The 57,671-nt window shown below is 38.5% G+C and carries 55 protein-coding genes, 1 pseudogene and 2 other annotated features (1 of these 58 running past the window's edge); of the genes and pseudogenes, 42 read left to right on the forward strand and 14 right to left on the reverse strand.

Translation table 11 applies throughout. The features are described 5' to 3' along the window. Nucleotides 1–251: 251 nt before the first annotated feature. Both mnmM and mnmL read right to left on the reverse strand, forming a co-directional pair. A complete protein-coding gene (mnmM, locus tag SFC47_RS19650; protein WP_411256090.1) occupies nucleotides 252–824 on the reverse strand; it encodes a tRNA 5-(aminomethyl)-2-thiouridylate-methyltransferase MnmM in 573 nt (190 codons plus the stop codon). A 2-nt stretch (nucleotides 825–826) separates the two neighbouring features. Next, on the reverse strand, nucleotides 827–1,789 hold the full coding sequence (gene mnmL, locus SFC47_RS19655) for a tRNA modification radical SAM protein MnmL/YtqA (RefSeq protein WP_411256092.1): 963 nt from the start codon (nucleotides 1,787–1,789) through the stop codon (nucleotides 827–829). A gap of 225 nt (nucleotides 1,790–2,014) precedes the next feature. Here mnmL and SFC47_RS19660 point away from each other — a divergent pair, with 225 nt between their 5' ends. The 10 genes from SFC47_RS19660 (at nucleotide 2,015) to SFC47_RS19705 (ending at nucleotide 10,959) form a co-directional block, all read left to right on the forward strand. Further along, the gene (locus tag SFC47_RS19660) at nucleotides 2,015–2,302 is read left to right on the forward strand and encodes a YtzC family protein (RefSeq protein ID WP_411256094.1); all 288 of its coding nucleotides are present in this window, start codon (nucleotides 2,015–2,017) and stop codon (nucleotides 2,300–2,302) included. Then, entirely contained in the window at nucleotides 2,299–2,478 is a 180-nt protein-coding gene (locus tag SFC47_RS19665; protein WP_411256096.1) for a glycogen biosynthesis protein GlgD, read from the forward strand. The genes SFC47_RS19660 and SFC47_RS19665 overlap by 4 nt, the downstream gene beginning before the upstream one ends. Nucleotides 2,479–2,726: 248 nt before the next feature. After that, nucleotides 2,727–3,557, forward strand: a complete 831-nt coding sequence (locus SFC47_RS19670; RefSeq protein WP_411256098.1) for a hypothetical protein — start codon at nucleotides 2,727–2,729, stop codon at nucleotides 3,555–3,557. A gap of 91 nt (nucleotides 3,558–3,648) precedes the next feature. Next, the gene (locus tag SFC47_RS19675) at nucleotides 3,649–4,173 is read left to right on the forward strand and encodes a cytochrome c3 family protein (RefSeq protein ID WP_411256100.1); all 525 of its coding nucleotides are present in this window, start codon (nucleotides 3,649–3,651) and stop codon (nucleotides 4,171–4,173) included. Between the two features lie 2 nt (nucleotides 4,174–4,175). Then, the gene (locus tag SFC47_RS19680; RefSeq protein WP_411256101.1) at nucleotides 4,176–5,636 is read left to right on the forward strand and encodes an ammonia-forming cytochrome c nitrite reductase subunit c552; all 1,461 of its coding nucleotides are present in this window, start codon (nucleotides 4,176–4,178) and stop codon (nucleotides 5,634–5,636) included. A gap of 235 nt (nucleotides 5,637–5,871) precedes the next feature. Continuing rightward, complete coding sequence (locus SFC47_RS19685; RefSeq protein ID WP_411256103.1) at nucleotides 5,872–6,096, forward strand: hypothetical protein; 225 nt, start codon at nucleotides 5,872–5,874, stop codon at nucleotides 6,094–6,096. Nucleotides 6,097–6,232: 136 nt separating this feature from the next. Then, complete coding sequence (locus SFC47_RS19690) at nucleotides 6,233–7,420, forward strand: MDR family MFS transporter (RefSeq protein WP_411256105.1); 1,188 nt, start codon at nucleotides 6,233–6,235, stop codon at nucleotides 7,418–7,420. Between the two features lie 137 nt (nucleotides 7,421–7,557). Then, nucleotides 7,558–7,783: a binding site (T-box leader), on the forward strand. 41 nt (nucleotides 7,784–7,824) lie between these two features. Beyond that, nucleotides 7,825–10,242, forward strand: coding sequence for a leucine--tRNA ligase (leuS, locus tag SFC47_RS19695; RefSeq protein WP_411256107.1), 2,418 nt, complete (start codon nucleotides 7,825–7,827; stop codon nucleotides 10,240–10,242). A 52-nt stretch (nucleotides 10,243–10,294) separates the two neighbouring features. Beyond that, complete coding sequence (locus SFC47_RS19700; protein ID WP_411256108.1) at nucleotides 10,295–10,600, forward strand: rhodanese-like domain-containing protein; 306 nt, start codon at nucleotides 10,295–10,297, stop codon at nucleotides 10,598–10,600. 173 nt (nucleotides 10,601–10,773) lie between these two features. Next, complete coding sequence (locus SFC47_RS19705; RefSeq protein WP_411256110.1) at nucleotides 10,774–10,959, forward strand: sporulation protein Cse60; 186 nt, start codon at nucleotides 10,774–10,776, stop codon at nucleotides 10,957–10,959. 8 nt (nucleotides 10,960–10,967) lie between these two features. Here SFC47_RS19705 and SFC47_RS19710 read toward each other — a convergent pair whose 3' ends face one another. Then, nucleotides 10,968–12,245, reverse strand: a complete 1,278-nt coding sequence (locus SFC47_RS19710; RefSeq protein WP_411256275.1) for a BaiN/RdsA family NAD(P)/FAD-dependent oxidoreductase — start codon at nucleotides 12,243–12,245, stop codon at nucleotides 10,968–10,970. A 237-nt stretch (nucleotides 12,246–12,482) separates the two neighbouring features. Between SFC47_RS19710 and SFC47_RS19715 the strand changes: the two genes are divergently transcribed. Both SFC47_RS19715 and SFC47_RS19720 read left to right on the forward strand, forming a co-directional pair. Then, nucleotides 12,483–14,105, forward strand: coding sequence for a putative polysaccharide biosynthesis protein (locus tag SFC47_RS19715; protein WP_411256111.1), 1,623 nt, complete (start codon nucleotides 12,483–12,485; stop codon nucleotides 14,103–14,105). Nucleotides 14,106–14,129: 24 nt separating this feature from the next. After that, a complete protein-coding gene (locus SFC47_RS19720; RefSeq protein ID WP_411256112.1) occupies nucleotides 14,130–14,849 on the forward strand; it encodes a pseudouridine synthase in 720 nt (239 codons plus the stop codon). A gap of 40 nt (nucleotides 14,850–14,889) precedes the next feature. On the opposite strand, the gene SFC47_RS19725 is transcribed toward SFC47_RS19720, so the two are convergent. Both SFC47_RS19725 and SFC47_RS19730 read right to left on the reverse strand, forming a co-directional pair. Next, complete coding sequence (locus SFC47_RS19725) at nucleotides 14,890–16,677, reverse strand: S9 family peptidase (protein ID WP_411256114.1); 1,788 nt, start codon at nucleotides 16,675–16,677, stop codon at nucleotides 14,890–14,892. A gap of 106 nt (nucleotides 16,678–16,783) precedes the next feature. Then, entirely contained in the window at nucleotides 16,784–17,230 is a 447-nt protein-coding gene (locus tag SFC47_RS19730) for a Dps family protein (RefSeq protein WP_411256116.1), read from the reverse strand. 197 nt (nucleotides 17,231–17,427) lie between these two features. Between SFC47_RS19730 and speD the strand changes: the two genes are divergently transcribed. Then, nucleotides 17,428–18,237: an adenosylmethionine decarboxylase gene (gene speD, locus SFC47_RS19735; RefSeq protein WP_411256276.1), complete on the forward strand. Its 810-nt coding sequence runs from the start codon at nucleotides 17,428–17,430 to the stop codon at nucleotides 18,235–18,237. 148 nt (nucleotides 18,238–18,385) lie between these two features. Beyond that, the gene (locus SFC47_RS19740; protein WP_411256118.1) at nucleotides 18,386–19,111 is read left to right on the forward strand and encodes an AAA family ATPase; all 726 of its coding nucleotides are present in this window, start codon (nucleotides 18,386–18,388) and stop codon (nucleotides 19,109–19,111) included. Nucleotides 19,112–19,135: 24 nt separating this feature from the next. On the opposite strand, the gene SFC47_RS19745 is transcribed toward SFC47_RS19740, so the two are convergent. Together SFC47_RS19745 and SFC47_RS19750 are read right to left on the reverse strand one after the other, a co-directional pair. Beyond that, entirely contained in the window at nucleotides 19,136–20,470 is a 1,335-nt protein-coding gene (locus SFC47_RS19745; RefSeq protein WP_411256120.1) for an amino acid permease, read from the reverse strand. A 176-nt stretch (nucleotides 20,471–20,646) separates the two neighbouring features. After that, nucleotides 20,647–20,868: a DeoR family transcriptional regulator gene (locus SFC47_RS19750; protein WP_063252171.1), complete on the reverse strand. Its 222-nt coding sequence runs from the start codon at nucleotides 20,866–20,868 to the stop codon at nucleotides 20,647–20,649. A 524-nt stretch (nucleotides 20,869–21,392) separates the two neighbouring features. Between SFC47_RS19750 and SFC47_RS19755 the strand changes: the two are divergent. From SFC47_RS19755 to SFC47_RS19780, 6 genes and pseudogenes are all read left to right on the forward strand, one after another. Next, a pseudogene (locus SFC47_RS19755) lies at nucleotides 21,393–21,557 on the forward strand (dipeptidase PepV); the annotation flags it as partial. A 25-nt stretch (nucleotides 21,558–21,582) separates the two neighbouring features. Further along, a complete protein-coding gene (gene dat, locus SFC47_RS19760) occupies nucleotides 21,583–22,452 on the forward strand; it encodes a D-amino-acid transaminase (protein ID WP_411256122.1) in 870 nt (289 codons plus the stop codon). A gap of 106 nt (nucleotides 22,453–22,558) precedes the next feature. Continuing rightward, entirely contained in the window at nucleotides 22,559–23,122 is a 564-nt protein-coding gene (gene thpR, locus SFC47_RS19765; RefSeq protein WP_411256123.1) for an RNA 2',3'-cyclic phosphodiesterase, read from the forward strand. A 31-nt stretch (nucleotides 23,123–23,153) separates the two neighbouring features. Beyond that, nucleotides 23,154–24,086, forward strand: a complete 933-nt coding sequence (locus tag SFC47_RS19770; RefSeq protein ID WP_411256125.1) for a diacylglycerol/lipid kinase family protein — start codon at nucleotides 23,154–23,156, stop codon at nucleotides 24,084–24,086. Nucleotides 24,087–24,124: 38 nt separating this feature from the next. Next, nucleotides 24,125–26,266 carry a type I pullulanase gene (gene pulA / locus SFC47_RS19775; protein WP_411256126.1) on the forward strand — a complete coding sequence of 714 codons (2,142 nt, stop codon included), beginning with the start codon at nucleotides 24,125–24,127 and terminating at the stop codon, nucleotides 26,264–26,266. Between the two features lie 186 nt (nucleotides 26,267–26,452). After that, the gene (locus SFC47_RS19780; RefSeq protein ID WP_411256128.1) at nucleotides 26,453–27,226 is read left to right on the forward strand and encodes a phosphotransferase; all 774 of its coding nucleotides are present in this window, start codon (nucleotides 26,453–26,455) and stop codon (nucleotides 27,224–27,226) included. On the opposite strand, the gene SFC47_RS19785 is transcribed toward SFC47_RS19780, so the two are convergent. Then, nucleotides 27,227–27,505: a YtzH-like family protein gene (locus SFC47_RS19785; RefSeq protein WP_411256131.1), complete on the reverse strand. Its 279-nt coding sequence runs from the start codon at nucleotides 27,503–27,505 to the stop codon at nucleotides 27,227–27,229. Between the two features lie 133 nt (nucleotides 27,506–27,638). On the opposite strand from SFC47_RS19785, the gene trmB reads away from it, so the two are divergent. Both trmB and SFC47_RS19795 read left to right on the forward strand, forming a co-directional pair. Continuing rightward, the gene (gene trmB / locus SFC47_RS19790; protein WP_411256132.1) at nucleotides 27,639–28,280 is read left to right on the forward strand and encodes a tRNA (guanosine(46)-N7)-methyltransferase TrmB; all 642 of its coding nucleotides are present in this window, start codon (nucleotides 27,639–27,641) and stop codon (nucleotides 28,278–28,280) included. A 78-nt stretch (nucleotides 28,281–28,358) separates the two neighbouring features. Beyond that, nucleotides 28,359–29,198: a YtnP family quorum-quenching lactonase gene (locus SFC47_RS19795; RefSeq protein ID WP_411256135.1), complete on the forward strand. Its 840-nt coding sequence runs from the start codon at nucleotides 28,359–28,361 to the stop codon at nucleotides 29,196–29,198. A gap of 51 nt (nucleotides 29,199–29,249) precedes the next feature. Here the strand turns inward: SFC47_RS19795 and SFC47_RS19800 are convergent, their stop codons facing one another. Further along, entirely contained in the window at nucleotides 29,250–29,564 is a 315-nt protein-coding gene (locus SFC47_RS19800) for a PepSY domain-containing protein (RefSeq protein WP_411256136.1), read from the reverse strand. Between the two features lie 164 nt (nucleotides 29,565–29,728). Between SFC47_RS19800 and SFC47_RS19805 the strand changes: the two genes are divergently transcribed. The 7 genes from SFC47_RS19805 to murC all read left to right on the forward strand — a co-directional run bounded on the left by SFC47_RS19805 (nucleotide 29,729) and on the right by murC (nucleotide 37,626). Next, complete coding sequence (locus SFC47_RS19805) at nucleotides 29,729–30,802, forward strand: M42 family metallopeptidase (protein WP_411256137.1); 1,074 nt, start codon at nucleotides 29,729–29,731, stop codon at nucleotides 30,800–30,802. A 58-nt stretch (nucleotides 30,803–30,860) separates the two neighbouring features. After that, nucleotides 30,861–31,379, forward strand: coding sequence for a DUF84 family protein (locus SFC47_RS19810; protein WP_411256140.1), 519 nt, complete (start codon nucleotides 30,861–30,863; stop codon nucleotides 31,377–31,379). A 146-nt stretch (nucleotides 31,380–31,525) separates the two neighbouring features. Further along, complete coding sequence (locus tag SFC47_RS19815; protein ID WP_411256141.1) at nucleotides 31,526–32,020, forward strand: hypothetical protein; 495 nt, start codon at nucleotides 31,526–31,528, stop codon at nucleotides 32,018–32,020. Between the two features lie 12 nt (nucleotides 32,021–32,032). Beyond that, on the forward strand, nucleotides 32,033–32,347 hold the full coding sequence (locus SFC47_RS19820) for a thioredoxin family protein (RefSeq protein WP_411256143.1): 315 nt from the start codon (nucleotides 32,033–32,035) through the stop codon (nucleotides 32,345–32,347). A gap of 76 nt (nucleotides 32,348–32,423) precedes the next feature. Next, nucleotides 32,424–33,242, forward strand: a complete 819-nt coding sequence (locus tag SFC47_RS19825; protein WP_411256278.1) for a DUF1444 domain-containing protein — start codon at nucleotides 32,424–32,426, stop codon at nucleotides 33,240–33,242. A gap of 93 nt (nucleotides 33,243–33,335) precedes the next feature. Then, nucleotides 33,336–36,044 carry a DNA translocase FtsK gene (locus SFC47_RS19830; protein WP_411256144.1) on the forward strand — a complete coding sequence of 903 codons (2,709 nt, stop codon included), beginning with the start codon at nucleotides 33,336–33,338 and terminating at the stop codon, nucleotides 36,042–36,044. A gap of 280 nt (nucleotides 36,045–36,324) precedes the next feature. After that, complete coding sequence (gene murC / locus SFC47_RS19835) at nucleotides 36,325–37,626, forward strand: UDP-N-acetylmuramate--L-alanine ligase (protein ID WP_411256146.1); 1,302 nt, start codon at nucleotides 36,325–36,327, stop codon at nucleotides 37,624–37,626. 43 nt (nucleotides 37,627–37,669) lie between these two features. On the opposite strand, the gene SFC47_RS19840 is transcribed toward murC, so the two are convergent. After that, entirely contained in the window at nucleotides 37,670–38,785 is a 1,116-nt protein-coding gene (locus tag SFC47_RS19840; RefSeq protein ID WP_411256147.1) for an aminopeptidase, read from the reverse strand. Between the two features lie 216 nt (nucleotides 38,786–39,001). On the opposite strand from SFC47_RS19840, the gene SFC47_RS19845 reads away from it, so the two are divergent. The 5 genes from SFC47_RS19845 to ccpA all read left to right on the forward strand — a co-directional run bounded on the left by SFC47_RS19845 (nucleotide 39,002) and on the right by ccpA (nucleotide 42,999). Next, nucleotides 39,002–39,463 (forward strand): DUF948 domain-containing protein, encoded by a 462-nt coding sequence (locus SFC47_RS19845; protein ID WP_411256148.1) that lies wholly within the window; start codon nucleotides 39,002–39,004, stop codon nucleotides 39,461–39,463. A 30-nt stretch (nucleotides 39,464–39,493) separates the two neighbouring features. Beyond that, complete coding sequence (locus tag SFC47_RS19850; protein ID WP_411256149.1) at nucleotides 39,494–39,865, forward strand: YtxH domain-containing protein; 372 nt, start codon at nucleotides 39,494–39,496, stop codon at nucleotides 39,863–39,865. Between the two features lie 87 nt (nucleotides 39,866–39,952). Then, nucleotides 39,953–40,285, forward strand: a complete 333-nt coding sequence (gene ytxJ / locus SFC47_RS19855) for a bacillithiol system redox-active protein YtxJ (RefSeq protein WP_411256150.1) — start codon at nucleotides 39,953–39,955, stop codon at nucleotides 40,283–40,285. A gap of 230 nt (nucleotides 40,286–40,515) precedes the next feature. Then, on the forward strand, nucleotides 40,516–41,592 hold the full coding sequence (locus SFC47_RS19860; protein WP_411256152.1) for a bifunctional 3-deoxy-7-phosphoheptulonate synthase/chorismate mutase: 1,077 nt from the start codon (nucleotides 40,516–40,518) through the stop codon (nucleotides 41,590–41,592). Between the two features lie 408 nt (nucleotides 41,593–42,000). Next, nucleotides 42,001–42,999: a catabolite control protein A gene (gene ccpA, locus SFC47_RS19865; RefSeq protein ID WP_411256153.1), complete on the forward strand. Its 999-nt coding sequence runs from the start codon at nucleotides 42,001–42,003 to the stop codon at nucleotides 42,997–42,999. A 44-nt stretch (nucleotides 43,000–43,043) separates the two neighbouring features. Here ccpA and acsA read toward each other — a convergent pair whose 3' ends face one another. After that, the gene (gene acsA / locus SFC47_RS19870; protein WP_411256155.1) at nucleotides 43,044–44,762 is read right to left on the reverse strand and encodes an acetate--CoA ligase; all 1,719 of its coding nucleotides are present in this window, start codon (nucleotides 44,760–44,762) and stop codon (nucleotides 43,044–43,046) included. A 200-nt stretch (nucleotides 44,763–44,962) separates the two neighbouring features. On the opposite strand from acsA, the gene SFC47_RS19875 reads away from it, so the two are divergent. Genes SFC47_RS19875 through SFC47_RS19885 form a run of 3 tightly spaced genes read left to right on the forward strand, consistent with a single transcriptional unit; the run spans nucleotide 44,963 to nucleotide 47,446 of the window. Then, entirely contained in the window at nucleotides 44,963–45,595 is a 633-nt protein-coding gene (locus SFC47_RS19875; protein ID WP_411256156.1) for a GNAT family N-acetyltransferase, read from the forward strand. Between the two features lie 31 nt (nucleotides 45,596–45,626). Beyond that, complete coding sequence (locus SFC47_RS19880) at nucleotides 45,627–46,274, forward strand: acetoin utilization AcuB family protein (RefSeq protein WP_411256157.1); 648 nt, start codon at nucleotides 45,627–45,629, stop codon at nucleotides 46,272–46,274. Beyond that, entirely contained in the window at nucleotides 46,271–47,446 is a 1,176-nt protein-coding gene (locus tag SFC47_RS19885; RefSeq protein ID WP_411256159.1) for an acetoin utilization protein AcuC, read from the forward strand. Before SFC47_RS19880 ends, SFC47_RS19885 begins: the two co-directional genes overlap by 4 nt. 31 nt (nucleotides 47,447–47,477) lie before the next feature. Here the strand turns inward: SFC47_RS19885 and SFC47_RS19890 are convergent, their stop codons facing one another. Beyond that, on the reverse strand, nucleotides 47,478–50,225 hold the full coding sequence (locus SFC47_RS19890; RefSeq protein WP_411256161.1) for a transglycosylase domain-containing protein: 2,748 nt from the start codon (nucleotides 50,223–50,225) through the stop codon (nucleotides 47,478–47,480). Between the two features lie 145 nt (nucleotides 50,226–50,370). After that, nucleotides 50,371–50,588: a binding site (T-box leader), on the forward strand. 54 nt (nucleotides 50,589–50,642) lie between these two features. Here SFC47_RS19890 and tyrS point away from each other — a divergent pair. Further along, entirely contained in the window at nucleotides 50,643–51,899 is a 1,257-nt protein-coding gene (gene tyrS / locus SFC47_RS19895) for a tyrosine--tRNA ligase (protein ID WP_411256163.1), read from the forward strand. A 750-nt stretch (nucleotides 51,900–52,649) separates the two neighbouring features. Further along, on the forward strand, nucleotides 52,650–52,838 hold the full coding sequence (locus SFC47_RS19900) for a DUF6954 family protein (RefSeq protein WP_411256164.1): 189 nt from the start codon (nucleotides 52,650–52,652) through the stop codon (nucleotides 52,836–52,838). Nucleotides 52,839–52,879: 41 nt separating this feature from the next. Here the strand turns inward: SFC47_RS19900 and rpsD are convergent, their stop codons facing one another. Then, nucleotides 52,880–53,482, reverse strand: a complete 603-nt coding sequence (gene rpsD, locus SFC47_RS19905) for a 30S ribosomal protein S4 (RefSeq protein WP_411256166.1) — start codon at nucleotides 53,480–53,482, stop codon at nucleotides 52,880–52,882. Between the two features lie 317 nt (nucleotides 53,483–53,799). Here rpsD and megL point away from each other — a divergent pair, with 317 nt between their 5' ends. Continuing rightward, entirely contained in the window at nucleotides 53,800–54,987 is a 1,188-nt protein-coding gene (gene megL / locus SFC47_RS19910) for a methionine gamma-lyase (protein WP_411256168.1), read from the forward strand. 28 nt (nucleotides 54,988–55,015) lie between these two features. Here megL and SFC47_RS19915 read toward each other — a convergent pair whose 3' ends face one another. Next, nucleotides 55,016–55,498 (reverse strand): GAF domain-containing protein, encoded by a 483-nt coding sequence (locus SFC47_RS19915; RefSeq protein ID WP_411256170.1) that lies wholly within the window; start codon nucleotides 55,496–55,498, stop codon nucleotides 55,016–55,018. Between the two features lie 148 nt (nucleotides 55,499–55,646). Here SFC47_RS19915 and refZ point away from each other — a divergent pair, with 148 nt between their 5' ends. Both refZ and ezrA read left to right on the forward strand, forming a co-directional pair. Further along, nucleotides 55,647–56,276: a forespore capture DNA-binding protein RefZ gene (refZ, locus tag SFC47_RS19920; RefSeq protein WP_411256172.1), complete on the forward strand. Its 630-nt coding sequence runs from the start codon at nucleotides 55,647–55,649 to the stop codon at nucleotides 56,274–56,276. Between the two features lie 298 nt (nucleotides 56,277–56,574). Further along, nucleotides 56,575–57,671 carry the 5' portion of a septation ring formation regulator EzrA gene (ezrA, locus tag SFC47_RS19925; RefSeq protein ID WP_411256174.1) on the forward strand. 589 nt of this gene lie beyond the right edge of the window, so 1,097 of the gene's 1,686 nt are visible here — the first part of the coding sequence; the start codon lies at nucleotides 56,575–56,577; its stop codon lies beyond the right edge, outside the window.

The following is a 57,671-nucleotide window of genomic DNA, read 5'->3' on the forward strand; positions in this document are numbered from 1 at the left end:
TAAATAAGTGGAGTTTTTCCGTTTATTTTCGAAAATACCCATATTTCCTGATAAATAAGCGGAGATTTTTCGCTTATTGCATCTAAATCCTTGGATTTTGTCTTATTTGAAGCAGTTTACCGGAATTCCTCCGCTTATATCTGCTCTGAAAGCTTCCTCAAGATAAAATAGACGGAAAATCTCCGCTTATGCAGACTCAAGCCTATCCGAAAAAAAGCAAGCATAAAAAAAGATAAACCAGGCATCCTGGTTTATCTTTTTTCAATTGCAACAATGAAGGGAGGATTATTTTGTTGGTTAATAAACTGATACACAAGGACATGTGCCTTCTTCTGATCAATTTCCTGGCAATATGTCAATAAGGCATCACGCTCAACTGCACCCTCATCGTGGCCATGGTAAATCACAAGGATAATAATTCCTTCTGGTACCATGATTTCAAGTAATTGTTGTATTGCAGATATCGTGGTCTCTGGTTTTGTAACGATAGATTTGTCACTGCCAGGCAAATATCCTAAGTTAAAAATCGCAGCACTTACCTTACCATGATGCTCGTCAGGAATAAGCTTATAAAGCTGTTCGTGGCCAGCGTGAAAGAAGGTTACCCGGTTAGCTAGACCCTGTTTCTCAAGTCTTTCCCGACTGTTACGAATGGCCTCTTCCTGGACATCAAATCCGTACACTTTTCCGCTTGGACCAACAAGTTCGGCGATAAATAGTGCATCATGGCCATTACCCAAAGTAGCATCTACAGCAACTGCACCAGAAGGAATAGCTTTTTCAAGTAATTTCTTTGCGAAAGGAAGGATTCGGTCAAGCTTCATAATTAATTCCTCACGGTGCTCTCTTGATAATATTTTCCCTGATAGCTGTTTCTCGCTTTTAACTCTGCATCTATAGAGTTAAGTACTTCCCACTTATTCACACTCCACATCGGTCCAACCATTAAATCAATGGGGCCATCACCTGTAATCCGATGCACAATCATTTCCGGAGGTAAAATTTCTAATTGGTCACATACTAAATTGACATAGTCTTCTTGAGAAAGAAACTCAAGCATTCCTTTTTCGTATTGTTTCACCATAGGTGTTCCCTTTAATAAGTGAAGCAAATGAATTTTAATACCTTGGACATCCAGCTTAGCCACTTCTCTTGCTGTTTCCATCATCATGTCATACGATTCAAGCGGTAATCCATTGATAATGTGTGAGCAAATACGGATGCCATGTTTTCTAAGTTTATTTACACCTTCAACATAACATTGGAAATCATGAGCACGATTGATTAATAAGGCTGTCCGTTCATGAACCGTCTGCAAGCCAAGCTCCACCCATAGATACGTTCTCTGGTTTAATTCAGCTAGGTATTCAACAACATCGTCCGGGAGACAATCTGGACGAGTAGCAATCGATAATCCAACAACACCCTCCTGCTTGAGAACACTCTCGAATTTTTCGCGGAGAACCTCAACTGGTGCGTGCGTATTGGTATAGGCCTGAAAGTAGGCCATGTACTTGCCATCTTTCCATTTTGTATGCATTTTTTCCTTAATTTCAAGAAATTGTGTTTCCAGGCTCTCAGTACGGTCACCGGCAAAATCGCCGGAACCCGCAGCACTGCAAAACGTACAACCGCCATGAGCAACTGTACCATCACGGTTCGGACAATCAAAGCCGCCATCTAATGCAACCTTGAAAACTTTATGGCCAAATTGCTGGCGAAGATGATAATTCCATGTATGATAACGTTTATCGTCTGAAGCATATGGAAAAGGGTTGGTCTGAGTCAATTCAGAAACCTCCTTTATATTTTTAACATAACTTACATTTTAACATGAAAAGTGGGGCATATCCATTTGTAATAATTGTATCTTGTTCTCCCAGCACCTCTGCTTTTCTTATTGCCAGTAATTATCAATCGTAAGTTGTAATAGGAAAAGTCAGAGAGAACAAAATAAGAAATGAAGCCCTAAGCTTCAAGGTTCTGGTGTCACCAAAAAGAAGGGGGTCCTTAGATGGCTACACGTGCTTCAATGGACGCATTAATGCAGCAGTGTGAGGATACAATTCGTTATGCGAAAGAACAGTTTGAAACAAGCAGCCTTCAAGAGCATTACAACAATGATGACTATACCAAGGCCTTACAGGATCTTGAACAAACCTATCAGGATATTGCAAAAATGGCCCATAGTGCGAATTCACAGCAGCGGGATCAACTCCATCGTATGAGATTACAAATACAGCAGCTACAAAATACCATGATATTAGAAGGGCAGACTTATACCGGAGGTAACCTGACTTGAAAAAACGATCTAAAAAAAATAATCCAGAACAAAAAACAAGAAATGGAAGCAATAACCAAGATCTCGAGCTAGGTCAAGATGTGGACCTAGTAAAACAAGCAAAAAAGAAATACGAAAAATCTGGCGGTCAGCCAGTAAAATCAAAATTTCACCAAGAGAAAAATCAATCATCATAATAAAGGATTTGGCCTTCGACGAAAGTCGAAGGTTTTTTATATAAAAAATCCTAAATACACCATGAATATAAGGTAAAATTCCAGTTCACAAATTAGAAATAACTCAATATGTTTTTGTGATTTTGGTCACAGAATGAGTTTAGCTAATTTGCGATAAATAAAGTAAGAATTTCCGCATTGGAAAATTTTTTTAAGAAATATTGTGAACCAATTCACAATTTATTCACAAATAGAAGGGAAGTAAAAATATGAAAAAGGTATTCATTAACATAAATTTTCTCCTCTGTATACTGCTGCTGTTTAACCCTGCAGCCATCTCAGCAGAAGATAATCAACTCATTTTAAATATGGAGGAACTTTCAATAAAAGTAATGCCTGAATTTGCTTTCCATCCAAATGATAAGGAAAAAGAACACCCGCCATTACTAATTGGCTATCAAGGAACCATGCGTAATCAAACAGACCAGCCGCAAAAAGGGCAAATTGAGATCCCGCTGCCATTGAATGACAAGAACTTCCGAATTGGATATGTTGCTGATTACTCTAGCGACTTATCAAAGGTTTATGAAATAGAGTACATACTAGATCAAGAAAAAGGTACGATTTCTTGGACAACGAGTGAAGAAATTCAACCAAATGATGTTTATAAATTTGTTGTTGAATTTTATACAGATACCTTAAAGGTTGATAAAGAAAGAAAATCCTTGTCATACCCATTTAAGTCCTTTACCGATATTGGTTTATTCAATGTTTCGTTCATTGAACCTTTACGTGCAGAAAAGTTCGTTCTAAATCCAGCCCCCGAGGAGAAAAACACTCATGGTGATGAAGAAGGTGTCCATTCCTATTACTTCCAAGGAATCAAGGCTGGAGAGGAAAAAAACTTTACCCTGACATATGAGAGGACAGAGACAACACCAACTGTTGAGATGATTGAAAAACAAGAACAACAACCACTCAATAATAATGAAAATAAAAAAAATCCTAGGATCCTTTCCATTGCAGCAGTTAGTGGAGCAGGTTTACTAGCTGCAGGTGCATTCGTTTTCTTAATTAATCGAAATCGCCCAAAGATATAGGCAGGTAAAACCATTTCCTTTTGGCAATAAAGTACTCCAGTACTTTATTCAATAAATTAGAGAGAAAGTTTAAATTATGGGAGGTGAAAGAATGTTTAAAAGAGGGTTAAAAAAATTGCTGGCAGTAGATAAAAGGGTATTGATACTAGGTGCTCTTATAGCTGGCGTACTCTTTTCATTCGGGACAGTAAAAACAATGGCTTACTTGGATTCACCAGGATTTTGTCAAAACTGTCACACGATGAAGTCGGTGTATACATCATTTGTGGATTCGACTCATGCAGAATTGCAGTGTAACGACTGTCATTTACCGCATGAAAGTGAGGTTGGAAAGTTATTTTTCAAAGGCCGCGCAGGGATGACACATATTTTCTATAACACACTAGGTACCGAAGATATTCCAGACAGAATCTATGCGACAACACGAACATTAAGAGTTATCAATCAAAACTGTGCAGATTGTCATAAGAGCACAATTGATAATGTCTCACATGATGCAAAGGAAAACTGTATGTCATGTCACCAAACGGTACCGCATGGAAGTGATTTTAAAGATGATAGTTACCATCAGCCGCCGAAATCCGGTGAGCTATTAAAGAATAAGGGAGGATTTTAAGCATGAATAGGTTCCGTTATGGGGCAACCCTCCTTCTACTAGTACTTGTTCTCATCATTACTGGATGCAGCAATTCTACTGACGGTGCAAGTGAAAAGACTGCAAGTGCTAAGGAAGCTAAGGGTACGACAGGCCTTTCTAAAGACGAAATAAGCAATGAGGCCTTTAAAGAGTTATTTCCACTTCAATATAATAGCTATATGAAAAATGAAAAAATGGAAGACACCAAATACAATGGTTCTGTAAAACGCAGTAAATATGATCCTGATAAAGAACCTTTGCTTCCAGTACTTTTTAACGGTTATGGATTTGCCACTGAATATAATGAGGACCGCGGTCACGTATATGCTTTGGATGATGTAAGGGATGTAAAACGAATTACCGATAAGTCGGTTGGTTCTTGTTATACATGTAAATCAACAGCTGTACCTCAAATGATTGAGGAAATGGGTGACGAGTATTGGGGAGCGAATTTTAATTCAGACATTTGGCCAAAAGGGGAAGCAATGGGACACTCACCAATTGGATGTTCTGACTGCCATGACCCCGAAACCATGGATTTACGCGTTACACGTCCCAGCTTCTACAAGGCTTTAGAGGCACAAGGTATAGATACTTCCAACCCGACTAAAAACGATATGCGCAGCTATGTTTGCGGCCAGTGCCACGTGGAGTACCATTTTGCCGCAAGTAATAGTGAAGTTACTTTCCCATGGAATGAAGGCTTTAAACCAGAAGATATGTATAAATACTATGATACCATTGCTAAAGAAAATGGTTTTGAAAAGGATTGGGTTCACAATATTTCTGGTGCCCCAATGTTAAAAGCACAGCACCCTGAATATGAAACACATGCCAGCGGTACACATGGTAAGGCAAATGTTTCCTGTGCAGACTGTCACATGCCGTATGAACGTGTAGATGGAAAGAGAAAAATCACGTCTCACTATTGGACATCACCGCTTAAGACAATGGATACTTCATGCGGACAATGTCATGGGGATCGAGATTTAGACAAATTAAAGGATCGCGTTATCGAAATCCAGGATGCAAACGTAAGTGCATTACATGAAGCACAGGATATTTCAACAACAGCGCACTATTATATTAATAAGATGCTTACTACTGGAGTCAGCCAGGACAAGATTAAGCAGGCACAAGAATATGTACGTAAAGGTCAATGGTTCTGGGATATTATTGCTGCAGAAAACTCTTCAGGCTTCCACAATCCGCAAGGTTCTATGGATTCCTTAAGAGAATCAGTTGTCCAATCGAACAATGCTATTCGCCTTGCAACAGAAGAGCTAGTAAAAAAGGGTGTCAGCATCGAAGAGCTTAATGCTGAAATTGAAAAAGTAAAGAGTGCGGTCCAAGCAGAAACTGTAAACGAAAAGAAAAAGGATCACGCGGTAAACAGCTACTTCCCTGCACAGCAGTCAGTAGTGCCAGCAGTAAAAAAATAGACCCTTTCAATAACATTCTTAATCGTCCCGCTAAGAAGGATTAAGAAGTGTAAGGAAAGAGTCCATAAATGAAAATTGAAGAAAACACTGTTTCTCCTTAGGAGGCAGTGTTTTCTTGTTATTATTGTGACCAAATCCTGTATTGCTGTCAATTAAACTTTCCTGCTATTGGTCTAAAATGGGTAAAAAACAAATATTTTATAAGGAAGAATCCAATATGAAATAGGTGAGGATCATGTATGTCGTTCATTTTTTTGAAAACAGAATCGAACTTCTAAATCAGCTGCTTGGAAATGTCCCGGCAGTTGGTGATCAGCTTACCATTAAAGGTCGAAAAGGGAAGGTCACAGATGTAAATCATGTGGATGACACACATGTCCATGTGCAAATTACGGTAGAAAAAGCACCAGTCAAAAATAAGAATACAGCTGCAGATTTAGCGAAAAAGAAAAAAAGATAAATTGAATTCTAAAGGTCCTGTTTCAGGGCTTTTTTTTATTATTACAACAATTTGGAAAAGGATTGCTTGAAATTGTGAATGGGACTACAATATCTTTTGGAACAGGTAACTAACGAATGATAAAGGGGCGTTTTTCATGCCGCGTGCCTTATGGCTTTTAATTATTGGGATGGCAGTGAATGTAACAGGCTCTTCTTTTTTATGGCCTTTAAATACCATCTATATTCACGAGCATTTAGGAAAATCTCTATCCATTGCAGGTGTTGTCTTAATGCTCAACTCAGCTGCAAGCGTGATTGGAAATCTGTACGGCGGCAGTCTATTTGATAAACTAGGCGGCTATAAATCAATTATTTTAGGAATTAGTATTACGCTTTCTGCTCTAGTAGGATTGACCTTCTGGCATGGCTGGCCAGCATACATTATTTTTCAAATTATTATCGGTTTTGGAACAGGGATCATTTTCCCTTCCATGTATGCGATGGCGGGCTCAGTCTGGAAAGAAGGCGGACGTAAAGCCTTTAATGCTATTTATGTGGCCCAGAATCTTGGAGTGGCAATAGGAGCTGCACTTGGCGGTATCGTAGCTGACTATTCTTTCGAATATATTTTCCTAGCCAATACAATTATGTATGTAATCTTTATGCTTATTGCAGTGTTTGGTTATAAAGGAATCTCTAGTAAACCAGCTGTACAAGAGAATGAAAGTAACGAGCCTGTATCTGAAACAGGCAGAAAAAATTTGTATGCGATATTAATTCTATGCATCGGTTATTTACTCTGCTGGGTGGCATACGTTCAATGGCAGACAACGATTGCTGCCTATACACAGGAAATAAATATCTCATTAACACAATACAGTTTGTTATGGTCAGTTAACGGAGCGATCATCGTCCTTGGTCAGCCTCTTCTAAATGGATTACTAAAACATATGACAGCTTCCTTAAAAGTTCAAATTCTTATCGGCATTGGAATTTTTACTATTTCTTTCCTTATTGCAGGAAACGCAAGTGCATTTTCAGGTTTCTTAGTTGCGATGATTATTTTAACTATTGGTGAGATGTTTATTTGGCCAGCTGTTCCAACTATCGCCTTTGACTTGGCTCCGAAGGGACGCGAAGGGTTTTATCAAGGGATTGTTAATAGTACGGCTACAGGAGGAAGAATGATTGGTCCATTATTAGGGGGACTTCTGGTTGACATATACAGTATGTCTGCATTATTCTACGTTTTAATTGGATTATTCATCATAGCAATTATTACGACATTAGCCTATGACCGCATCCTGCAGACAGAAAAGAAATTCAGCGTAAAACTTTCGTAATGCAAAGATCCGGCTTCTTATTAAGGAAGCCGGTTTTGTTATGTTTAAAAAATATTTATTTGGTCAAACTGATTTAGGTGAATGTTACTTGCATACTGCAGGGAAATTTAATACAATAACCGTAATACTTTTTATATTGAATGACTGTGAGTAGGAGTAGTAGTGAATTATTCCCGTATAATAGAGAGTTGACGGCTGGTGGAAGTCAACCGGGTACATCATGAACTCGCCTATGAGTTGCAAACATGAAGTAACAGTAATGTTTGCCGTATTCCGCGTTAAGGATGAATGAAGCGAGTGTTTTACAACACTAATGTGGGTGGTACCGCGGGAAGATACATAGACAATCCTCTCGTCCCTTTTGGGATGAGGGGTTTTTTTAATTTTTTTTAGGAGGAAACACTATGAGTTTCGATCATCAGCATATCGAGAAAAAGTGGCAAAAGAAATGGGAAGAAGAAAAAACATTTAAAACAAGTGAAGAATTTGATAAACCAAAATTCTACGCATTAGATATGTTCCCTTATCCATCAGGAGCAGGACTGCATGTTGGACACCCTGAAGGTTATACCGCTACGGATATTCTTTCACGGTTAAAGAGAATGCAGGGATACAACGTATTACATCCAATGGGATGGGATGCTTTTGGTTTACCGGCTGAGCAATATGCGTTGGATACTGGAAACGATCCTGCCGAGTTCACAGAGAAAAATATTAACACCTTCCGCAGACAGATTAAATCATTAGGATTTTCCTATGACTGGGATCGAGAAGTAAATACAACTGATCCAGAATACTATAAATGGACGCAATGGATTTTCTTAAAGCTATGGGAAAAGGGTCTTGCTTATATTGATGAAGTAGCGGTTAACTGGTGCCCGGCACTTGGAACCGTATTAGCTAACGAAGAAGTTATTGATGGGAAGAGTGAACGCGGAGGGCATCCGGTTGAACGCCGTCCAATGAAGCAGTGGATGTTAAAAATCACAGCTTATGGCGACCGTTTGCTTGAAGACTTAGAGGAACTTGACTGGCCAGAGAGCTTGAAAGAAATGCAGCGTAACTGGATCGGCCGTTCTGAGGGTGCTGAAGTAACCTTTAACATCGAAGGTCATGATGAAACCTTTACTGTTTTTACAACTCGTCCAGATACTTTGTTTGGTGCTACGTATGCCGTGCTTGCTCCTGAACATTCTTTTGTTGATAAGATTACAACTCAAGAGCAGCGTTCAGCAGTAGACGCTTATTTAGACAAAGTTAAAACTAAGAGCGATTTGGAGCGTACGGATTTAGCGAAAGAAAAGACAGGAGTATTTACCGGTGCGTATGCGATTAATCCAGCTAATGGTGAGAAAATGCCAATTTGGATTGCCGATTATGTATTGGTAAGCTACGGAACTGGTGCAATCATGGCAGTACCTGCACATGATGAGCGCGACTATGAATTTGCGAAACAATTTGATCTTCCTATTAAGGCAGTGGTAGCAGGAGGAAGTATTGAAAGTGAAGCTTATACAGGTGATGGAGAACACATTAACTCAGATTTCTTAAATGGTCTTAATAAAGAAGAAGCAATAACAAAAATGATTTCTTGGCTTGAAGAGAAGGGAATTGGAACGAAGAAGGTAACCTTCCGTTTACGTGATTGGCTGTTTAGCCGCCAGCGTTATTGGGGTGAGCCGATTCCAATTATCCATTGGGAAGATGGCACAATGACAGCAGTTCCTGAAGATCAGCTGCCATTAACCTTACCGAAAACAACCAATATCAAGCCTTCTGGAACTGGAGAATCACCGCTTGCTGTGATTGAGGATTGGGTAAATGTCGTGGACCCAGAAACCGGTAAGAAAGGACGTCGTGAAACAAATACAATGCCGCAATGGGCAGGCAGCTGCTGGTATTATTTACGATATATTGATCCGAAAAATGATCAGGCACTTGCTTCCAAAGAAAAATTGGAGCACTGGCTTCCTGTAGATGTTTACATTGGCGGAGCAGAACATGCTGTTCTACACTTACTATATGCTCGTTTCTGGCATAAAGTCCTTTATGATATTGGTGTAGTCTCAACTAAAGAACCATTCCAAAAGCTTTTCAATCAAGGGATGATTCTAGGTGAGAACAATGAGAAAATGAGTAAGTCAAAAGGAAATGTAGTAAATCCTGATGATATTGTAGACAGTCATGGTGCTGATACACTTCGTTTATATGAAATGTTCATGGGACCACTTGATGCTTCAATTGCTTGGTCTACGAATGGTCTGGATGGATCCCGCCGTTTCCTTGATCGAATTTGGCGTTTAATGGTGGAAGAAAATGGAAAATTAAATCCAAAAATTCAAGAGAATGAAGATGCTTCTATTTTAGAAAAGGTATACCACCAAACCGTGAAAAAGGTAACCGAGGATTATGAGGGCTTGAGATTTAATACGGCGATTTCACAAATGATGGTGTTTATAAATGAAGCCTATAAATCAACTGTTCTTCCAAAGCACTACATGGAAGGCTTCGTGAAAATGCTTGCCCCAGTTGCACCGCATGTGGCGGAAGAACTTTGGGAAAAGCTTGGCCACAGCGGCACGATTTCATATGAAACTTGGCCTGCTTATGATGAAGCCAAATTAGTGGATGATGAAGTTGAAATTGTCATTCAAGTTAATGGTAAAGTGAAAACAAAGCTTAAGGTGCCGACAGATGCTAGTAAAGAAGCTTTAGAAGGTATTGCGATGGAAGACGATCGAGTGAAGGAACAAATCGAAGGGAAAACCATTCGCAAAGTAATCACCGTTCCTGGTAAACTTGTTAATATCGTAGCAAACTAATGGAGAATCCCCCTGTTTAGACAGGGGGAAACCTAATATAGGGGTGGGAAAAATGGAAGAAATTCAAACTATTACGCCAGAAGAATTAAAGAAAAAGCTCGAAGAAAACGAGAAACTTGAGCTCGTTGATGTAAGAGAGGACGATGAGGTTGCACAAGGAATGATTCCAGGTGCAAAGCATATTCGCATGGGAGAGATTCCTGCTAACCTTGACTATTTTGACAAAGATAAAGAATATATTTTTATCTGCCGTTCCAGCGCTCGAAGCGGGAATGTATGCTACTATTTGCAAGAACAAGGCTATAAAGTCCGTAATATGATTGGCGGCATGCTCGCATGGCCAGGAGAGACAGAATAAACGATTCCTATGAGGGATCGTTTTTTTTGATCAATTTGGGTAACAATCAAGGCGGGATTGTGACCGAAAAGAATAGGGGGCACTAATTTAGGTGAAAATCCAATTTCGATTTATTTATTTTAAAATTCTGAAAAATTGGGAATAAATGATAGAAAAAGGAAAGGAAGATTCAGATGATCCAAGTAAAGTTGTTTGACCGTGAGCATGAAAAAGATCTAGAGAAGGAAATGAACCGCTTTTTAAAAGGAATAGATGAAAAGCAGTTAATGGATATAAAGTATAATGTGGCTGCGATAACAGAGGATGAAGAGGAAGAACAGATCTATTGTTTTTCAGCGATGATTATTTACAAGGCCTGATAAAATAATCAGGCCTGATATGATTTCTTTGCAGAAATAGCTGCATTCGTCCCGGCAAGCCGGCCTGTAACTAATGCTGAGGTTATATTGTATCCGCCGGTATACCCATGGACATCAAGAATTTCCCCGCAGAAGTAGAGACCATCCATCAACTTCGATGCCATTGTCTGTGGTTCAATTTCTTTAACAGAAACACCACCGCCGGTTACGAATGCTTTCTCGAGCGGCAGAGTACCATTTACCTTTATTAAGAATTGCTTGCAGCTTTTCACAAAGGTACGAATCTTATCATTTGAGATTGTGGCACCCTGTTCGGCAGGATCAATATCATTTTGTTCTAACAGAAACAAAAGATATCGTTCAGGAACAAGTCCTTTTAAGGTGTTTTTTATACTCCTTTTTGGCTCGCTTTTTACTAACTTCACAATTTCTTGAAAAAACGCCTCTTCCTTTTTATCTGGAATCACATCTAAACTCATGGTAACTTCAGTTAATTTCCACTTTTTCATCGCTTTTACGACAAATTGACTGCAGCGAAGAACTGCTGGGCCGCTAAGACCAAAATGGGTAAAAATCATATCCATCCTGTGAGTTATGAGAGCTTTTCCTTTTGGATTCAACACACTAAGCTCAATGTCTCTTAATGATAGGCCTTGCAGTGATTTGTTTTTTATAAAAGGCTCATTTGAGGTGACAGGCACCTCAGTTGGAAACAGTTCTGTAATTGTATGCCCGGCTTTTTTCGCCCATGCGTAACCGTCTCCAGTTGAACCTGTATGAGGAACAGATTTACCGCCAACCGCGATGACCACAGATTTTGTTTGTATTTCTGTGCCGTTTTTTAGCTTCACGGAGGATACATGTCCATCTTGGTAATGAATATCGGCCACAGGGCTGTTCGTGTATACCTTCACCTTGAGCTTCTCTAATTGATCTAATAAAGCATCTACGACAGATTGTGCTTTATTGGAGACAGGGAACATCCGGCCGTGGTCCTCTTCCTTTAATTCAATTCCCAGCTTTTCAAAAAACTTAATAATATCTTCATTACTAAAAATAGAAAAGGCACTGTATAAAAATTTCCCGTTACCTGGCAAGTGCCTAATAATTTCCTCGACGGGTAGGCGGTTAGTAACATTACAGCGCCCGCCTCCAGAAATGGCCAGCTTCCTGCCCAGCTTATCTCCTTTATCAATTAAAAGGACTTTTAATCCCTTCTCGCCGGCAGCAATTCCAGCCATTAAACCTGAAGGGCCGCCCCCAATAACAACAACATCGTATATCATACGTCCACCAACTTTATGTATTTTCAATTAAATTTAATACCTGCGCATTAATCCATTATAAACATTCGTATAGAAAAGAAAACGAAAAGACATTTATTTTTATGAAAATTAACTATGCTGTTAGTAGCATCGCAGCCAAAAGAGTTGTAAACTACTAATAGTGTGCAAAAATAGCCGATAGGAACTTTGCTCACATGCGCACAATCTATTTCTTCACTAGGAAGGGATTCTTAATTTATGTCGTCTAAGCTTATAAGAGGAACATTTATTTTAACATTGGGTACCATCATATCCAAGATTCTTGGCTTATTATATGTTATACCCTTTTATCAAATTGTAGGTTCAGAAGGAACTGCATTGTATCAATATTCATACATACCTTACACGATCTTTATAAGTATTGCCACGGCCGGAGTACCGCTTGCGGTTTCTAAATTCATTTCTAAGTATAATGCACTAGAAGAATACGCTGTTGGCCGAAGGTTATTTAAATCTGGACTAGTTATGATGCTTTTGACAGGTATTGCTTCGTTTTTAATCCTATATCTTTCAGCACCGCTTATTGCTGACATGATCATTACAAAAAAAGAGGATGTCGGATCAAGAGCAAAAGATATTATTACGGTTATCCGTGCAGTAAGTTTTGCTTTGATTGTGATACCGTTTATGAGTTTAATTAGAGGTTTTTTTCAAGGACATCAGTCGATGGGACCTTCAGCGGTTTCTCAAGTTGTGGAACAAATTGTCCGGATTACGTTTACACTTGCAGGTGCCTATATTGTTATTAACTTCTTAAATGGAAGTATCGTAACAGCTGTAAGTGTCGCCACCTTTGCAGCTTTTGTAGGGGCGATTGGGAGCCTCGTTGTATTATTCTGGTATTGGTATAAACGGAAACCACATTTAGACCAGCTGCTCCAGCAGGATAGAGGGGAAGTACAGGTTTCGTTAACAGAAATTTATAAGGAAATCATTGTCTATGCAGCTCCTTTTGTGTTTGTTGGGATTGCCAACCCATTATTTCAAGCCATCGATCAAGTTACCTTTACACGGGCAATGCAGGAAATCGGCCACAGCTTCAAGGCAGCTGATGCAGCATTTTCTATTCTAAATTTTGAATCACATAAAATCGTTATTATCCCTGTTTCTCTTGCAACAGGGTTCTCGCTGGCTCTTGTTCCAAGTATCACCAAGGCTTTTGTAGATAAAGATCGAAAAGGGTTAAAACAGCAGCTAAATCAGACCTTTCAAGTGTTATTGTTCTTAACACTGCCTGCAGCAATCGGGCTTTCCCTTTTAGCAGAGCCTATCTATACTGTATTTTACGAGTATAAGCCAATTGGATTTGAAGTACTAAGAGCCTATGCTCCTGTTGGAATTCTATTTTCTTTATTTTTAGTAACGAGTTCCATTCTGCAGGGAATCAATGAACAACGATGGACCGTATTAAGCTTGTTAGTTGGATTACTAATTAAATTATCGCTAAATATTTCTCTTATTACCATGTTTGAAACAAAAGGCGCGGTATACGCAACAGCACTTGGATACATCGGAGCCATATTGATTCAATTATTTGTTATAAAAAGTTATGCAAAATACCCTTTCTTATTTGTTTGGAGAAGGAGTTTGTTAATTATCATTTTTGCTAGTCTTATGTGGGCAGGTACGTTTTTGGTATATCAACTGCTCCTGTTATTTCTAACTCCAGCCTCTAAGTTTCAGTCGCTCATCATTATTTTTGTTTGTGCAGCCATTGGAGCGGCAGTCTATTTTTATTTAGGTTTAAAATCTGGGCTTGTAAACAGACTATTTGGTGATAGGGTTGACCGAATAAAACGGAAATTAAAAATAACGAATTAAACGCTTTAAGAGAGGAGGATTATTTTGAGAATTGATAAGATGCTGGCTAATCTTGGCTATGGCAGTCGTAAAGAAGTAAAGCAGCTTTTAAAAAGCGGTGCAGTCAAAATTGATGATGTGATCGTAAAAGATGCAAAGCAGCATGTTGATACCAATAAACAAACTGTTACGCTAAATGGTGAAGTTATTGAATATAAAGAATTTATTTATTTAATGATGAATAAACCCCAAGGAGTTTTGTCGGCAACAGAGGACAGTGTAGGGGAAACCGTAATCGACTTACTGGAACTTGAAGACCAGGTTTATGAGCCATTTCCGGTCGGAAGATTGGATAAAGATACGGAAGGGCTGCTGTTAATTACAAATGATGGCCAATTAGCACACAGGCTGTTATCACCTAAAAAACATGTTCCCAAGACATACTTTGCTGTGATAGACCAGGAAGTCAGTGGTGAAGATGTAAAGGCTTTTGCGAAGGGAGTAACCCTTGATGATGGGTACGAAACAAAACCAGGCGAGCTGAAAATTTTAAAATCTGGCATTCGCTCTGATATTGAATTAACGATAACCGAGGGAAAGTTTCACCAAGTGAAAAGAATGTTTGAGTCTGTAGGAAAAAAGGTCGTTTACTTAAAACGGATATCCATGGGACCATTGCCATTAGACGAAACACTTGAACTTGGAGAATATCGGGAATTAACAGATGAAGAAGTAGAACTGTTAAAAAATTATCAAGTACAATAGGAAAAATCGCATGTGGATAAGACCGCATGCGATTTTTTATTTAGATATATTGATTAAAGAAATCTAAGACTGCACGGTAGACCTTTATTTCATTCTCTTTCTTCGTAAATCCGTGCCCCTCATCTTCAAATACCATGTATTTCACATTCACACCATTTTTTTGCAGAGCATCAACGATTTGATCTGATTCTGCCTTAATTACCCGGGGGTCCATAGCCCCTTGGATCACTAACATAGGTTTAACCATGTTCTCTAGGTACGTAATAGGGGAATATTCGATTAATTTCTCACGGTCTTTCACCGGGTCACCAACCCACTGATTCATGACCGGTTTCCAATGTTCTGGAACGGAGTTAATAAAGGAGAAAAGATCACTTGGTCCGAAAATATCAACAACCGCCTTAAAATAATCGGCATGACGTCCATGAAGTAATAACGCCATGTACCCGCCGTAGCTTCCGCCCATAAGAAGGATTTTTTCACGATCAGCATAGCCATTTTTAATTAAGAATTCTAAACCCTCAATATTATCTAAACGAGGACCATGACCCCAATCACCTTCTACCATCTTCATAAACTTCAAACCATAACCTGAAGATCCACGGAAGTTCGGAGCAAAAATACTATATCCTCTATTCACTAAAAATTGGAATAGCGAGCGGAATTCTTTCCGTTCTGCGGCTTGAGGTCCACCATGCGGCCAAAGAATCACATGGCCATTAGTTGTATCTTCCTTCGCTTTAAAAAGTAATGCTTCAATTTCAAGTCCATCAAAAGAAGGGTACGTTAATATCTCAGGCTCAACTAATTCCTCTTCAGGTACTCCTGGAACCCCATAGTTTGTTAGTGCTGTCCACTCAGACTGAGAATGTGACTTTTTGAAAATATTTGCTGGACGAGTAGCTGAGCGTGTTAAAAGATATAAGTTACCTTCTTTTGAAATATGCAGCTTTTCAACAATACTTGCAGGTGTTTCGAGTTCCGTTAATGTTTGATGGGTAAAATCATAGCTGTAAAGCTTGTCTGATACACCCTTGGAACTGACAAAATAGAGGATATTTCGTTCCCTGTCAATCTTTAATTCATTAAGATCTTCTCCCTCTAGTTGAAGCACCTTTGTAAATTTTTTAGTAGTAAGGTTGAACTTAGCTAAGTAGGACAAATCTTCGCTGTAATTTGTGATTAGAAAAAGCTCTTCTTCTGACACAAAGTCAGCAGCAGATACGGTATGCTGTTCATCTGTTTTTGGTGTTAATAAGATCTCTTCGTTAATAGTTTTTACATATGCAAGCGTATTGGTATTTGCAAAGTGTTTTAAATATAAATAACTTTTTTCTTCGGGGCTGGCAGTGAGTAGATATGTCGCAGCGTCATCTCCATGTATGACAACAGCCTCTTCTTCTGTTTCTAGATTGTAGCAATAACCTTTTAAGAAGGTCGAATCATCTTTAGTAGAAGTATAATAAAGTCGTTTTCCATCTTCAGATAAAAAGGGATATGTGTGTCTATGCCCTTCTGCCAATCTAATCGGTTTTAGTTCCCCTCCTTTAGGAGGAAAGGCGTAAAGTTGTGCGTTCTCGTCTCCGTCTTTATCAAAGCCTGCAATAACAAACCGGCCTTGTTTGTCGAATTCTATCCCATAACTGATTTGATCATTAAAGGTAAGCGGATAGGGGAATATATTTGGTAAATCCATTGCCCATAAATTATATTTTCCACTTAAATTCGTACTAAGAATAAGCTGTGATTCATCATGGCTGACAGCAAAGTCGTGGATATTAAATGTTTTAAAAAATTGATCAACATCTGGCTTCTTAAATGAAAGCATATTTCTAAACCTCATTTCATTATGTATTCACTACTATATTCTGGAATAATATAGAAATTCCTGCAAAAAATAAAAATAGGACAAGGCATATGGCCTTGTCCTGTTTTTATGCTTGAAGGAAGGATGTTAACATCCAATTATGCTTACTTAGTTTTTCTATTAATTCTGTGAACATATCACTCGTAACTTCATCATTCTCATGTTCGGCTGCCTCTTTACCTGAGTTCAATTCTGAAACAATCAGCGAGAAATCATTAATAATGGTTTGTACCATTTCTTCAGCTGTTAAATTCTCAGTACTTTCTTCAATCGTGGCATATTGGATATATTCTTTTAATGTTGAAACTGGCTTTCCACCTGTAATTAATAATCGTTCAGCCAATTCATCGATTGTGGCAGCCGCTTCTTCGTACAGTTCTTCAAATTTTTCATGTAAGGTGAAGAAGTGTGGACCTTTCACATACCAGTGGAAACGGTGTAGTTTTGTGTAAAGTACATTCCAGTTTGCAAGTTGTTGGTTCATTACTTGTTCTAATGTCATTGTTTGAGTCATGATTTATTCCTCCTAATTTCATATCTGTTTTTATTATAACATATATTAATTAAAAGTAAATATTAAATTAGAATTATTATAAATAACAAATTTGGAAGTCCTTTTTAAAAAATAAGTAACTATTTATGAAAATGGGTAATCTAAAAATATTTACTACACTGTCCCACGTTCCCGAAAATCAAAAAGGGGGAAGCATGATGAAACTTTCACACAAAGAGACCATTGAACTCCATGGTTTTAATAACTTGACCAAATCGTTAAGCTTCAACATGTACGATATCTGTTATACACGTTCAAGAGAAGAACGTGAGGCATATTTAAAGTATATTGATGAGCAATATAGTGCTGAAAGATTGCAAAAGATCTTAACCAATGTTTCGGATATTATTGGCGCACATGTATTAAATGTAGCAAGCCAGGATTTTGAACCAGCTGGTGCAAGTGTTACTCTTCTTGTTTCAGAGGGCCCTGTTGAAAATGCCCCTTCCGAACATTTTGAGGAATCTCCAGGACCTCTGCCTGAATCAGTTGTCATGCAGTTAGATAAGAGTCATATTACGGTTCATACATATCCTGAATACCACCCTGATGAAGGAATTAGTACATTCAGGGCTGATATCGATGTATCAACCTGCGGCGAAATTTCACCGCTAAAGGCGCTTCATTATCTTATTCGTTCGTTTGAAACAGACGTTATGACGATTGATTACCGTGTCCGCGGTTTTACACGGGATAAGGATGGATATAAATTATTTATCGATCATGAAATTAGCTCAATCCAAAATTATATTCCTGAGGATGTTGGCGAATTATTCGACATGATTGACGTAAATGTTTATCAAGAAAATATCTTTCATACAAAATGTAAGCTTCGGGAATTTGATTTAAACAACTACTTATTTGGCTATAAAAAAGAAACCTTACATCCAGAAGAACTAATTGAAATTACCGAGAGAATAAAGCTAGAGATGGATGAAATTTTTTATGGCAAAAATATTGTGCAATAAATGACCCTATTACTTATCGCGTTAATAAGTCGCATACTTGCCAAGAAGAGAGTTCGCAGCAGCCTTACGAAAAAGTAAGGCTGCTTTTTTATGCAGATGGTGTAAAATGGTATTCAAAGGAAATAATTTTAGTGAAGAGGAGAGAACGATGTTCTTAAAAAGAGTTACTTTTTTAAAGGAAGATGTACCTGCCTATAGCCATTATCCATTTTCTATCCCTTCAATAGCAAGTCTCGATGAAATGAGATTTGAACGAAATGTCACTTTTTTTGTAGGCGAAAATGGTTCAGGTAAATCAACTTTATTAGAAGCGATAGCGGATAAATGTGATTTTAATACTGCCGGCGGCGGGAGAAATAATTCGTATGATGTCTATGAAACGGATTCAGACCTTAGTGAGTATATTAGACTCTCTTGGATGCCAAAAGTAACAAATGGATTCTTTTTACGTGCGGAATCGTTTTATCATTTTGCCACCCATATTGATGAAGTAGATGAAAATGGATTTAAGGATTATGGTGGAAAATCGTTGTTGCAGCAATCGCATGGTGAATCATTTTTATCATTATTTTTAAATCGGTTTAATGGGGAAGCTATTTATCTGTTAGACGAGCCTGAGGCTGCTTTATCTCCTGCCAGGCAATTAACCCTCTTAAAAATTATTCATGACCTAGAAAAGCAAGGTGACGCCCAGTTCATAATTGCCACGCATTCACCCATTTTATTGGGGTACCCAGAAGCAGATATTTATAGTTTTGACCATGGACAAATTTCAAAAATAAACTATGAAGACACAGACCACTATACTATTACAAAATACTTTTTAGAAAATAGAAACAGATTTCTCTATGAGCTTTTTAAGGAGGATGAATAAAAAAAGTGATATCCGTTTTGGATATCACTTCTTTTTAGTTATAAATGACAGAACTACCAGCGTCCCGATTATGATTAGGGAAACAGTTGAGCCAATCAGATTATTTGGAGAAAAAATAAAACCAATAAAAATTAAGCATAACGCAATAATCGCAATGATGGTTGTGAATGGAAACCATCGTACATTAAAAGAAGGCAAAACCTTATACTGCGGTCTTAGCTTCAGGTGGGCGGCACAAATCCCAATCCATACCATCATAATGGTGAAACCGGGAATGGTCATGAGGTAGCTGATGACATCGCTTGGACTAATATAAGCTAAGAAAACACCAACAAGTAAACAAAGAGATGTAATTAAAAGCCCAATAACCGGAATACCATTTTTAGAGGTTATCATAAATCTATTAGGAGCTACTCCGCTTTTGGCCATTGAAAAGAGTGTTCTCGAAGTTGCATAGATCCCAGAGTTGGCCGCTGATAGGACAGCCGTTAATAGAATAAAGTTCATCACATGTGCCGCACCGGGCAGCCCGGTTATGTTAAACACTTGAACAAATGGACTGTCTTGACCAGTAACTTGATTCCAAGGCATAATCCCGCAAATAATTAAAATAGGAAAAATATAAAAGATAATAACCCGCCATACTGCACCCTTGATGATACTTGGCATAACTCGCTCAGCGTCCTTTGTCTCAGTTACAGCAACCCCAACTAACTCCGCACCGCCATAGGAGAACATAACAACTAAAAAGGCACTAAGCATCCCGCTCACTCCATGTGGGAAAAATCCGCCATGTGCGGTATAGTTTGCCAGGGGTTCTTCAATATTACTAGGAAAAATACCAAAAATAATTAGAGCACCTAAAAGGATAAAAGCAACTAATGCCGCTATTTTTATTCCTGCAAACCAAAACTCAAGTTCTCCATAATATTTTACCGGGAATGAATTAATGGCTATAATGACAACTGCACAGAGCAGGCTAAGAAGCCATAAAGGAATAGAAGGAAACCAGAACTGCAGAAAACTACCCGCTGCTAACAATTCTACGGTAATAACAATGGTCCAGTTAATCCAATAAAGCCAGCCGGTAATAAAAGAAAGTTTAAATCCAAATGCTCTATAAAGAAGCAATTGTACATTGTGATTAGGGAATGCAATGGCCATTTCACCTAATGCAGCCATTACAATGAAGAGCAATAGTCCACCGATGAGGTAGGTGAAGATTACACTTGGTCCTGCAATGCTTAATGTATCGGAACTGCCTTTAAAAATCCCTGTACCAATCATGCCAGCTAATGCAATAAACTGAACATGTCTTGGCAGCAATCCTTTTTTTAACTCTTGATGATTATTTTCCATGTTGGACCTGCCTTTGTTGATTAGAATATCACTCTCTTACACAAACGCTTTTAAGCACTAAAGTATTATACTAATATATCATAATATAATAGATATTCAACCTTATTTTATAAATAAAAGCAACTAAGCACACGAAAGATTCGCGTGCTTAGTTGCTTTTATTGTTTATTCATATATTACGAAGACATTTTTACCTTCTTTTGTGTTGTTGTCCATTTTCCGCGGCTTGGGCTAATTACCAAGTCATTATAGGCTAAGACATTTAAATCTCGTTGAATGGTGCGAGGAGTGATACCAAATTCCTCTACAAGTTCTTGCGTCGTGACTGTGCCTTTATTACGAATAAACATGTAGATGCATTTGATGCGGTTTAACATCCGGTTAGTCGAAGGTTTCAAAAAACCACTCCCTATCCTTATTTAAAACCTAGTGTCTATCCCTCTACCGACAGCCTCTGTGATTAGTATGTAATTTTCTTTTCCGCAGACAACTCCTTTATTAATAGATAGTTGCAGTGGATACCTTGATGACTTACATATATTGTACCCATAATTTCTGAAAATTTCTACCATTAGCAAATAATTTACATAAAAAACATCTTTTCTTAACAATTATTGTTCGGCTTTTCTCCTCCCTTTCTTGATTCTTACTATAGTCTATGGGTGTAAATGTTAGGTTTATGACAAATTAATTGAATTTTTTGTTAATTTATAGTCGGACAAGAAATATTTTCTTTAATGGAAATTATTTCGTTTTTACAGGGAATATTGATAGAATATTTGAAAAGCTAATAATACCTTTTGGTTGGAAGAAGCAGAGAAGAGAAAAGACCGGAGGAGAGAGTCTTGGTGTCGCTTATTCAGATGAAGTTTCAGGTGAATTGACAATCAATCCTGGGAAACTTTCATACTCTCGTCAATCTGGCGGCGGTACATACGCTCGCTCATTAAAATCAGGAGTAGCATTTGGACCGTTATTCCCAGGAAGACCAGACATTGCTCATCAAAAAGATGAATTTATTGAAATCAATGACTTATTAAAAGCCACGGCTATCTATGCACAGGCAATCTATGAGTTAGCAAAATAGCAGTAATCAAAAAGGGGGAATAAATATGGAATTTGTTTTTTTAAATGGAGAAATAATTGAGCGTTCAAAAGCCAAGGTTGATGTAGAAGATCGTGGATATCAGTTTGGCGATGGTGTGTACGAAGTAATTCGTATCTATAATGGAAAAATGTTTACACTAGATGAACATCTAAGGCGATTTGTGAAAAGTGCTGAGAGCATAGGAATTTCTATCCCATTTACGAGTGTGCAATTATCAGAAATGTTAAAGGAACTTCTTATAAAAAACAATCTTGAAACAGGAAATATTTATATGCAGGTAACAAGGGGGATTGCTCCTCGAAATCATGTGTTTCCAACTGGAAATGTAGTACCGACACTTGTTGCTTATACTATTAAAGGAGTAAGACCGCTGGAAAGTCTGAAATCTGGAGTAAAGGCAATTTTGACAGAGGATATTCGCTGGCTTCGCTGTGATATTAAGAGCTTAAATTTACTTGGAAATCTATTAGCAAAACAAAAAGCCAGTGAGGCGGGCTGTTTCGAAGCCATTCAGCATCGCGGGAATGATGTTACAGAAGGCAGTTCATCAAATATCTTTATCGTAAAAAATGGTACGGTGATAACACATGAATCAAACAACCTAATTTTAAAAGGAATAACAAAAGACGTTATTTTGGACCTGTGCCTAGCAAATAATATTCCTGTTGAGGAACGGACATTTTCATTGACTGAATTAAACGATGCAGAGGAAGTATTCCTCTCCAGTACAACATCTGAAGTTATGCCGATTATTGAAGTGAATGGAAAGAAAATGGGTAGAGGAGTACCTGGACCAATCACTCGAAAATTGCAAGGTTTATTTGAAAGGGAAATTGAAAAACAATGTGGTCTTCTTGTTGATAAATTAATCTAAAATGAGAGCGTGCACAGACTAGTGCACGTTTTCTTTTTCGTGTAGCGATAATTTACATACATGTTGTTAAAAATAGTCTAAAATAGGAAAAGGAATGATAAGTATAATGCAGCAAACACATTTTTTCTTTGCCGTTAAAATACCAGATGAAATAAAATTAATTATAAAAGAAAAATGCGGTCAGTTAAAAGAAGTCCTCCCTTTTAGCACCTGGGTTCATCATGAGGACTTGCATATTACCCTGGCTTTCCTTGGAAATGCACCGGCTGAAAAACTGTCTAATGCAGTCGATAAGGTTAATACAGCGTTACGCGGGACGAAAGGATTTCACTTAGAAATGAACAAGCTCGGAATTTTTGGAAAAGAAGAATCACCCCGTATTTTTTGGCTGAACACAAAGGTCAGCAGTGAGCTTGATAGCGTTAGAGAAAAAGTATTTACTGCCTGTACTGAAGCAGGTTTTAAACTAGAAACTAGACCGTTTAAACCTCATATTACCCTTGCGCGAAGGTGGAAAGGAGATCAATCCTTTCAGAAAAAGCTCTTAGATTTGTGGGGGGAGCTTCAGCCTGAACCGCTCCTATTTAATATAAGTGAGATCGTTCTATACCAAACACATCTTGATCAGACACCAAAATACGAGCCCAAGACATTATACCTATTAGAATAACAGATAAATTTATGAGGTAAAGGTTGGTTGTATGAAACAAATCTATTTTATTATCAATCCAAAAGCTAGAAATGGCTTCTGTTTGAGAGTATGGGGAAAAGTTGAAACAAAACTACTGGATGATAAGATTCCTTATTTGGCCTTCTTCACAGAATATCATGGTCATGCAACCAAATTAGCTGAACAAATTGCAGAGGAGAATAATCAGCAAAAGGTCATTATTGCTGTTGGCGGTGATGGAACAATAAGCGAAGTCATGAATGGGATTGCAGGATATAACCATATCACATTGGGATTTATACCTGGAGGTTCCGGAAATGATTTCGGAAGAGGATTTCAAATTCCCGCAAATCCACTAGAAGCATTAAATGTGATTTTAACTCAATGGAATGAGGAAGTGCCTCTCAAAGATATCGGGAAAATCACAAAGAAGGATCAAACTGAGCATTATTTTATTAATAATATGGGGGCAGGTTTTGATGCGTTAGTTTCTTATGAAGTGAACCACTCAAGAACTAAAGCTTGGCTCAATAAACTATCTTTAGGCAGGTTAGTTTATGTGTACTTTTTACTAAAAAAACTCTTTTCTTATAAATGCACCACAATTGATTTATCAATTGACGGCAACAGGCATATACTTGAACAAACATGGTTTGTAACTGTTTCCAATCAACCCTATTACGGGGGAGGAATGATGATTGCTCCAGATGCTCTTCTAGACGATGGTCTCCTGGATATTACAGTCGTACATCATTTATCAAAGTTAAAGTTATTATTGGTTTTTATTAGTGTATTCTGGGGGAAGCATATCCATTTTAAAGAAGTAAAAACATTCAAGGGACGTGTCGTTACCATTCATTCTTCATCCTCGCTATATGTCCATGCTGATGGAGAGGACATTGGGTTTACCCCCCTAAATATTCAAGTGCAAACAAAATCTCTTAAGGTTTTAACGAGGGTGTGAAGTATTGAGGGAAACAGATCTGAAAGAGAGGGACTCGAATGAATTCCAATGACCGTAATTACCTAGCCTATTTAGATGAGATGGATATCATTACGATACTTCTTCCACTTACCTACCACCATGGATTGTCTTCCACATTCTCAATTTTAGATGAATCGCACAATGTTACAACCTTGCAAATATTAAAAAAACAACAAATAGAAAATTTTAATAAATATATTTGTCAGCTGAGTGAGGAAATTTCTTTAGGCCATCCTTATTGGATTATCGATGAACATGGCGGAAAAACCGATCTTCAAATTGGTGCAGTCATCCGGACTGCTCGATTTGATGACCGTTTTTTCTATGATGGTGATGACCTTGGTGTTAGTATCAAGGACCAGCAAACCCAATTTAAACTATGGGCACCCACTGCTATCCAAGTTAAATTGAAATTACGTAAGCCAAACAGCACCTTCTCGGAGATCATCAAAATGAGACGTGAGGATAAAGGTGTTTGGTCAGCAGTTGTTTTATCTGATTTAGATCTCTATCAATATACCTTTTTAATCCTTGTAAACCAAGAATGGCGGGAAGCGGTTGATCCATATGCTGTTAGTGTTACAGCAAATGGGGAGCTTGGGGTTATTGTTAAATTAGAGAAAACCTACAGGGAGAAACCATTACTGCCACCATTTGAAAGTCCAGTAGATGCAATCATATATGAAACTCATATCAGGGATTTCACGATTCATCCCAATAGCGGCGTGAAACACAAAGGTCTATATTTAGGTGCAGCAGAGTTAAATACGAAAGGGAAAAACGGTGAGCCTACAGCTCTCTCCTATGTTAAGGAATTAGGCATTACTCATATTGAATTCCTGCCATTCAATGATTACGCTGGAGTGAATGAATTAGAGCCTGATAAAGACTATAACTGGGGATATAACCCCGTTCACTTTAATGTTCCAGAAGGCTCCTATTCGACAAATCCTTCTGACCCATATGCTAGAATTATTGAGCTTAAACAAATGATTGATGGTATTCATAGTCAAGGAATAAGGGTCATCATGGATGTGGTATATAATCATGTCTATATCAGAGAAACTTCCTCATTTGAAAAAGTAGTACCCGGTTATTACTTTCGACATAATGAACTTGGTTTTCCATCAAATGGAACAGGAGTCGGAAATGATATTGCCTCAGAGAGAAAAATGGTAAGAAAGTTCATTCTGGATTCCATCCGCTTTTGGATGGAGGAATATCATATTGATGGCTTTCGTTTTGACCTAATGGGGATTTTAGATATTGATACAATGAGAGAAGTTAGAAAGTTATGTGACAATATTCAGGAGGGCACCCTGATTATTGGAGAGGGCTGGAATTTGAATACACCTCTTCCGATTGACAAAAAGGCTATCCTTCGTAATCAATCAAAGCTGCCTGGCATTGCTCAATTTAATGATAAGTTTCGGGATTCAATAAAAGGGAATACATTCAATTTGTATGATAAAGGTTATGTACTTGGTAATGAGCATTATTATGAGGATGCAAAAGAGGTCATAGCTGGGAGTATTGGTATAGATAAAGAAAGGCTTCTGACAAATCCTTCACAATCTGTGAACTATGCAGAATGTCATGATAATCATACAATGTGGGATAAACTGCTTTCCTGCCTGCCTGATATGGATGAAGTTCTCCATATTAAGTATCATAGGCTGGCCACAGGTCTGGTAATATTGTCTCAAGGTATCCCTTTTCTTCATAGTGGTCAGGAGTTCTTTCGTACCAAGCGGGGAGATGGAAACAGTTACAAATCTCCGGACCATATTAATCAGCTCGATTGGAATCGAAAGCATCATTACTCAGATAATGTAAATTATATTAAAGGATTAATAAAAATAAGAAAACAGTTCCCATGCTTCCGATTAAGAACAGGGGATGAAATTAAGGAGCGGCTGCAGGTCTTGCCGCTGCCGATTCCACTCATTGGATATCACATTCAAAATAATAATCAAGATTTCCGTGAGGTGATGTTATTGATTAATCCTTTAAGGAGTAAACAAACCATCCCGATTCCTGATGGACATTGGAGTGTTATCGTTGATGATAAAAGGGTGGAAATTTCCTCCAAACAAGTGGTTTCTGGGAAAGAAATAGTGGTGGAATCTGTTAGTTTAACCATTTTAGCAAAAAAATAGTTTCCTCGGTTGTACTTGACGACCAAAGCTAATTGGAGATAAAATTTAGTAAGATGGCTATTGTGTGTTATTGTCCAATAGCTTTTTTTATTTTTTTAAAAAATAGATTATAAAATTTTTCTTATATAACTACTAAATGGGTGTTAATACCCATTTGAGAACGGCATACATTGAAGGTGAACAATTTTGGAACATATATTAGGACAAGAATGGGAGATAGTCCCTGCAGGGGGTGCAACGGGAGAGGCCTTTTATGCCAGCTATAAAGACCAAAGGCTTTTTCTAAAACGCAATTCCTCTCCTTTTCTGGCAGTACTATCTGCAGAAGGAATCGTCCCAAAGCTTGTTTGGACAAAACGATTGGAAAACGGAGATGTGATTACAGCACAGCAGTGGCTGCCTGGACGTGAATTAAAGCCTCATGACATGAATCATGAAAATGTTGCGAGGATGCTTAGGAAGATTCACCGCTCTGAACCGATGGTAGGAATGCTGAGCAGGCTTGAAAAACAGCCCCTGCAGCCAGAAATGATTTTTCATTCTGTTGTGGAGCTTTTGGATGAAGAAGTGTTATCACTGCCTGTTGTAAAAGAAACATTAAGTTTTCTCTTAAACGATATACCAAATGTCTTATGTGAGGAGAAGGTAGTTTGTCATGGTGATGTCAATCATAACAACTGGCTGCTTACAGAAGACAACCAGTTGTATTTAATTGACTGGGATGGTGCGATGATCGCAGACCCTGCAATTGACTTGGGGATGCTGCTTTATTTGTATATACCAGAAAATCATTGGGACAGCTGGTTATCCATGTATGGAAAAACATTAACTGAAAACTTGAAGCTTAGAATGAAATGGTATGTGGCACTTCAAACTCTATCTTCGATCCAATTTTACAAAAACAAAAACAGACTGCAGGAAATGGATAAATGGATTACTTTTTTAGAGGACCTTTTGTAATCAAGAATAGGAGTCAATATTTGACACCCATTGAGAAAGATTACCTTGATTAGAAAGAATATGTTCGTCTAGGTCTGCCGTTTGGGCGCCATATTGACTGTAATCATACACTTCCTGTAAAATGCTTTTAACATTTTGATCAATTTGTGTGTTAACCATCAGAGATTTCACTAATCGTTCCAGTTGTTCACATTCGGAAACAGAACCACAGCAATCGGTTTGATGATTATTCAATATATCTTTTAGTAATGAAACTTGGTCCTGATGACTTAATGGCATGTTGGTACACCCTTTCAAGTGAAAATAAAAAAGAATTCACAGTTAGGTTGTGAATTCTTTTTTTGTTTATACATTAATGAGTTACCCCATTATTACCAATAATAAAAACAATTTAGGATATAGGAGTGGCACAATGAGACTAAGAAATAAACCATGGGCAAGAGAATATATAGAGGCACATCCTCAGTATATTGTTGCAGACCCAGAAAACTATAAGGGTAAGTGGAACGAAGTTTTTAAAAATGATCAGCCTCTTCATATTGAGGTAGGAACTGGTAAAGGCCGATTTATTACTGAAATGGCTAAGGCACATCCGGACATTAACTATATGGGAATCGAAATTTATGATTCCGTTATCGTGGCAGCATTAGACCGATTAATCGAGGAAGATTTACCAAATTTAAGACTGCTGAATGTCAATGCGAATGATTTAAATAAGTATTTTGAAAAAAATGATGTTGACAGAGTCTATTTGAATTTTTCAGATCCATGGCCAAAAACCCGTCACGAAAAGAGACGATTAACCTATAAGGATTTCTTGAAGCTTTATGAAGATATCTTGGTAGATAAGGGTGAAATCCATTTTAAAACCGATAACCAAGGTTTGTTTGAATACTCTTTAAAGAGTTTTTCTGAATATGGTTTATTATTAACCTTCCTCAGCTTGGATCTTCATAAAAGTGATTTTGAAGGAAATATCATGACAGAATATGAAGAAAAGTTCTCAGAAATGGGAAACAGAATTTACCGCTGTGAAGTTAAGTATCAGAACTAACAAAAAGGACAGTCTATTCAAAAGACTGTCCTTTTTGCATATGGTAAGATATAAATAACAGCTTAAAGGGGGCAGGATATGGAGTCGTTAAAAATTGGCAGAGTGGTACTAACGTGGCTTTCGGGTGGTGTGACAAACTTAGATGGGGGCGCAATGTTTGGTGTTGTTCCCAAACCATTATGGGCAAAAAGATATCCGCCAAATGAAAATAACCAAATAGAACTTCCTACCGATCCAATACTAATTCAAATGGATGGGAAAAATATCTTATTAGAAGCAGGACTTGGAAAGGGAAAACTATCGGAAAAGCAGCTTAGAAATTTTGGTGTGACAAAAGAATCTGATGTAGAAGGCTCTTTAAAAAAATTAGGGTTAGATACAATGGATATTGATTATGTTTTAATGACTCATATGCATAATGATCATGTTGGCGGGCTAACAAAGTTAGAAGATGGACAATATAAATCCACATTTCCTAAAGCCAAGATCATTACTTCAAGTATTGAATGGGATGAAATGAGGAACCCTAATATTCGCTCAAAAAGTACATATTGGAAGGAAAACTGGGAGGCAATTCAATCACAAGTAATTACTTTTGAGGAAAAGTGGAGCTTAGGGTCTATCAGTATGTATCATACTGGCGGGCATAGCAATGGACATTCAATCCTGCTTATTGAGGATGAATGTGAAGCAGCTATCCATATGGCAGATTTAATGCCTACACATGCCCATAAGAATTCATTATGGGTCATGGCCTATGATGATTATCCAATGGATTCTATTGCTGCAAAAGAGAAATGGGGCGCCTGGGTAAAGGATAAGGATGTATGGTTTACTTTTTACCATGATGCTTTCTATCGTGCAGTAAAATGGGGAATGGATGGGCAAATCAGAGACAGCATAAAGCGTGTAAAATAAGGTCAAACTAGCCGTACCCTAATGGATACGGCTAGTTATTAAAATATTGGCTCAAGTGGAAGCTTTAACATCTAGAAGTGTTCCGGTCGATGCGTCTGCAATGAATTCAAACTGTTCGTTTACCCCATTCTGACTTTTTGAGATTCCGCCCTTATAGACTTGATACTTGATCTGATGCTTTTCAAAAGGCTCTGTTACCATATGTATCCATGAACCGCTTATCGGACCATTTTGGTTAAATTGCCTTTTCACATTCTCCAAAACTTTTTCAGGTGAAACATATGTTTTTTGAGAAATAATTTCCTTAACTGCATAGCCGCTGATTACTCCAACAGCAGCACCGAGGATAAATGACTTCCAGTTCATACGGCACCTCCAAGATTTCAAATTGCTCTTGTTTCCAGTATATCTCATTTAACAGGCAGAACATAATAAATCCTTCTGACAAATTTATTGTTGGAAAGGGAGCAAGAAGTTCAGTAATATTAAAACATACATATATTTATTACACATTAAGGGGGAAGATTATTTTGAATGAACAAACATTAAATTTGTTTAAAACCTTAACAGAACTTCCGGGTGCTCCAGGTAATGAACATTTAGTTAGAAATTTTATGAGAGAGCAGTTATCTCAATACGCAGATGAAATTGTCCAAGATAAATTAGGCAGTATTTTTGGAGTGAAAAAAGGCAGTGAAAATGGTCCAACGATCATGGTAGCTGGCCACATGGACGAAGTTGGTTTCATGGTAACTGCTATTACGGATAATGGAATGCTTAGGTTTCAACCACTAGGAGGCTGGTGGAGCCAAGTCTTATTAGCTCAGCGTGTTCAGGTCATGACAAATAATGGACCTGTTATAGGTGTCGTAGGCTCCATTCCGCCCCATCTGCTAGATGAAGCGAAACGGAATAAACCGATGGAAATGAAAAATATGTTAATTGATATCGGTGCTGACGACCGGGAGGATGCAGAAAGAATCGGAATTAGGCCAGGTCAGGCGATCCTGCCTATTTGTCCTTTTACCCCTATGGCAAACGAAAAAAAGATTCTTGCGAAAGCATGGGACAATCGTTATGGCTGTGGACTGGCAATTGAACTGCTTCAAGAAGTAAAAAGTGAAACCTTGCCAAATATTCTATATTCTGGGGCAACTGTTCAAGAGGAAGTAGGGCTTCGCGGTGCCCAAACAGCTGCCAATATGATCAATCCAGATATCTTTTTTGCATTAGATGCAAGCCCGGCTAACGATATGTCGGGAAGTAAATCAGAATTTGGTCAATTAGGAAAGGGAGCACTCCTGCGTATTCTAGACAGATCCATGGTAACGCATCGAGGAATGAGAGAATTCATTCTCGATACAGCAGAAACAAACAAAATCCCATATCAATACTTTGTTTCACAAGGAGGTACCGACGCAGGCCGGGTCCATCAATCGGGCGAAGGAGTTCCAAGTGGTGTAATCGGTATTTGTTCACGTTACATTCATACACATGCATCCATGATTCATATCGATGATTATGCTGCAGCAAAAGAACTCATTGTAAAACTTGTAAAGTCTTGTGACCAAACGACAGTAGATACCATAAAGGCAAATAGTTAATAACTACCTAAGGAGGCATTGCTATGCCTTCTTTTTATATGGAAATGGAGAGAGTGGAATGAAAATCATCATTGGATCAAATAATCCCGCCAAAGTGGCTGCAGTAAAAAATGCATTTCAAGACCAAGAAGCACAGTTTCTTTCTTTAGATATCTCTTCAGGCGTTAGTGAACAACCCTTTTCGGACGAAGAGACCATTCAAGGAGCAATCAATCGGGCTCTTGGTGCATTGAAAATGGAAAATGGTGAAATTGGTATCGGTCTTGAGGGCGGGGTGCAGGAATCAACGCATGGCCTATTATTATGTAATTGGGGTGCACTAGCATCTGAGGATAATGAGCCAATTATTGCAGGCGGGGCAAGATTTCTTCTGCCAAGTGAAATAGCAGAAAGATTAAGAGCAGGAGAAGAACTTGGACCTGTTATGGATGACTATGCAAAAAAGGAAAATGTCAGAAAGAACGAAGGTGCTGTTGGTATCTTTACGAATGGAATAATTGATCGCAGAGAAATGTTTTCGCATATCATGAAGCTCTTAGTGGGGCAATTCTACTATCAAAAGGCTTTGAAAAAATAGAAAACTATACAAAATATAGAAAATACCTCTTATTTCGACAACAATTATCGACAAAAGACTTGTCTTTTGAATATTATGGAATGTATGATAGTGGTAGGACATTGTCGTATAGGAGGCGAAGAAAGCTGAAATTCTTTAATGCCATATTGATTATAACCTTATCTGTTATCTTCCTTGCTGCATGTGGAAAGTCAAATTTCGAAACAGAAAGTAAAGAAACGATAAAAGCAGTGAAAGAAGCACTAAATGAGAAGGCGAAAGAGACAAATAAAAAGAGTGAGGATATCAATTTTTATTTGCCCTTTGGATATGAAATCGAAGAAGAATCTCCGAATAATATCCTTTTGAAAAATGGGTCAAAACAATATATTCTTTTTAATAATCCACAAGAAAATAAAGTTAGTGATGTAGTATATGAATCAACAGTTGCACAAAATAAAGACCTTGAGATAAATGAACAATTTAAAAATAGTAATCAGTTTGGCTATCTAATCATAAAGAAACGTGAAGAAGATATGAATGAAATGACGATTGGGATTGGCGGAACAAAAATTACAACATTGATTAAAACAAGCAGTATGAAAAATGAAGCTGCTGTTATGACACAAATTGTAAAATCAGTAGAAAATGAAGGAAACTAGGAGGAGTTATTTGTGAAAAATTTAGAATCGATGGAGCAATTTGAGCAGCTCCGTGCTGAAGGGAAAACGATTTTTATGTTCTCTGCAGGCTGGTGTCCTGATTGCCGGATAATTGAACCAATTCTCCCTGAAATTGAATCAAAATATAGTGATTTTACTTTTATCCATGTTGACCGTGATCAGTTTATTGAGTTATGCCAACAGTTAGATGTATATGGAATCCCAAGTTTTATCGCTTTTGAAAAAGGTGAAGAGCTTGGCCGTTTTGTAAGTAAAGATAGGAAAACACAAGAGGAAATTGAAGGATTTATTAATGGTCTTAAATAATATAGCATTCATCCTCCATTTCTTTTGAGATGGAGGATTTTTAATGTACAATGGGTGGGAAGCTGGAGGGATAAAAATGAAAATGGATAGTATTAAAATGAAAAGAGAGTTAGAATCGCGATTAAACGCCGATGATCGGTTAATTCATTATGATCGAGAAAAGGATCAGCTGCGGATTGAAAATAAAGCCCTTGGAAAAGGGATAACCATTTCGCTGGGAGGGATTGTTGCTAAGTGGCATATAGAGAAGGAAAAGGCAATTGATGAGGTTGTTTATTATGTGGAAGAAGGTCTAAAGGCCATGACGGACACAGTCCAATTAACGGACCATGAGAAAAAGATATTTCCAGTCATTCGCTCAACATCTTTCCCTGCTGAAGCAGAGGAAGGTGTTCCATTCCTAACAGAGGAACATACCGCTGAAACGAAAATTTATTATGCCTATGACATGGGGACTACTTACCGATTAATCGATTCTCGAATTATGGAAAAAGAGGGATGGCAGGCAAGCCGGATTAAAGAAATTGCTTTATTTAATGTCAGGTCGCTAAAGACGGCCTTGAAAGAGGATCAAGTAGCAGGCAATACTTTTTATTTTCTTAATTCAAACGATGGATATGACGCAAGCAGGATACTAAATAAAGGCTTTCTAAATGATATGAAGCGAAAAGTGACAGGGACAATGGTCCTCGCTGTTCCTCATCAGGACGTCTTAATTATCGCTGATATAAAAAACAATACAGGGTATGATGTCTTAGCACAAATGGCCATGAGTTTCTTTGCTAATGGACGCGTACCGATAACTGCGTTGTCCTTTTTATATGAGGATGGGGAACTAGAACCGATTTTTATCTTAGGTAAAACACGAAATATGGATGGAAAAGGATCACGGTAAGTGGTCTTTTTTTCTTATTCTAAGATTTTCTGTCGAAAAAATAATAATAACTGTTAAAATAGAGTGATAGAAATAGTAGAAAGAGTGATAGTTTTGAGCTGGATCCAAAACTTTTTTCAAAGGTTTATAAAGGACAATCAAGATGAATATGCTGAATATGACATACATAACAAGCAGCACTTACGTTCATTGCCTCATAGGATAATTGAAGGGGGGAACCATTTAGATACAAAGATTTCTTATCAGTATCCTAAAGGACAGCTTCACTTCAAATTAAAGCAAGATGTCACAATGGCAAGATCCGAAAATGCACCCCGTAAAAACAGGTTAGAACGAAGTACAGAAAAAAGCGGAATAGACAAAAGCAGAACAGAGAAAAGAAGCAGCGACAGAAGAGTATCAGAAGCAAGGAAGGCAGCTGAAACTAAAAAGTTGCCTGAAACTAAGATGCATACTGAAGCTAAGATGCATACTGAAGCTAAAACTTATACACCGCCTGTTAATAAAAAACCGTTCCAGCTGACAGAAATCCCTTCGCCCATCTTTGGGTTTACGAGACCGAAGAAAGTCGCTGTAAATGTAGTTGAACATGAATTGAGCCATTTTTTTGCTGAAGAAAATGAGGAACATCTTGATTCCAATACTACTGTGTTAGAGAAAGAGCCATTCCCTGAAATGGAACTATCTGCTTCTGAAACAGCAGCAGCCCTAACTGATGAGATAGAGACGATTGAAGTAGTTCAGACAATTAAAGAAGTTGAGACACTGGAAGAAGCTCAGACAATTAAAGAAGTTGAGACACTGGAAGAAGTTCAGACAATTAAAGAAGTTGAGACACTGGAAGAAGCTCAAACAATTAAAGAAGTTGAGACACTGGAAGAAGCTCAGACAATTGAAGAAGTTGAGACACTGGAAGAAGCTCAGATAATTGAAGAAGTTGAGACATTGGAAGAAGCTCAGACAATTGAAGAAGTTAAGACACTGGAAGAAGCTCAAACATTTGAAAAAGTTGAGTCACTGGAAGAAGTTCCGGTAATAGAGAGTAAGGTGGAGGAAACGCCGCCAGAAATTGCTGAGGTGCATAGACCAAAAAGATCCCACCTTCCTTTCAATGTCATGATGCTGAAGCAAGATAAGTTAAAGTGGGAAGAAAGCAAAAGGAGAAGAACATTACCTGCTGAGAAATTAGAGCCGGAAAAGACAAGGGAAGAAACTCCCTTAGAAATGGAACCCTCCAATGTAGCAGTTGTCAAAGTGGAACCCTCAAATATTGGAGAAGCATTCCCAGTGGACCAGCCCGATGAATCGGAACCCGCTAAGGTGGAGCCTATTATAGAGGTGCTGTTAAAGGAACAGCCATTGCAAAATGAGACGAATATTTATGAATTCCCTAAGATGGACCTGCTAAATCCGCCAGTTATTGTGGAAGACGATACGGAATGGTTATTATACCAAGAAGAACTTTTAAACCAAACACTGCAAAATTTCAATGTTGGTGCAAGTGTTGTGAATGTAACGCAAGGACCAGCGGTAACTCGGTTTGAGGTGCAGCCAGAGCCAGGAGTCAAAGTTAACAAGATTACCAATCTAAGTGATGATATTAAACTAAGCCTTGCTGCCAGGGATATACGGATTGAAGCACCGATTCCAGGTAAACATACTATAGGCATTGAGGTGCCAAACCAGAAATCAAGGCCAGTGTTCATCAACGAAATCATACAAAGTTCAGTCTTTAATGAGTCGGTCTCCCCATTAACAGCCATACTAGGGCTGGATATTTCCGGGAAACCAATCGTTACCGATCTAAAGAAAATGCCCCATGGTTTAATTGCTGGAGCAACTGGTTCGGGAAAGAGTGTCTGTATTAATACTATCCTAGTAAGTTTATTGTATAAAGCAAGTCCAGAAGATTTAAAGCTATTATTGATTGATCCTAAGATGGTAGAACTAGCTCCATACAACCGAATTCCCCATCTAGTCAGTCCGGTCATAACGGATGTAAAGGCAGCTACTGCATCCTTGAAATGGGCTGTCGATGAAATGGAAAGGCGTTATGAGTTATTTGCTCATACTGGAGTCCGCGATATTAATCGATTTAATGAGCTTGCCATAAAGAATAAACAATACAGTGATAAACTTCCGTTTATTGTGATCATCATTGATGAATTAGCTGATTTAATGATGATGTCCCCTGCGGATGTTGAGGAAGCGATTTGCAGGATTGCTCAAAAAGCAAGAGCATGTGGAATTCATTTGATTGTGGCTACACAAAGACCTTCAGTGGATGTTATTACAGGGTTAATTAAAGCGAACATCCCAACGCGGATCGCCTTTTCTGTCTCTTCACAGGTAGATTCGCGAACGATTATTGATATAAGCGGGGCTGAGAAATTACTTGGCCGGGGAGATATGCTCTTTTTAGAAAATGGCTCATCAAAGCCTGTTCGTCTGCAGGGGACCTTTGTATCAGATGAAGAAATTGACCTTGTGGTCGGGCATGTAAGAGAGCAGCGTGAACCTGAATACTTGTTTGAACAAGAGGAACTATTAAAAAAGGCACAGATTACAGAAGAAGAAGATGAACTCTTTTATGAAGCTTGTGAATTTATTATTGAACAGGGGCTGGCCTCAACATCAAGTTTACAAAGGAGATTTAAAATAGGTTATAATCGTGCGGCCAGACTAATGGATATGCTTGAATCGAACGGTTTTATCACTAGTGCTAACGGAAGTAAGCCGCGAGAGGTATTGATAACCGAATCAGACTTGGAGTCATTGCAAGATACTGGTACAATAAATTAATCGTAAAAAAATAATGTGTGACTTAGGTATCAAATAGTTTTTATTGAAGAACAATGGTATAATACTTAAATGTGATTATATATTGATTCTATTCGTTAGCAGACTAAAGTATTTTGATGTCTAGCTGCACAAAGGGATGCTTCGTTGGTTAGACATCGCACGAAGGAAAAGTGAGAACTTTTCCGAGGAGCGCCTAGGCGCTTCCGCTTTTCGTTATTAGCATTTCAAGATAGATGTCATATACTGTTTTACAGATAGACGTTGGTTGGAGGTTCTTTATATGACTATTTACCATTTTGTAGGTATAAAGGGGTCAGGAATGAGTGCATTAGCACAAGTTCTCCATGATATGAATTTCGATGTGCAAGGCTCCGATGTCGAAAAGCGCTTTTTTACTCAACTGGCCCTTGAGGAATCAGGAATAAAGATTCTCCCCTTTCAAAAGGAAAACATAAAACCGGGGATGACTATTATTGCTGGTAATGCGTTTCCTGATACACATGAGGAAATTCAGGAAGCCATGAAGCTCGGACTGCCAATTGTTCGCTACCACCGATTTTTAGGCGATTTTATGCAAAATTTTACTAGTGTGGCTGTAACAGGTGCACACGGTAAAACGTCTACCACTGGATTGCTTGCCCATGTCATTAAGGGGGCAAAGCCGACTTCATTCTTAATTGGTGACGGTACAGGCAAGGGCGAGGCAGAATCTAAATATTTTGTTTTCGAAGCCTGTGAATATAGAAGACACTTTTTGTCCTATTTTCCAGATTATGCAATCATGACAAATATAGATTTCGATCACCCGGATTATTTTGCGAATATTGATGATGTTTTTTCAGCATTCCAGGAAATGGCCGTTCAGGTGAAGAAAGGGATATTTGCATACGGGGATGATGAACAGCTTCAAAAGATTCAGGCAAAGGTCCCGGTATTGTTCTATGGGTTTGATGAGGAAAATGATTACCAAGCCAAGAATCTTGTGAAAAGTACCAGTGGAACTACCTTTGATGTATTTATTCGCAACACCTTCTATGATACATTTACGATCCCTACTTTCGGTGAGCATAGTGTTTTAAATGCGCTTGCTGTCATTGGGGTATGCCACTATGAAGAAATTGATGCTTCCATTGTGAAGGAACAATTGAGCTCCTTCCAGGGAGTTAAACGAAGATTTACAGAAAAACGAATTGGATCACAAATTTTGATTGACGATTATGCCCATCATCCGACAGAAATCAAAGCTACCATTGATGCGGCCAATCAAAAATATCCAGACAGGGAAATTGTAGCTGTATTTCAGCCGCACACCTTTTCCAGAACTCAAGCATTTCTAGAAGATTTTGCAAAAAGCTTGAGGCTGGCCGATAAGACGTATCTATGTGAAATTTTTGGCTCTGCACGAGAAAACCATGGAAAACTGACAATCAATGACCTGCAATCAAAAATTGAAGGTGCAGAAATATTGTCAGAAGAAAATACTTCTCTGTTAGGAAAACATCAAAATAGTGTAATCATTTTTATGGGTGCGGGAGATATTCAAAAATTCCAGGAATCCTATGAAAATCAGCTTACCCTATAATAAAAAAGGATGCCCGTAGTGAAACGGACATCCTTTTTTAGTTTTATTTTAGGTTTTCAGGATTTAAACCCTCAAGTTCAGGAATCACGAAAAGTCCATCTTTGCGAATTAATACATCATCGAAATAGATTTCTCCCCCGCCATATTCCGGACGCTGAATGTTAACCATATCCCAGTGAATATTGGAATGGTTCCCGTTAAAGGCTTCATCATAGCATTGACCTGGAGTTAAGTGGAAGCTGCCAGCGATTTTTTCATCAAATAATATATCTTGCATCGGATTTAAGATGAATGGGTTTACACCAATAGCAAACTCCCCAACGTAGCGTGCGCCTTCATCTGTATCAAATATTTTATTGATTCGCTCTGTATCATTTGCAACAGCCTCGACAATTTTTCCATCCTTAAAAGTAAGTTTTACATTTTCAAAAGTAAATCCTTGGTAAGGTGAAGGGGTATTATATGTAATAACTCCATTTACTGAATCACGAACAGGTGCCGTATAAACCTCACCATCAGGAATATTTGCAAGGCCGGCACACTTAATTGCCGGTATATCTTTAATGGAGAAGCTAAGGTCTGTACCTGGGCCTGTGAGGCGGACTTTATCTGTACGGTTCATCAATTGTACAAGACTGTCCATCGCTTTATCCATTTTCCCATAATCCAAATTACAAACATCAAAATAAAAGTCTTCAAAGGCTTCCGTACTCATTTTTGCTAATTGAGCCATGTTTGATGTTGGATAGCGAAGAACAACCCATTTTGTTTTTGGTACACGGATGTCGCGGTGAACCTTTTTACCAATTGTATTTCCATGAATCTTAATTTTATCGTCAGGCACATCTGCATGTTCGTTAATGTTATCGCCAGAACGAAGACCTATGTATGCGTCCATTTTGCCCATTACATTTGCTTCAAAATCAGCGATCATATTAAATTGCTCTTCCTGTGCACCAAGAAGTAGGGCACGATCTACTTGCTGATCCTTAAGAAGTACGAATGGGTAGCCGCCTGCAAGATAGGCTTCTTTCACAAGTGCTGTAACAAGCTCGCGCTGAAGACCAAAGTTTTCAATTAAAACTTTTTCACCTTTTTTAAGTTCAACTGAGTAGTTAATTAAATTTTTTGCTAGTTTTTCAATACGCGGGTCTTTCATGTGATTACATTCCTCCAACAAAAAAAGTTATAATACATATTTATTGTAACCGATTCATCTAGAAAGTGATAAAAATTCTACTTAAGGGGAAAAGGTATTGGATTCCTATGCAGGAAAATGAGACAATTATCTTGAAGTAGTATAAGATACCTTTCTACGTTTAACACCGCGATAGATAGGTAATACATAATGGTATATATGCGGAGGTAAAGACCAATGGAAATTATTTTATACTTAAGCGTCGCATTGATAGCAATTGCCTTTTTAGTGCTAGTTATTTACGCAGCAAAAACCTTAAAATCACTGCAGGAAACGCTGGGAAGTGTTTCAAAAACGCTAATTGGATTAGAAAAACAGTTGGATGGTGTCACACAAGAAACCACTGAACTCTTACAAAAGACTAATGCTCTTGCAGATGATATTGGAGAGAAGACAAAGAGTCTAAACAGTGTTGTAACTGCAGTAAAAGAAGTTGGCACAACCGTAAATAAATTCAATGGTTCGTTAAAAAACTTAACAGATTCGTTTGAGATACAAGTAGAAGAAAACAAAGAAAAAGTCTCCCAAATTGTCCAATGGACGAACGTTTTCCTAGAACTAAAGGACAAATGGAACGCTAAGAAAAAAGAAAAAGAAGAACCCAGAACCGAAGAAATTAAAAGAATTAGATCTAGGTAGTATTTATTTTATATAAGGGAGGAATCCATTATGGGTAAGGATTATGAAAGCAGAGAACTAAATCAAAACAAAAGCGAAGACTCTTCAAGCAGTTTTTTATTGGGAGCACTGATTGGCGGATTAGTGGGTGCCGCAGCAGCCATTTTCTTAGCTCCTAAAACAGGTAAAGACCTCAGGAGCACCCTTAACAACCAAGCAGAAACCCTAAAGGAAAAAACAGTTCAACTCGTTAAAAAAACAAAATCATCACAAGAGGATGTAGAAGAAGAAGGTCACTACATTTCTATTGGAGAATTAAAAAGCCCAAAACAGGAAACTCCGGTAGATGAATTGGCAATAAGAAAAAAATTAGAAGAAGCAAAAAAGGCGTTAGAAGAGGAAGAATATAAAGTAACACATTAAGAGTTTGTGATAACTAATCTAATTATTTGTATCAAAAACGGTGAAGTGATAGAATGGCTTCACCGTTTATATTTTGGAGGATAGAATATGTTGAAAAAAATCGATACTTTAGAACAATTTGAAGAATTATTAAAGAAGGAAGACAAATTTTTTATCTTGAAACATAGCTTAACATGTCCGATCAGTCATGCGGCTTTTCAGGAATATGAAAAATACGCAGAGTCGAATCAAGGCGTACCAGCCTATTATTTAGCAGTACAAGAAGCACGCCCTTTATCGAATGAAATTGCTGAGAAATTCGAAATTAAACATGAATCTCCACAAGCGCTGTTGATTGAGAGTGGTTCAGCAGTATGGAATGCTTCTCACTGGAAGATCACAAATCGTGCCTTAACAACTGCAATTAGTGAAAATAAATAGGCATTAAATCATTACCTCAGCATAGAATGACTTATTATACAGCATTTTGCTTTAGTGCTTAAAAGCGTTTAATCATTAAAGAAAAATACGTGACAAAGCAAATCTTTTCAGCTATAATTAAGCCTAATTATTGAATTATTAAAAAATTTATTAATAAGGGAGCTAGCAGACAGTAGTTAGAATAGATCTTTGTGATAATCTGTCATGCTATGAAAGGACGGGGACAAAATATGAGCAAAAATAATTTGGAACTATTAAGGACACGTGTCGATGATCTGAACTTAGAATTATTGAAATTAATTAATGAAAGAGCTCAACTCGTCCAAGAGATTGGGAAAGCGAAAGAAACACAAGGAGTTTACAAATACGATCCTGTCCGTGAAAGAAAAATGCTTGATTTAATTAAAGAGCATAATGATGGCCCTTTTGATAATGCAACAATTGATCATTTATTCAAGGAAATTTTTAAGGCTGGACTAGGCTTGCAAAAAGATGACCATCAAAAGGCACTTCTTGTCTCTAGAAAAAAGAAGCCTGAAAATACAATTGTGAATTTAAAAGGTGAAACCGTCGGGGATGGAAAGCAGCATTTTGTTTTTGGTCCGTGTGCAGTTGAGTCTTATGAACAAGTTGCAACAGTTGCAAAAGCAATGAAAGAAAAAGGCTTAAAACTGCTTCGCGGCGGTGCGTATAAGCCTAGGACATCTCCTTATGATTTCCAAGGGCTGGGAGTGGAAGGCTTAAAAATTCTAAAGCGTGTGGCTGATGAGTATGACATGGCTGTTATTAGTGAAATTGTAAACCCTGCTGATATTGAAATGGCAATTGATTATATTGATGTAATCCAAATTGGCGCCCGTAACATGCAAAACTTTGAATTATTAAAAGCGGCAGGTGCAGTGAATAAGCCGGTTCTTTTAAAACGAGGTATTTCTGCAACTATCGAGGAATTTATTAATGCTGCAGAATACATTATGGCTCAAGGAAATGGCCAAATCATTCTTTGCGAACGTGGTATTCGTACCTACGAACGGGCAACTAGAAATACGCTTGATATTTCTGCAGTTCCAATTCTTAAGCAAGAAACACATTTACCTGTTATGGTGGATGTTACTCATTCAACTGGTCGAAGAGATTTACTGCTTCCAGCTGCTAAAGCAGCGCTTGCTATTGGAGCGGATGGTGTTATGGCTGAGGTTCATCCAGACCCAGCAGTGGCACTATCTGATGCACAACAGCAAATGAACCTAGATCAGTTTAATACCTTCTATAACGAACTGCTCGCATCTAACCTAGTTAGAATTTAATGAAATAACAAAGACCCTCTGCAGCGTTGCATTGGGTCTTTTTATTAAGGCTGTGTTAAAGGATACTGTTGATTTTAGAACCTGTTGATTGGAGCGGAAGGCGCTTGACTCCTGCGGGATGACGAGCACCGTAAGACCCCGCAGTAGCGAAGCTGCGAGGAGGCTTACGGGCGAGCCCGCGGAAAGCATAGCGCCTGGAGCGCAAATCAACAGCCTAGTTTAACACAGCCACTACAAAAATAATGAAAATAAGTGAAAATGAGAACAAATATCATTGCGACTTGTTTGGACTTGTCGTATGATTAAATACATATAAAAGTTTGTATATTTTATCACAATGACTAAATTAGTGAAAAATGCTGTAAAATAAAGAAAAATACGCATCGTGTCTAAGGAGAGTGTTAAAACGTGAATATTACAATTTATGATGTTGCTCGTGAAGCAAATGTTTCAATGGCAACAGTTTCACGTGTAGTCAATGGAAATCCAAATGTAAAACCTGTTACTAGAAAAAAAGTTTTAGAAGTCATCGATCGACTTGGTTATCGTCCTAATGCTGTAGCAAGGGGATTAGCTAGTAAAAAGACCACCACTGTCGGGGTAGTCATTCCCGATATTTCGAATATTTTCTTTGCTGAACTAGCCCGTGGAATCGAAGATATCGCAACCATGTATAAATACAATATTATTTTAAGCAATTCCGACCAAAACAAAGAAAAAGAATTGCACCTATTAAACACCATGTTAGGTAAACAAGTTGATGGAATTGTATTTATGAGTGGAAATATCACTGGAGATCATGTAGAGGAATTTTCAAAGTCGCCAGTACCTATTGTTTTAGCTGGATCTATCGAAGAGTCTGAGCAGATTCCTTCTGTAAATATAGATTATGAGCAAGCTGTTTATGACTCTGTGAAGGAGTTTATTGACAAAGGTCATAAAAATATTGCATTTGTAGTTGGACCATTACAGGAGCCAAGGAATATCCATAAAAAACTAAAGGGATATCAACGGGCCCTCGCGGAAGCTGGTCTAGATTACAACGAGTCACTGATTGTAGAAGGTGACTACACCTATGACTCAGGCTTAGAAGCATTCGATAAATTATTAGAAGCTCCTAATAGACCAACAGCCATACTTGTTGGTTCAGATGAAATGGCACTTGGTGTCGTTCATGGTGCTGAGGATAAAGGTTATAAAATTCCTGAAGACTTTGAAGTTATCACATCAGATAATACCAGACTTTCGTTAATGGTTCGCCCGCAACTGACAACAATCGTTCAGCCTTTGTACGATATCGGAGCTGTGGCTATGCGTTTACTCACTAAATTAATGAATAAAGAAGAGGTAGAAGAGCAAACTGTAGTTCTTCCACATCGCATAGAGCACCGCCAATCGACTAAATAAAATGAAGAAAGGAAGCGCCATTTGTTTTGGCGCTTCCTTCTTTTTTAATCTTCCATCGTAGAGAGGTCGCCTGTTGGCAGGTTAAGTTCCCACGCTTTTAAGACACGTCTCATAATTTTACCGCTTCTTGTTTTCGGAAGCTTATCCCGGAAATCAATTTCCCTTGGTGCAGCATGTGCTGCAAGTCCTTTTTTAACAAAAAGCCTAATTTCTTCTTTAAGCTCATCTGAAGCAACATAGCCGTCTCTTAGGGCAATAAAAGCTTTAATAATTTCGCCGCGGACAGGGTCTGGCTTCCCAATTACTCCAGCTTCAGCAATTGCTGGATGCTCAACAAGTTTGCTTTCCACTTCAAATGGACCAACGCGCTCCCCAGAGGTCATGATTACATCATCTACACGCCCTTGGAACCAGAAATATCCATCCTCATCCATATAGGCGGAATCACCAGAGAAATACCATCCAGTTGGCATAAAGTAAGAGTCATATTTTTCAGGGTTATTCCAAATGGTGTGCATCATGGATGGCCAGCCTTTCTTAATAGCCAGATTCCCCATGCGGTAAGGTGGAAGTTCATTGCCTTGGTCATCTACAATCGCAGCCACAACACCTGGAATAGGTTTACCCATTGAACCAGGTTTGATTTCCATACAAGGGTAGTTACTAATAAGCTGTGCACCGGTTTCTGTCATCCACCAGTTATCATGAATTCTCTTGTTAAAGACCTTCACGCCCCATTTTACTACCTCAGGGTTTAATGGCTCTCCAACACTTAAAACATGGCGCAGACTGCTTAAATTGTATTTTTTAACGATCTCATCACCAGCGCCCATTAACATCCGGAATGCGGTTGGAGCACTATACCAAACGCTGACACCGAAGTCCTCAATCATTTTGTACCATGTATCAGGGCTGAACCGGCCGCCAACGATTAAGTTAGATGTTCCTGTCAGCCATGGACCGAAAATACCATATGAGGTCCCTGTAACCCAGCCTGGGTCTGCTGTACACCAATATACATCCTCTTCTTTCAAGTCTAGAACCCATTTGGCAGTTTGATATTGCTGGATCATTGCATTATGTACATGCAATACCCCTTTTGGCTTGCCTGTGGAACCTGAAGTATAGTGAAGAATGAGACCATCTGTACGATCTACCCACTCAATTCGCAGCTGATTGCTAGCACTTTCAAATTTTTTCAGAAAGTCGAGGTAAGGTCCATTTTCTTCAATATCTTGTCCGACTAGGAAAATGTGTTTTAATGCTGGCAGTTCATCGACAGGTACGCGGTCTAACAATTCAGGAGTGGTAACCAGCACTTTCGCTTCGCTATCCTGCAGGCGATCCCTTACTGCGCCCTCCATGAAAGCCTCAAATAACGGGCCGACAATTGCTCCCAGCTTAATTGCTCCTAAAACAGTAAAATATAGTTCTGGTGACCTTGGCATAAAAATAAATACCCGGTCTCCTTTTTCTACATCACCGTATGCTTTTAGGACATTACCAGCTTTATTTGAAAGCTCTTTCATTTCTTTGAAAGTATACTTTTCATTTCTGTTATGATCGCGATAATAAAGGGCTACCTTATTTTTTCGGAAAGTTTCTACATGGCGGTCAATCGCCTCATATGCCATGTTTACAAGTCCTGTTTCATGCCAGGAGAATTCCTTTTCCGTTTCTTCCCAACTGAAATTCTTATACTTCTCATCATAATTTGCTAGGTTATGCTCTCCCTGCATCACTGGCAGCTTTTCCACTTTCATTCCATTTCCCCCTTATGCTAGTATGAGATAATTATAGTACAAAAAGTAATTATTCTCAATTTTAAAAAAGTTTTATCGATATCAGAAGATTGTCACATAGTTTTCTAATTAGACAGAAAATTGTGGGAAGAGGCTAAAAAGTGATAGAAATTATGTATAATAGAATCAGATATGCGAATGATTTTTCAGGTGGTGTAGGGATGGAACACAGAAAAACGTATAATGCAAAAGAATTAAAAACTCCCCATGGAAGCTTAATTATTGAAGGTCCAATTTCCCCGGATAAACTGGCGGGTTATGAATTTCACGAACATCTTACTGCTTTTCGTCCTCCAGAGCAGCAGCATACAGCGCTGGTTGGGATTGCCCAGCTTGAAGAAGGCAGAATAATTATTGCGAGGCATCACCATACCATTGTTGGATATGTGACCTACCTTTTTCCAGATCCTCTCGAAAGATGGTCGGAAGACAAAATGGATAACCTGATTGAATTAGGTGCTATTGAGGTAATTCCTCAATTTAGGGGATGCGCGGTAGGAAAGAATCTCCTCACCGTTTCTATGATGGATGATGCCATGGAGGATTACTTAATAATTACGACGGAATATTATTGGCATTGGGATTTAAAGGGAACAGGATTAAATGTTTGGGAGTACCGGAAAATCATGGAGAAAATGATGAATGCCGGCGGCCTGGAGTGGTATGCAACGGATGACCCGGAGATTTGTTCTCACCCTGCAAATTGCCTTATGGCAAGAATTGGAAAAAGGGTCGATATGGAGACAGTTCAAAGGTTTGACCGGCTTCGGTTTATGAATCGTTTTATGTATTAATACGCAATTTTAGGTTAAGGGGGGCTTTTGGATGATTGTGGAAGAAATCATGAAAACGGAGATTGTTACGGTTACACCGGCTGTTTCAATTGCTGAAACGATGAGATTAATGGAAGCGAAGAAAATAAGGCATATACCTGTAATAAATAAAGAACAACAAGTTGTAGGAATAGTAACTTTGTCAGATATCCGCGATGCTGCTCCATCTATTTTCCGTGCTGACGAACATGTAGAGGACCTTCAAAAACCTGTTGACACCATTATGAAAAAAGACGTTATCACTGGTCATCCGCTTGATTTTGTAGAGGAAATTGCAGCACTCTTTTATGAGCATAAAATTGGCTGCCTGCCAATTACAAACGACCGGAAATTAGTAGGAATTGTGACGGAGACAGATTTGCTCCGAACATTGGTTGAGTTGACAGGCGCCCATCAGCCTGGTTCTCAAATTGAGATTCGGGTTCCTAATCTTGCAGGAAAATTAAGTGAGATTACGAGTATTATAAAGCAGAGAAAAGCAAACATTTTGAGTGTCCTTGTTTACCCTGATAAAAAGGATGACCAATTCAAAATACTTGTCATTCGATTACAAACCATGAATCCGACCGCTCTTATCCAGGATTTAAAACAATCAGGGCATGACGTGTTATGGCCTAACCTGCCAGGTGTATCTTTATGACCGATACATGTTCCTTTGTATTTTCAGAAGAACTGCTAAATTATAAGTTCAGCAGTAACCATCCTTTTAATCAATTTCGACTTAAACTAACAGTAGATTTATTACATAAATTAAATGCCCTGGAACATCATCAAATCGTTCCTCCAAGAATGGCAACAGACGAAGAACTTGCCCTTGTTCATGATCCAAGTTATATTGATGCTGTAAAAATGGCAGGACAGGGACAACTTCCACAGCATGTCGCTGAGAACTATGGAATAGGAACGGAAGATACCCCGATATTTCCTAATATGCATGAAGCGAGCGCTTTATTAGTGGGAGGAACCCTTACGGCTGTCGATCAAGTCATGACAGGACAGGCAGCCCATGCCCTTCACTTAGGAGGAGGCTTGCATCATGGCTTTCGAGGAAAAGCTTCTGGATTCTGTATTTATAATGATAGTTCAGTAGCGATTAAATATCTGCAAAATAAGTATAATGCTAGAGTTCTATATGTTGATACTGATGCACATCATGGAGACGGTGTACAGTGGTCTTTTTACGATGATCCTGATGTCTGCTCATTATCCATACATGAAACAGGAAGATATCTCTTCCCAGGTACTGGTAATGTAAATGAGAGGGGTCAAGGAAAGGGGTATGGTTATTCCTTTAATATTCCAGTAGATGCATTTACAGAGGATGAATCATGGCTCCATGCCTATACCGAGTCGCTTAAGGAAGTTGCCGAGTTCTTTAAACCGGATGTCATCCTGACTCAAAATGGGGCTGACTCCCATTATTATGACCCTTTAACCCATTTATCAGCGACCATGAAAATCTATCGTGAAATTCCAAAGCTTGCACATGAAATTGCCCATCAATATTGCGGCGGCAGATGGATTGCAGTCGGCGGCGGAGGCTATGATATTTGGAGGGTTGTTCCGAGGGCTTGGGCACTTCTATGGATGGAAATGATTGAAAACTCAAACTGTTATGGAAGTTTGCCGCAGAACTGGATTGATGAGTGGCAGTCAAAAGCTCCAGTCAGTCTGCCGTTCGAATGGGATGACCCGGAAGATATGTATAAACCAATCCCGAGAAAAGCGGAAATAACGGAAAAAAATTTACTTACTCTTGAAAAAGCGCTATATCCTATTAAAAGTAACAAAAAAAGTGAATCCAAAAAATAAGGAGCTTGGAAAATTCCAAGCTCCTTTAAAATTATTCTTCAGGTGTTACCGTTACCCCAATATCCACTTTATTAGATGGCGCGGATTCCTTCCCTGCGATATCCACAGCAGTTACCTGGTATGAACCGTTAGAGGCTGAAAAGGAAAGACTTGAACCATTCTTGATACTGGCAACCTTTTTTCCATTTTGATAGACGCGGTATCCAACAATATCATTGTCACCTGGTGCTGACCAGATTAAATTGTTCCCTGATAATGACAGGGTTACACCGTCCGGGCGTTTTCCATTATCTACAATTTTATCATTAGGAACCAGGATCTTACTCCATCGATCCGTCTTAGGAATTAGCTGGCTTGGATTGCTGAAATTCTTACCAACCATGCGGGCTATAAAGTCAGGATTTAAGATTACTCCCTGCTGTGAAAATTCAGCCGGTGTTGAATCTAATGCAAGATACTTCTTGTCGCCAATTTGCACGTAGTTTCCTGCAATTAAGCTATCATCCCGCTTTGTTGGTACATTCTCAGCATTAAAGTAATCACTTGACACTAAACCTGCCTTTGAACAGGCATCAGAAGGCAGTAAACCTGAAACTGCGCAAAACGACCGCTTTACAATTCCAGCTGGTACAGTAAATTGTACATTTGGATTAATTAATTCTGGCTTAATATCATATGCGGCATTTATTAATTCAGCCCACAAGTTGTTGGTTCTCTGGGAGTAAGACATGCCGCCGGTTTTTAGTGATTTAGGCGTATCGTAGCCTGTCCAGATTCCGAATGTTACACTAGGATTGGTTGCTACAAACCAAGCATCATAGAACTCGTGTCCTGTTCCAGTTTTACCTGCCCAATCTGCTCTAAACTTCAATTTACTATTGATACCAGCTGCTGTACCGCCTGATTTAATTACATCACGCATCATATCGACAGTTAAAAATGCCGTCTGCGGCTTAAATACATCGACAGGCTTCACTTCATGCTGATAGATTGTTTTACCGTTTTTATCAACAATTTTTTCAATCATATAGGCATCAATAAATTTACCTTCATTTGCAAAGGTACTAAACGCATTGGTGTTTTCTTCAACCGTTACCCCATTTTTCATTGACCCAATTGAGGTCGCAAGGTTGGTATAATCCTCACTTCTTAGGGAAGTAAAGCCCATTTTTTCAAGATATTTCGCAGGCTGCTGGTCAATAATATCTTTGTAAAGTTTAACCGCAGGTACGTTGTAAGATCTTTTTAATGCATGTCTGGCTGAGGTAATTCCGCTGTATCTCTTGTCATAGTTGTTCGGCCAAGGTCTTGAAATGGTAGGTTCGAGCCTTAAAGCTACATCCGGTAAAGGTGTGCCTGGTGAGGCTTTCCCCAATTCAATGGCTGGTGCATAAACCAGTAAGGGCTTCATGGTCGACCCATTTTGACGGATAGCGCTGGTCGCATGATTAAGCTCCTGTTTATTATGGTCTCGACCGCCAACAAAACTGATAATTTTTCCAGTTTTATTCTCGATTAGCATAGCACCGACTTCAACCGGCTCCATGACTGTAATTGTTTCCCCAGTTTCTGGATCCTGTTTTTCTTCAGGTTTATCAGGTCCGTAGTTAGGGTAGTTATTCTTTACTACTTGGAAGGCATCATATATATCTTTATTAATAGTTGTGTGAATTTCGTATCCATTTTGTTTTAAGTTTTGCTTGGCTATTGTTTGGAATTGATAAAAAAGATTTTCATCTTCCTTTAAATCTTTTTCTTCATAGCCTTCATCTTTCGCCAATGCCACGGTTAGTACTTCAACTGCCCGCTTTTCAATTTCAAAAGATAAATATGGATATTTTTCGAGCGGATTGTCGCCTGCTGGAATAAAATCCTTTGTAATATCGTAAGAGGAGGCTTCAGCATATTGCTTTTCATCAATATGACCGCCATCATACATTCTTTTTAGAACGGTTTTCATTCGGGTAAGCCCAGGTTCTAAATTGTTTTTCACAGTACCCTCTCTTGTAAAAGGGGTATACCCAAAGGGACTTTGCGGCAAACCTGCAATAAAGGCAGCTTGTGGCAGGGTTAATTCGCTGGCATTCTTTCCGAAGATTCCATTTGCCGCAGCCTGAACACCGCCGATATTCTTACCGGATGAGTTTCTGCCGAATGTAGAAACGTTTAAGTAGGCTTCAAGTATTTCTTTTTTGCTGAAGAATTTTTCTAGACGAAGGGCGAGCAAAATTTCATTTGCTTTTCTAGAGAATGAGACTTCGTTCGTTAAGATTTGGTTTTTAATTAACTGCTGTGTTAAGGTACTGCCGCCGGATTGTACAGCAGAGTTTGTTACTTCTTGGAAAAGTGCACGAAAGACTGCTTTTGGCACAACTCCTTTGTGTTTATAAAAATACTCGTCTTCTGTTGCAATTACTGCTTTAACCAAGTAATCTGAAACCTGGTCAATTTTCACTTCTTCCCGTTCGAGATCTGTACGCAGCTTTCCAAGATAGACATTGTCAGAAAAGTATAAGTCCGATGTTTCTGTATAATTATAAATGTCTTTCTTCATACTGTCATAAGACCGGACAGGTTCGTCCTTTACAAGCGAGGCAAAGTATCCTGCTCCCACACCACCTGCAAATGCTCCTCCAAGAATCACGACTGTCATTAACAGCAGTAAAAGGTTCCAAAAGACCTGGTACGTTATTCGTGCACTTTTTACTGTTCTTTTATGAGTAAACAAGTTGGTTATGGACTTTATTTTCTTGATCCACGCTTGAAAATTATCATTCATAGAATCACCTCTTTTAAAATCACATATATTATAGCATAATGACGATTGTAAAAATGACAAACTTCTACATTTTTCTGATATTACCAGTTCTTGTTTGACAGCGGAAATAAATTATGGTAAAAATTCTATAAGTTATTAATTTAATAAACAAGCTATGAAGGGAATCTATTGTAGGTCTTCTATCCCTGTTTTTAGAGAGTCAGCGGCTGGTGAAAGCTGACACAAATAGAAGAGTGAATTACGTCCCAGAGCTTTCTCCGTGAACTAATATAGTAGCGGGGAACGGTCTAAACCGTTAATTTTTATGAGTTGGAGGATTCATTCCTCAAGCCGGGTGGTACCGCGCGTATATGCGTCCCTGCATTTTTGCAGGGGCGCTTTTTGTTGTACTTTTTAAGAATATGGAGGGAAAATGAAATGGATTTATTACAAGATTTACAATGGCGCGGCCTCATCTACCAGCAGACAGATGAAGAGAGCCTTAAGGATTTAATTAGTAAGGAAAGTATCTCGTTATACTGTGGTGCAGATCCGACAGCAGACAGTTTGCATATTGGTCACTTAGTACCGTTTTTAACACTAAGAAGATTTCAGCAGCATGGCCATCGTCCGATTGTTTTAGTAGGTGGTGCGACAGGACTTATTGGAGATCCAAGTGGAAAAAGTGAGGAACGTAACCTGCAAACCTTAGAGGCTGTACAGGAAAATGTAAGAGGGATTCAAAAGCAGTTAGCAGCCATTTTTAACTTTGATGGTGAAAATGGTGCTGTCATGGTAAATAACTATGATTGGGCAGGTTCCATGGATATTGTTACGTTCTTACGTGACATCGGTAAGCACATTGGCGTCAATTACATGCTGGCAAAGGATACAATCGCTTCACGGCTAGAATCAGGGATCTCGTTTACCGAATTTACTTACACGATTTTGCAGGCTATGGACTTCAATCACCTTTACGAAAATTTCAATTGTAAATTACAAGTAGGGGGAAGTGACCAATGGGGCAATATTACTTCCGGACTTGAACTTATCCGGAAAATGCAGCCGGAAGGTTCAAAGGCATATGGTTTAACGATTCCGCTTGTAACCAAAGCGGACGGTACAAAATTTGGGAAAACAGAAGGTGGAGCGGTTTGGCTTGATGCGAAGAAAACGACACCTTATGAATTCTACCAATTCTGGATTAACGCAGCGGATGCAGATGTTGTTAAATACTTGAAATACTTTACTTTCTTGTCTCATGAAGAAATTGAAGCCCTTGAAACATCTGTTCAAGAAGAACCGCATTTACGTAAGGCACAAAAGGCATTAGCTGAGGAAATGACTCGTCTTATTCACGGAGAAGAATCATTGCAGCAGGCGATTAAAATTACCGAAGCTTTATTCAGCGGAGACGTTCGAAGTCTTTCTGCTTCGGAAATACAGCAAGGTTTCAAAGATGTACCATCTTTTAATGCTGCTGATACAGAAGGGAACTTAGTTGACTTATTAGTGGCGGCGAAGATTTCCCCATCCAAGCGTCAAGCTCGTGAAGACATCACAAATGGTGCAGTTACAGTGAACGGCGAACGTATTACAGATACAACCTATGTGCTAAAGGACACTGACCGAATCGAAGGTCAATTTACGATTATTAGAAGAGGGAAAAAGAAATACTCTTTAATTAAATACTAATATAAGAAAACCGGTCTCATTTGTGTCATGAGGTCGGTTTTCTTACTAGTTGACGTAGTTGCTGGTTCGATGAGTTCTCATCATGATGAAAAAGCTGGCTGGATGGTCACTCAAGGAGGTCCTGAGAGCCCGTCGCGATGAAAAAAGAGGTCTGCCGGTCACTCAAGGAGGTCCTGAGTGACCGTTATGATGAAAAATGAGATCTGTCGGTCGCTCACGGAGATCCTGAGAGCCCGTCATGATGAAAAAAGAGGTCTGCCGGTCACTCAAGGAGATCCTGAGAGCCCGTAATGATGAAAAAAGAGGTCTGTCGGTCGCTCAAGGAGGTCCTGAGAGCCCGTCATGATAAAAAAAGAGGTCGGTCGGTCACTCAAGGAGATCCTGAGAGCCCGTAATGATGAAAAAAGAGGTCTGCCGGTCACTCAAAGAGTTCATGAGAGCCCGTCATGATGAAAAAAGAGGTCTGTCGGTCGCTCAAGGAGGTCCTGAGAGCCCGTCATGATAAAAAAAGAGGTCGGTCGGTCACTCAAGGAGATCCTGAGAGCCCGTAACGATGAAAAAAGAGGTCTGTCGGTCACTCAAAGCGCCCCTGAGAGCCGGAACAATAAAAAAACAGGCTGCCTGGTCACTCAAGAAGGTCATAAGAGCCCGTCACAACAACCTAGCATTCATTAGAATATTACACACTATGTAACAACGCACCAATTACAACGACATATATTATAAAGAAGAGAAAAAGGGGGAGATTCTGTGAAGTTTCTGATTCATGCATTTTTTATCATTCTCCTGGTACTCGTAACATTCTTTGGACTAGGTCCCGTACTGTTCGCCGATGGGGTGATACAGGAACGAATTTGGACTGCAGCTGTTGTTGTCGCACTATATGTTTTACTGGCGTTCTTATATTCAAGAGCAATCAAATGGATAAAAAACAAATAAAAAAACCGTGCCACTGCTGGCACGGTTCTTCCTTGAAAAAATTAACGTGAGTAGAACTCGACGATAAGAGTTTCGTTGATTTCAGCTGGTAATTCAGAACGCTCTGGTAAGCGAGTGAAAGTACCTTCAAGCTTGTCTGCATCAAATGTTAAGTAGTCAGGTACGAAGTTGTTAACTTCAACTGCTTCTTTAACAGCAACAAGGTTACGTGATTTTTCACGAAGGCTGATTGTTTGACCAGGAACTAAACGGTATGATGGGATATCTACGCGAGAACCATCAACCAAGATGTGACCGTGGTTAACTAATTGACGAGCTGCACGACGAGTACGAGCTAAACCTAAACGGTAAACTACGTTGTCAAGACGTGATTCAAGCAAGATCATGAAGTTTTCACCGTGAACCCCGCCTAATTTGCCAGCTTTGTCAAATAGATTACGGAATTGACGCTCAGTTACTCCATACATATGACGAAGTTTTTGCTTTTCTTGTAATTGTAATCCGTATTCAGAAAGCTTCTTACGTTGGTTAGGACCGTGTTGTCCTGGAGCGTAAGGACGCTTTTCTAATTCTTTACCTGTGCCGCTTAGTGAGATACCAAGACGACGAGAAATTTTCCAGCTAGAGCCAGTATAACGAGCCATGAATGACTCCTCCTTAGTGTTTTTATTTTGGTAAAATAAAAACCGTTATGAAACATCAATGATAGCCATTTTGTTTTCATGCACCTTCGCCCTAGCAGCAGAGGGTTACAAGATACACCATCATAAGTGAAAATGACTTATGAGGAACAAAATGAATCCATTCACGTGTTCACATAGGCTGCAGTTATTTTACACAAAGGATATTATATAATTTTATTCATTAATGTGTCAAGTTAATTTCAGGAAAATCATTTCACTCTTTGAATAGTATATAGAAACGGATGAAAAGAAAGCGTTTTCAATTAGGAGGATATCACATGGAAAATAAAAATCTTCGCTTTGAAACAGAAGCCATTCACGCTGGTTATCATTCAGGGGAGCATCTTGATAGTTTAGTACCTCCCTTGTATCAAACTTCTACTTATACTTTTGAAAGTGCAGAGCAAGGAGAAAGAAGGTTTGCCGGAGAAGAAGGAGGATTCGTTTATTCCCGGCTTGGAAATCCGACAGTAAAAATCCTCGAAGAAAGGATGGCAAAGCTTGAACAAGGTGAAGCAGCCCTGGCTTTTTCATCAGGAATGGCAGCTGTATCTGCTGTATTGACGGCTTTAACCAAGACCGGGGACCATATCTTGTGTTCAAGAGGTATATATGGCTGTACGTTCGGTTTGCTGCAATTATTAGAAGGGAAATATAACATTAGTCATGACTTTTCTGACATGTCTTCACGAGAAATGCTGGAGGAGGACATCCGGCCAAATACAGCCTGTATATATATTGAAACCCCAATTAATCCAACAATGAAACTGGTTGATTTAGAATTAGTGGCAGCAATCGCAAAACAACGCGGCATTCCTGTTGTAGTGGATAATACTTTTTGCAGTCCTTATTTACAGACACCTATCAGCCTTGGCTGCGATATAGTTCTTCATAGTGCAACAAAATATATTTGCGGACATGGTGATGTCATTGCTGGAATTGTCATTGGAAACAGTGAATTTATTCAAACTGTATCAAGAACCACTCAAAAAGATATGGGCGGTATTATTTCTCCATTTGATGCATGGCTGTTACTAAGGGGATTAAAAACATTGCCTGTTAGGATGGATCGTCACTGTGAAAATGCAAACAGGCTTGTTGAGTTCCTGCGAAGTCATCCAAAGGTTGAAACCATCTACTTTCCTGGTAATAGTGACTTTGTAGAAGATAATTCAATCATGCATAAACAGATGAAAAAGCCCGGTGGATTAATTTCATTTTCAATTAATGGAACAAAGCAGACAGCTCAATTATTTATGAATCAGTTAAAATTAATTAAAATTGCGGTAAGCTTGGGGGATGCAGAGACGTTGATACAGCACCCTGCAACAATGACGCATGCTGTTGTTCCTGAAAATGAACGAAGAAAAATGGGAATTGAGGACACTTTACTCCGGCTGTCTGTGGGATTGGAAGCATGGGAGGATTTAAAGGAAGATATTGAGCAGGCACTAGAGAGAATATAAAAACTCGCCTATTCGGCGAGTTTTTTAGTTACAAATGTTCAACAAGAATGGCTGTTAATTCTTCTAATTTCTCTTGGTCCAATTCATCAAAACGGTTCTTCTCTGGCGAATCAATATCTAAAACACCTAGTAATTGACCGTCTTTAATAAGAGGAATGACAATTTCAGAATTAGAGGCAGCATCGCAGGCAATATGTCCAGGGAATTGATGAACATCTGCTACCCGGACGGTTTCTCTTGTTTTTGCGGAAGTACCGCATACTCCTTTACCAAGCGGGATGCGAACACATGCAGGAAGACCTTGGAAAGGGCCGAGAACTAATTCATTGTTTTCATCCATTAAATAGAAGCCTACCCAGTTTATACGATCAAGAAATTGGTTTAATAAAGCAGAGGTATTGCTAAGATTAGCAATTTGATTTTTCTCGCCATGGAGAAGAGCCGCTAATTGTTTTTTTACCAATTCATAATTTTCTTGGCGGCTCCCTTTGTACATTTCGACATTAAACATGTTTTTTCACTCCTTTCTTTATTCATTTCTCAATTATTTTATCAAACTGTCAAGAAAAAGAGCATACTTTGTCGATAAATTTATAAAGGAATCAACCCACATAAAAAGAATTGTTATATAAAGGACAAAGAGTCACAGGAGGTGTACGATGAAAAAGGATTCTAAGGAAGAAATAGTGAAAGCTGCGATTTCGCTTTTTAATTCAAATGGATATGCTGGGACCTCAATTCGTGACATTGCCAAAGAAGCAAGAGTAAACTCGGCAACGATTGCCTACCATTTTGAGAATAAGCTTGGCTTATTAGAATATTGCTTCACTTACTTTTTCGAGAAATATCTCGGAATAATGGAAGAAAAGTTCTCTTTACTGGATGTTGGCGTAAAAGACTGCTTAAAAAAGATTTCAGCTGAATTGCTTCACTTTCAGTGTGAAAATATTGAACTTACTAGCTTCGTATACCGTGAATTGTCGATGGATTCTCAGGTAGTTAGAGAAATTATGTCTACCTATGCCCTAAAGGAAAAGTATTACTTCCAAAAAATCTTTGAAAAAGGATTTGAAAGGAAAGAGTTCAGGCCGCATTCCATTGCCTATCTAATTATCCAATATAAGGGTTTACTTATGATGCCTTTTATTAATGCTCATTATTTACGAGAAGTGCTTTATATTTTTCCAAATGAAAGGTTCTTTGAACAAAAGTATTTAAAGGAAATCAATAATTGGATTGAGAACACCCTGGGAACAAAAATGATTGAAAAGAAAGAGGCTATATTGTAATTGACTAGAAAAAGTTCTACTCTTTATTTGCTAAGCACTCGCTGGGAAAACAAATTCCTTCCGGCAAGTGCTTTTTATTTTGGGGAGATAGGGGAAGAGCAATTTTCATAAATAGGAATTTGTCATATATTAGTAAATTAAAATTACTTTTGCAAAAAAAATTGAAATTAATAGTCAAAAAATGTCGTATACATGGTATCATAGAGGCATTGAACTTATCATATATTTATTATTTTTTATAGATTCGAAAATTTTGATTAGCTAGTTAAATGAAGTGTTTGAAACAGGAGGCTTGAACGTGAAATATTTTATTGGATTTATCATCCTGCTACTGGCCTTATTTGTATTGGGATATTTTATAAAGAAAAAGTATTTTAAAGAGATGGATAGGTTAGAAGCCTGGAAAATTGATTTGTTTAACCGGCCAATAATGGATGAAATGTCAAAGGTAAAGCAATTGAATATGACTGGACAAACTGAAGAGTTGTTCGAGGGCTGGCGTAATCAATGGGATGATATCGTAACTGTTAAACTTCCTGATTTGGAAGAAATGTTATTTGACGCTGAAGAGTATATTGACCGCTACAGATTTAATAAAGCGAAAGGTGTCCAACAGGAAATCAATCATAAATTACAATCAACAGAAAATGAGATTAACAAAATTGTTGAGGAACTTCATGAGCTTGTTGGCAGTGAAGAAAAGAACAGAACTGAAATTGAGCAGCTGAAGGAATTATATCGGGAGACGAAAAAAACACTCCTTGCTCATCGACATAGTTTTGGAAAATCGGAAAAATACTTAGAAGCGGAATTGGATGACGTAACGAAAAAATTTCATGAATTTGATGAGAAAACTGAGAATGGCAACTACCTCGAGGCGCGTGAACTTGTCCTTTCTATTCATGAGCAGCTAGCAAACGTCAAAAAAAATATGGAATTAATTCCTCAGCTTTTAATTGAGTGTCATTCACTTATTCCATCCCAGTTAACTGATATTCTCGAAGGATATAGAGAGATGACTGAAAAAGGTTATTACTTAGGTCATATTCAGTTAGAAACGGAAATTGATAGTCTAAATGAGAAATTGGCTGAGTATCTAGTCTTTATTGAGGAAACGAAAATAGATAATGCACTAGAAGGTATTAGTGAAGTGAAGGAACGAATTGACATACTCTTTGACTTATTGGAAAAAGAAGTGAATGCCAAGCACTTTATTGTCCAAAACCAAAAAGGTATGAGCGGCCTTTTAAGTACTGTGCTTGAAGAACATGATCATCTTTCGAATGAAGTAAAGCATGTTCAAGAAAGCTATCATCTAACTGACGGTGATTTTGACATTCAAAGGCACTTGGAAAAACAGCTTGCCTCTGTTACAAAACATTACGAGATCCTGAT

This window comes from Neobacillus niacini, assembly GCF_046591715.1.
Classification (GTDB): Bacteria; Bacillota; Bacilli; order Bacillales; family Cytobacillaceae; genus Neobacillus; species Neobacillus niacini_L.

Excerpts from the sequence above, each read along its gene's own strand:
- mnmM (WP_411256090.1), bottom strand. The coding sequence starts at position 824 with ATGAAGCTTGACCGAATCCTTCCTTTCGCAAAGAAATTACTTGAAAAA.
- SFC47_RS19660 (WP_411256094.1), top strand. The coding sequence starts at position 2,015 with ATGGCTACACGTGCTTCAATGGACGCATTAATGCAGCAGTGTGAGGAT.
- SFC47_RS19670 (WP_411256098.1), top strand. The coding sequence starts at position 2,727 with ATGAAAAAGGTATTCATTAACATAAATTTTCTCCTCTGTATACTGCTG.
- SFC47_RS19675 (WP_411256100.1), top strand. The coding sequence starts at position 3,649 with ATGTTTAAAAGAGGGTTAAAAAAATTGCTGGCAGTAGATAAAAGGGTA.
- SFC47_RS19680 (WP_411256101.1), top strand. The coding sequence starts at position 4,176 with ATGAATAGGTTCCGTTATGGGGCAACCCTCCTTCTACTAGTACTTGTT.
- SFC47_RS19685 (WP_411256103.1), top strand. The coding sequence starts at position 5,872 with ATGTATGTCGTTCATTTTTTTGAAAACAGAATCGAACTTCTAAATCAG.
- SFC47_RS19690 (WP_411256105.1), top strand. The coding sequence starts at position 6,233 with ATGCCGCGTGCCTTATGGCTTTTAATTATTGGGATGGCAGTGAATGTA.
- leuS (WP_411256107.1), top strand. The coding sequence starts at position 7,825 with ATGAGTTTCGATCATCAGCATATCGAGAAAAAGTGGCAAAAGAAATGG.
- SFC47_RS19700 (WP_411256108.1), top strand. The coding sequence starts at position 10,295 with ATGGAAGAAATTCAAACTATTACGCCAGAAGAATTAAAGAAAAAGCTC.
- SFC47_RS19705 (WP_411256110.1), top strand. The coding sequence starts at position 10,774 with ATGATCCAAGTAAAGTTGTTTGACCGTGAGCATGAAAAAGATCTAGAG.
- SFC47_RS19710 (WP_411256275.1), bottom strand. The coding sequence starts at position 12,245 with ATGATATACGATGTTGTTGTTATTGGGGGCGGCCCTTCAGGTTTAATG.
- SFC47_RS19715 (WP_411256111.1), top strand. The coding sequence starts at position 12,483 with ATGTCGTCTAAGCTTATAAGAGGAACATTTATTTTAACATTGGGTACC.
- SFC47_RS19725 (WP_411256114.1), bottom strand. The coding sequence starts at position 16,677 with ATGCTTTCATTTAAGAAGCCAGATGTTGATCAATTTTTTAAAACATTT.
- SFC47_RS19730 (WP_411256116.1), bottom strand. The coding sequence starts at position 17,230 with ATGACTCAAACAATGACATTAGAACAAGTAATGAACCAACAACTTGCA.
- speD (WP_411256276.1), top strand. The coding sequence starts at position 17,428 with ATGAAACTTTCACACAAAGAGACCATTGAACTCCATGGTTTTAATAAC.
- SFC47_RS19740 (WP_411256118.1), top strand. The coding sequence starts at position 18,386 with ATGTTCTTAAAAAGAGTTACTTTTTTAAAGGAAGATGTACCTGCCTAT.
- SFC47_RS19745 (WP_411256120.1), bottom strand. The coding sequence starts at position 20,470 with ATGGAAAATAATCATCAAGAGTTAAAAAAAGGATTGCTGCCAAGACAT.
- dat (WP_411256122.1), top strand. The coding sequence starts at position 21,583 with ATGGAATTTGTTTTTTTAAATGGAGAAATAATTGAGCGTTCAAAAGCC.
- thpR (WP_411256123.1), top strand. The coding sequence starts at position 22,559 with ATGCAGCAAACACATTTTTTCTTTGCCGTTAAAATACCAGATGAAATA.
- SFC47_RS19770 (WP_411256125.1), top strand. The coding sequence starts at position 23,154 with ATGAAACAAATCTATTTTATTATCAATCCAAAAGCTAGAAATGGCTTC.
- pulA (WP_411256126.1), top strand. The coding sequence starts at position 24,125 with ATGAATTCCAATGACCGTAATTACCTAGCCTATTTAGATGAGATGGAT.
- SFC47_RS19785 (WP_411256131.1), bottom strand. The coding sequence starts at position 27,505 with ATGCCATTAAGTCATCAGGACCAAGTTTCATTACTAAAAGATATATTG.
- trmB (WP_411256132.1), top strand. The coding sequence starts at position 27,639 with ATGAGACTAAGAAATAAACCATGGGCAAGAGAATATATAGAGGCACAT.
- SFC47_RS19795 (WP_411256135.1), top strand. The coding sequence starts at position 28,359 with ATGGAGTCGTTAAAAATTGGCAGAGTGGTACTAACGTGGCTTTCGGGT.
- SFC47_RS19800 (WP_411256136.1), bottom strand. The coding sequence starts at position 29,564 with ATGAACTGGAAGTCATTTATCCTCGGTGCTGCTGTTGGAGTAATCAGC.
- SFC47_RS19810 (WP_411256140.1), top strand. The coding sequence starts at position 30,861 with ATGAAAATCATCATTGGATCAAATAATCCCGCCAAAGTGGCTGCAGTA.
- SFC47_RS19825 (WP_411256278.1), top strand. The coding sequence starts at position 32,424 with ATGAAAATGGATAGTATTAAAATGAAAAGAGAGTTAGAATCGCGATTA.
- murC (WP_411256146.1), top strand. The coding sequence starts at position 36,325 with ATGACTATTTACCATTTTGTAGGTATAAAGGGGTCAGGAATGAGTGCA.
- SFC47_RS19840 (WP_411256147.1), bottom strand. The coding sequence starts at position 38,785 with ATGAAAGACCCGCGTATTGAAAAACTAGCAAAAAATTTAATTAACTAC.
- SFC47_RS19845 (WP_411256148.1), top strand. The coding sequence starts at position 39,002 with ATGGAAATTATTTTATACTTAAGCGTCGCATTGATAGCAATTGCCTTT.
- SFC47_RS19850 (WP_411256149.1), top strand. The coding sequence starts at position 39,494 with ATGGGTAAGGATTATGAAAGCAGAGAACTAAATCAAAACAAAAGCGAA.
- ytxJ (WP_411256150.1), top strand. The coding sequence starts at position 39,953 with ATGTTGAAAAAAATCGATACTTTAGAACAATTTGAAGAATTATTAAAG.
- SFC47_RS19860 (WP_411256152.1), top strand. The coding sequence starts at position 40,516 with ATGAGCAAAAATAATTTGGAACTATTAAGGACACGTGTCGATGATCTG.
- acsA (WP_411256155.1), bottom strand. The coding sequence starts at position 44,762 with ATGAAAGTGGAAAAGCTGCCAGTGATGCAGGGAGAGCATAACCTAGCA.
- SFC47_RS19875 (WP_411256156.1), top strand. The coding sequence starts at position 44,963 with ATGGAACACAGAAAAACGTATAATGCAAAAGAATTAAAAACTCCCCAT.
- SFC47_RS19880 (WP_411256157.1), top strand. The coding sequence starts at position 45,627 with ATGATTGTGGAAGAAATCATGAAAACGGAGATTGTTACGGTTACACCG.
- SFC47_RS19885 (WP_411256159.1), top strand. The coding sequence starts at position 46,271 with ATGACCGATACATGTTCCTTTGTATTTTCAGAAGAACTGCTAAATTAT.
- SFC47_RS19890 (WP_411256161.1), bottom strand. The coding sequence starts at position 50,225 with ATGAATGATAATTTTCAAGCGTGGATCAAGAAAATAAAGTCCATAACC.
- tyrS (WP_411256163.1), top strand. The coding sequence starts at position 50,643 with ATGGATTTATTACAAGATTTACAATGGCGCGGCCTCATCTACCAGCAG.
- rpsD (WP_411256166.1), bottom strand. The coding sequence starts at position 53,482 with ATGGCTCGTTATACTGGCTCTAGCTGGAAAATTTCTCGTCGTCTTGGT.
- megL (WP_411256168.1), top strand. The coding sequence starts at position 53,800 with ATGGAAAATAAAAATCTTCGCTTTGAAACAGAAGCCATTCACGCTGGT.
- SFC47_RS19915 (WP_411256170.1), bottom strand. The coding sequence starts at position 55,498 with ATGTTTAATGTCGAAATGTACAAAGGGAGCCGCCAAGAAAATTATGAA.
- refZ (WP_411256172.1), top strand. The coding sequence starts at position 55,647 with ATGAAAAAGGATTCTAAGGAAGAAATAGTGAAAGCTGCGATTTCGCTT.